The organism is Pseudomonas fluorescens (assembly GCF_002022275.1).
GTDB lineage: Bacteria > Pseudomonadota > Gammaproteobacteria > Pseudomonadales > Pseudomonadaceae > Aquipseudomonas > Aquipseudomonas fluorescens_AJ.
The window spans coordinates 56,099-102,655 of sequence record NZ_MSDF01000031.1 but is presented as its reverse complement, the minus strand read 5'-3'; the positions used below and the strand labels follow the sequence as shown (position 1 = coordinate 102,655).

At 60.3% G+C, this 46,557-nt stretch carries 48 protein-coding genes and 1 tRNA gene (1 of these 49 running past the window's edge); 24 read left to right on the top strand and 25 right to left on the bottom strand.

The window, feature by feature from the left end:
• Positions 1-36: 36 nt before the first annotated feature.
• The 4 genes from BFW87_RS22380 to BFW87_RS22365 are packed head-to-tail and all read right to left on the bottom strand — an operon-like array spanning position 37 to position 4,286.
• Complete coding sequence (locus BFW87_RS22380) at positions 37-1,254, bottom strand: phosphopentomutase (protein WP_078741887.1); 1,218 nt, start codon at positions 1,252-1,254, stop codon at positions 37-39.
• Positions 1,251-2,558, bottom strand: a complete 1,308-nt coding sequence (deoA, locus tag BFW87_RS22375) for a thymidine phosphorylase (protein WP_078741886.1) — start codon at positions 2,556-2,558, stop codon at positions 1,251-1,253. Before deoA ends, BFW87_RS22380 begins: the two co-directional genes overlap by 4 nt.
• 10 nt (positions 2,559-2,568) lie before the next feature.
• Positions 2,569-3,834, bottom strand: a complete 1,266-nt coding sequence (locus BFW87_RS22370; RefSeq protein ID WP_078741885.1) for a NupC/NupG family nucleoside CNT transporter — start codon at positions 3,832-3,834, stop codon at positions 2,569-2,571.
• Positions 3,835-3,887: 53 nt separating this feature from the next.
• Positions 3,888-4,286 (bottom strand): cytidine deaminase, encoded by a 399-nt coding sequence (locus BFW87_RS22365; protein WP_078741884.1) that lies wholly within the window; start codon positions 4,284-4,286, stop codon positions 3,888-3,890.
• Positions 4,287-4,506: 220 nt separating this feature from the next.
• Between BFW87_RS22365 and BFW87_RS22360 the strand changes: the two genes are divergently transcribed.
• From BFW87_RS22360 to BFW87_RS22350, 3 genes are read left to right on the top strand one after another with little or no spacing between them, the layout of a single operon-like run.
• Positions 4,507-5,454 (top strand): ornithine cyclodeaminase family protein, encoded by a 948-nt coding sequence (locus BFW87_RS22360; RefSeq protein WP_078741883.1) that lies wholly within the window; start codon positions 4,507-4,509, stop codon positions 5,452-5,454.
• A gap of 20 nt (positions 5,455-5,474) precedes the next feature.
• Entirely contained in the window at positions 5,475-6,608 is a 1,134-nt protein-coding gene (locus BFW87_RS22355; RefSeq protein ID WP_078741882.1) for an NAD(P)/FAD-dependent oxidoreductase, read from the top strand.
• Positions 6,608-7,234 carry a helix-turn-helix transcriptional regulator gene (locus BFW87_RS22350; protein ID WP_078741881.1) on the top strand — a complete coding sequence of 209 codons (627 nt, stop codon included), beginning with the start codon at positions 6,608-6,610 and terminating at the stop codon, positions 7,232-7,234. Before BFW87_RS22355 ends, BFW87_RS22350 begins: the two co-directional genes overlap by 1 nt.
• Positions 7,235-7,361: 127 nt before the next feature.
• Here the strand turns inward: BFW87_RS22350 and BFW87_RS22345 are convergent, their stop codons facing one another.
• Positions 7,362-8,138 carry an ABC transporter substrate-binding protein gene (locus BFW87_RS22345; RefSeq protein ID WP_078741880.1) on the bottom strand — a complete coding sequence of 259 codons (777 nt, stop codon included), beginning with the start codon at positions 8,136-8,138 and terminating at the stop codon, positions 7,362-7,364.
• 246 nt (positions 8,139-8,384) lie between these two features.
• Here BFW87_RS22345 and BFW87_RS22340 point away from each other — a divergent pair, with 246 nt between their 5' ends.
• The 4 genes from BFW87_RS22340 to BFW87_RS22325 are packed head-to-tail and all read left to right on the top strand — an operon-like array spanning position 8,385 to position 10,722.
• Entirely contained in the window at positions 8,385-9,107 is a 723-nt protein-coding gene (locus tag BFW87_RS22340) for a response regulator (protein ID WP_078741933.1), read from the top strand.
• Positions 9,104-10,165, top strand: a complete 1,062-nt coding sequence (locus BFW87_RS22335) for an ATP-binding protein (protein WP_078741879.1) — start codon at positions 9,104-9,106, stop codon at positions 10,163-10,165. Before BFW87_RS22340 ends, BFW87_RS22335 begins: the two co-directional genes overlap by 4 nt.
• 16 nt (positions 10,166-10,181) lie before the next feature.
• Positions 10,182-10,394 (top strand): hypothetical protein, encoded by a 213-nt coding sequence (locus BFW87_RS22330; RefSeq protein WP_078741878.1) that lies wholly within the window; start codon positions 10,182-10,184, stop codon positions 10,392-10,394.
• Complete coding sequence (locus BFW87_RS22325) at positions 10,384-10,722, top strand: hypothetical protein (protein WP_078741877.1); 339 nt, start codon at positions 10,384-10,386, stop codon at positions 10,720-10,722. The genes BFW87_RS22330 and BFW87_RS22325 overlap by 11 nt, the downstream gene beginning before the upstream one ends.
• Before the next feature lie 26 nt (positions 10,723-10,748).
• Here the strand turns inward: BFW87_RS22325 and deoC are convergent, their stop codons facing one another.
• Complete coding sequence (deoC, locus tag BFW87_RS22320; RefSeq protein ID WP_078741876.1) at positions 10,749-11,432, bottom strand: deoxyribose-phosphate aldolase; 684 nt, start codon at positions 11,430-11,432, stop codon at positions 10,749-10,751.
• Positions 11,433-11,544: 112 nt separating this feature from the next.
• Between deoC and deoR the strand changes: the two genes are divergently transcribed.
• A complete protein-coding gene (deoR, locus tag BFW87_RS22315; protein WP_078741875.1) occupies positions 11,545-12,309 on the top strand; it encodes a DNA-binding transcriptional repressor DeoR in 765 nt (254 codons plus the stop codon).
• 7 nt (positions 12,310-12,316) lie between these two features.
• Here deoR and BFW87_RS22310 read toward each other — a convergent pair whose 3' ends face one another.
• From BFW87_RS22310 to BFW87_RS22295, 4 genes are all read right to left on the bottom strand, one after another.
• Positions 12,317-13,390 (bottom strand): aldose 1-epimerase family protein, encoded by a 1,074-nt coding sequence (locus BFW87_RS22310; RefSeq protein WP_078741874.1) that lies wholly within the window; start codon positions 13,388-13,390, stop codon positions 12,317-12,319.
• Complete coding sequence (gene fucP / locus BFW87_RS22305; protein ID WP_078741873.1) at positions 13,387-14,718, bottom strand: L-fucose:H+ symporter permease; 1,332 nt, start codon at positions 14,716-14,718, stop codon at positions 13,387-13,389. Before fucP ends, BFW87_RS22310 begins: the two co-directional genes overlap by 4 nt.
• 21 nt (positions 14,719-14,739) lie before the next feature.
• A complete protein-coding gene (gene rbsK / locus BFW87_RS22300) occupies positions 14,740-15,660 on the bottom strand; it encodes a ribokinase (protein WP_078741872.1) in 921 nt (306 codons plus the stop codon).
• 221 nt (positions 15,661-15,881) lie between these two features.
• Positions 15,882-18,881, bottom strand: a complete 3,000-nt coding sequence (locus tag BFW87_RS22295) for a type III effector HrpK domain-containing protein (protein WP_078741871.1) — start codon at positions 18,879-18,881, stop codon at positions 15,882-15,884.
• A gap of 433 nt (positions 18,882-19,314) precedes the next feature.
• On the opposite strand from BFW87_RS22295, the gene BFW87_RS22290 reads away from it, so the two are divergent.
• The 4 genes from BFW87_RS22290 (at position 19,315) to BFW87_RS22275 (ending at position 23,527) form a co-directional block, all read left to right on the top strand.
• Positions 19,315-20,004: a GntR family transcriptional regulator gene (locus tag BFW87_RS22290; protein ID WP_078741870.1), complete on the top strand. Its 690-nt coding sequence runs from the start codon at positions 19,315-19,317 to the stop codon at positions 20,002-20,004.
• 22 nt (positions 20,005-20,026) lie between these two features.
• The gene (locus tag BFW87_RS22285; RefSeq protein ID WP_078741869.1) at positions 20,027-20,704 is read left to right on the top strand and encodes a DUF2848 domain-containing protein; all 678 of its coding nucleotides are present in this window, start codon (positions 20,027-20,029) and stop codon (positions 20,702-20,704) included.
• 5 nt (positions 20,705-20,709) lie between these two features.
• Positions 20,710-22,050 carry an amidase gene (locus BFW87_RS22280; RefSeq protein ID WP_078741868.1) on the top strand — a complete coding sequence of 447 codons (1,341 nt, stop codon included), beginning with the start codon at positions 20,710-20,712 and terminating at the stop codon, positions 22,048-22,050.
• Positions 22,051-22,201: 151 nt separating this feature from the next.
• Positions 22,202-23,527 carry an MFS transporter gene (locus BFW87_RS22275; RefSeq protein WP_078741867.1) on the top strand — a complete coding sequence of 442 codons (1,326 nt, stop codon included), beginning with the start codon at positions 22,202-22,204 and terminating at the stop codon, positions 23,525-23,527.
• Positions 23,528-23,769: 242 nt separating this feature from the next.
• On the opposite strand, the gene BFW87_RS22270 is transcribed toward BFW87_RS22275, so the two are convergent.
• The gene (locus BFW87_RS22270) at positions 23,770-24,333 is read right to left on the bottom strand and encodes an RrF2 family transcriptional regulator (protein WP_078741866.1); all 564 of its coding nucleotides are present in this window, start codon (positions 24,331-24,333) and stop codon (positions 23,770-23,772) included.
• A gap of 237 nt (positions 24,334-24,570) precedes the next feature.
• Here BFW87_RS22270 and BFW87_RS22265 point away from each other — a divergent pair, with 237 nt between their 5' ends.
• Positions 24,571-25,773: an NAD(P)/FAD-dependent oxidoreductase gene (locus BFW87_RS22265; RefSeq protein WP_078741865.1), complete on the top strand. Its 1,203-nt coding sequence runs from the start codon at positions 24,571-24,573 to the stop codon at positions 25,771-25,773.
• A 37-nt stretch (positions 25,774-25,810) separates the two neighbouring features.
• Here the strand turns inward: BFW87_RS22265 and BFW87_RS22260 are convergent, their stop codons facing one another.
• Positions 25,811-26,716: a LysR family transcriptional regulator gene (locus tag BFW87_RS22260; RefSeq protein ID WP_078741864.1), complete on the bottom strand. Its 906-nt coding sequence runs from the start codon at positions 26,714-26,716 to the stop codon at positions 25,811-25,813.
• Positions 26,717-26,821: 105 nt separating this feature from the next.
• Between BFW87_RS22260 and BFW87_RS22255 the strand changes: the two genes are divergently transcribed.
• From BFW87_RS22255 to BFW87_RS22245, 3 genes are read left to right on the top strand one after another with little or no spacing between them, the layout of a single operon-like run.
• The gene (locus BFW87_RS22255; RefSeq protein ID WP_078741863.1) at positions 26,822-27,223 is read left to right on the top strand and encodes a DoxX family protein; all 402 of its coding nucleotides are present in this window, start codon (positions 26,822-26,824) and stop codon (positions 27,221-27,223) included.
• A gap of 34 nt (positions 27,224-27,257) precedes the next feature.
• Positions 27,258-28,079 carry a dioxygenase family protein gene (locus tag BFW87_RS22250; RefSeq protein WP_078741862.1) on the top strand — a complete coding sequence of 274 codons (822 nt, stop codon included), beginning with the start codon at positions 27,258-27,260 and terminating at the stop codon, positions 28,077-28,079.
• On the top strand, positions 28,076-28,753 hold the full coding sequence (locus tag BFW87_RS22245; RefSeq protein WP_078741861.1) for an alpha/beta hydrolase: 678 nt from the start codon (positions 28,076-28,078) through the stop codon (positions 28,751-28,753). The genes BFW87_RS22250 and BFW87_RS22245 overlap by 4 nt, the downstream gene beginning before the upstream one ends.
• Before the next feature lie 89 nt (positions 28,754-28,842).
• Here BFW87_RS22245 and BFW87_RS22240 read toward each other — a convergent pair whose 3' ends face one another.
• The gene (locus tag BFW87_RS22240; protein WP_078741860.1) at positions 28,843-29,742 is read right to left on the bottom strand and encodes a LysR substrate-binding domain-containing protein; all 900 of its coding nucleotides are present in this window, start codon (positions 29,740-29,742) and stop codon (positions 28,843-28,845) included.
• Between the two features lie 169 nt (positions 29,743-29,911).
• Between BFW87_RS22240 and phnA the strand changes: the two genes are divergently transcribed.
• The 4 genes from phnA to mlaD all read left to right on the top strand — a co-directional run bounded on the left by phnA (position 29,912) and on the right by mlaD (position 33,353).
• A complete protein-coding gene (gene phnA / locus BFW87_RS22235) occupies positions 29,912-31,135 on the top strand; it encodes a phosphonoacetate hydrolase (RefSeq protein ID WP_078741932.1) in 1,224 nt (407 codons plus the stop codon).
• A 97-nt stretch (positions 31,136-31,232) separates the two neighbouring features.
• A complete protein-coding gene (locus BFW87_RS22230; protein WP_078741859.1) occupies positions 31,233-32,519 on the top strand; it encodes an MFS transporter in 1,287 nt (428 codons plus the stop codon).
• A gap of 171 nt (positions 32,520-32,690) precedes the next feature.
• Positions 32,691-32,837 carry a hypothetical protein gene (locus tag BFW87_RS32030; protein WP_176159803.1) on the top strand — a complete coding sequence of 49 codons (147 nt, stop codon included), beginning with the start codon at positions 32,691-32,693 and terminating at the stop codon, positions 32,835-32,837.
• A 48-nt stretch (positions 32,838-32,885) separates the two neighbouring features.
• Positions 32,886-33,353 (top strand): outer membrane lipid asymmetry maintenance protein MlaD, encoded by a 468-nt coding sequence (gene mlaD, locus BFW87_RS22225; protein ID WP_078741858.1) that lies wholly within the window; start codon positions 32,886-32,888, stop codon positions 33,351-33,353.
• Positions 33,354-33,375: 22 nt separating this feature from the next.
• Here the strand turns inward: mlaD and BFW87_RS22220 are convergent, their stop codons facing one another.
• Both BFW87_RS22220 and BFW87_RS22215 read right to left on the bottom strand, forming a co-directional pair.
• A complete protein-coding gene (locus BFW87_RS22220; protein ID WP_078741857.1) occupies positions 33,376-33,879 on the bottom strand; it encodes a hypothetical protein in 504 nt (167 codons plus the stop codon).
• Positions 33,876-34,862, bottom strand: a complete 987-nt coding sequence (locus BFW87_RS22215; protein ID WP_254865930.1) for an aldo/keto reductase — start codon at positions 34,860-34,862, stop codon at positions 33,876-33,878. The genes BFW87_RS22220 and BFW87_RS22215 overlap by 4 nt, the downstream gene beginning before the upstream one ends.
• 120 nt (positions 34,863-34,982) lie before the next feature.
• On the opposite strand from BFW87_RS22215, the gene BFW87_RS22210 reads away from it, so the two are divergent.
• Complete coding sequence (locus tag BFW87_RS22210) at positions 34,983-35,570, top strand: TetR/AcrR family transcriptional regulator (protein ID WP_078741856.1); 588 nt, start codon at positions 34,983-34,985, stop codon at positions 35,568-35,570.
• Here BFW87_RS22210 and BFW87_RS22205 read toward each other — a convergent pair.
• Entirely contained in the window at positions 35,567-35,929 is a 363-nt protein-coding gene (locus tag BFW87_RS22205; RefSeq protein ID WP_078741855.1) for a response regulator transcription factor, read from the bottom strand. The two genes, BFW87_RS22210 and BFW87_RS22205, sit on opposite strands and share 4 nt — an antisense overlap.
• A gap of 316 nt (positions 35,930-36,245) precedes the next feature.
• Here BFW87_RS22205 and BFW87_RS22200 point away from each other — a divergent pair, with 316 nt between their 5' ends.
• On the top strand, positions 36,246-37,004 hold the full coding sequence (locus BFW87_RS22200) for a MipA/OmpV family protein (RefSeq protein WP_254865929.1): 759 nt from the start codon (positions 36,246-36,248) through the stop codon (positions 37,002-37,004).
• A 152-nt stretch (positions 37,005-37,156) separates the two neighbouring features.
• On the opposite strand, the gene BFW87_RS22195 is transcribed toward BFW87_RS22200, so the two are convergent.
• Positions 37,157-38,035 (bottom strand): LysR family transcriptional regulator, encoded by an 879-nt coding sequence (locus BFW87_RS22195; protein ID WP_078741854.1) that lies wholly within the window; start codon positions 38,033-38,035, stop codon positions 37,157-37,159.
• Between the two features lie 91 nt (positions 38,036-38,126).
• Here BFW87_RS22195 and BFW87_RS22190 point away from each other — a divergent pair, with 91 nt between their 5' ends.
• Positions 38,127-38,978 carry a ketopantoate reductase family protein gene (locus BFW87_RS22190; RefSeq protein WP_078741853.1) on the top strand — a complete coding sequence of 284 codons (852 nt, stop codon included), beginning with the start codon at positions 38,127-38,129 and terminating at the stop codon, positions 38,976-38,978.
• 92 nt (positions 38,979-39,070) lie between these two features.
• Here the strand turns inward: BFW87_RS22190 and BFW87_RS22185 are convergent.
• The 6 genes from BFW87_RS22185 to BFW87_RS22160 form a co-directional block, all read right to left on the bottom strand.
• Positions 39,071-39,146, bottom strand: a tRNA-Gly gene (locus BFW87_RS22185).
• Positions 39,147-39,209: 63 nt separating this feature from the next.
• Complete coding sequence (gene pgsA / locus BFW87_RS22180; protein WP_078741852.1) at positions 39,210-39,770, bottom strand: CDP-diacylglycerol--glycerol-3-phosphate 3-phosphatidyltransferase; 561 nt, start codon at positions 39,768-39,770, stop codon at positions 39,210-39,212.
• 32 nt (positions 39,771-39,802) lie between these two features.
• On the bottom strand, positions 39,803-41,626 hold the full coding sequence (gene uvrC, locus BFW87_RS22175) for an excinuclease ABC subunit UvrC (protein ID WP_078741851.1): 1,824 nt from the start codon (positions 41,624-41,626) through the stop codon (positions 39,803-39,805).
• A 1-nt stretch (position 41,627) separates the two neighbouring features.
• Entirely contained in the window at positions 41,628-42,269 is a 642-nt protein-coding gene (gene gacA, locus BFW87_RS22170) for a response regulator transcription factor GacA (RefSeq protein ID WP_017530522.1), read from the bottom strand.
• A 186-nt stretch (positions 42,270-42,455) separates the two neighbouring features.
• Positions 42,456-42,896 carry a GNAT family N-acetyltransferase gene (locus tag BFW87_RS22165; protein ID WP_078741850.1) on the bottom strand — a complete coding sequence of 147 codons (441 nt, stop codon included), beginning with the start codon at positions 42,894-42,896 and terminating at the stop codon, positions 42,456-42,458.
• A 1-nt stretch (position 42,897) separates the two neighbouring features.
• Positions 42,898-43,647, bottom strand: coding sequence for a carbon-nitrogen hydrolase family protein (locus tag BFW87_RS22160; RefSeq protein ID WP_078741849.1), 750 nt, complete (start codon positions 43,645-43,647; stop codon positions 42,898-42,900).
• A 606-nt stretch (positions 43,648-44,253) separates the two neighbouring features.
• On the opposite strand from BFW87_RS22160, the gene BFW87_RS22155 reads away from it, so the two are divergent.
• Positions 44,254-45,324, top strand: coding sequence for a 3-deoxy-7-phosphoheptulonate synthase (locus BFW87_RS22155; protein ID WP_078741848.1), 1,071 nt, complete (start codon positions 44,254-44,256; stop codon positions 45,322-45,324).
• A gap of 131 nt (positions 45,325-45,455) precedes the next feature.
• Here BFW87_RS22155 and BFW87_RS22150 read toward each other — a convergent pair whose 3' ends face one another.
• Both BFW87_RS22150 and BFW87_RS22145 read right to left on the bottom strand, forming a co-directional pair.
• Positions 45,456-46,157 carry an NAD(P)H-dependent oxidoreductase gene (locus BFW87_RS22150; RefSeq protein ID WP_078741847.1) on the bottom strand — a complete coding sequence of 234 codons (702 nt, stop codon included), beginning with the start codon at positions 46,155-46,157 and terminating at the stop codon, positions 45,456-45,458.
• A 100-nt stretch (positions 46,158-46,257) separates the two neighbouring features.
• A protein-coding gene (locus BFW87_RS22145) for a 5-guanidino-2-oxopentanoate decarboxylase (RefSeq protein ID WP_078741846.1) crosses the window boundary here: on the bottom strand, positions 46,258-46,557 show its final stretch. 1,308 nt of this gene lie beyond the right edge of the window; the window shows 300 of its 1,608 coding nt (coding positions 1,309-1,608); the start codon falls outside the window, past its right edge; it ends in the stop codon at positions 46,258-46,260.

Genomic DNA, 46,557 nt, shown 5'->3' with positions numbered 1-46,557 from the left:
CTCCCACAGGGGATCGGTGGTGTTTGAAAAAACTCACTAGAGAAACGAACGCCCCCACGCCAACGGCGCCAACCCCAAATGCGCCGCCAGGGTCTGGCCGATATCGGCAAAGCTGCCGCGCTCACCCAGCCATCCGGCGGGTAATCCCGCGCCGTACGCCAGCACGGGCACATGCTCGCGGGTATGGTCGCTGCCGGGGCGGGAAGGATCGCAACCGTGATCGGCGCTGATGATCAGCAAGGTCTGGGCGTCCATGCGCGCCAGCAATTCGGGTAGCCGACGGTCGAAAGCCTCCAGCGCGGCGGCGTAGCCGGCCAGGTCGCGTCGGTGGCCGTAGAGCATGTCGAAGTCGACGAAGTTGGCGAATACCAGGCTGTTGTCGGGCGCCGCGTGGCAGGCCTCAAGCGTGGCGTCGAACAGCGCGTCGTTGCCGTCTGCCTTGTACAAACGGCTGATGCCGCGGTGGGCGAAAATGTCACCGATCTTGCCTACCGCATGCACCGTGCCGCCCGCTTCACACAGGCGATCCAGTAACGTCGCCGAGGGCGGTGGCACGGTGTAGTCGCGGCGGTTGCCGGTGCGGCGAAACTCACCCGCGCGTTCCCCGGTGAATGGCCGGGCAATCACCCGGCCTACCGTGTATTCATCACACAAGGTGCGCGCGATTTCACACACCCGGTACAGCGCTTCCAGCCCGAAATGGCTTTCATGAGCCGCAATTTGAAACACGCTGTCGGCCGAGGTGTAGCAAATCGGCTGGCCGCTGCGGATATGCGCCTCCCCCAAGTCGTCCAGCACGGTGGTGCCTGAGGCATGGCAATTGCCGAGGATGCCGGGCAACCCGGCCTTTTCGATCAAGTCGGCGAGCAACCGGGGCGGAAAAGACTCGACCGGTTGCTCGAAATAACCCCAATCAAACAACACCGGCACGCCCATCATTTCCCAATGCCCGGACGGTGTGTCCTTGCCTGACGATTGCTCGCGGGCATGGCCGAAGGCGCCGATGGGCGCGGCATTGCCCCAATGGCCGGGCAACGGCCCGTCACCACTGGCGGCCGCTGCCGCCCCCAACCCCAACGCGCCGAGGTTCGGCAAGCACAGTGGCCCGCTGCGCGACGGGCCATCGGCCTCGCCCCGGTCACAGGCCTCGGCGATATGACGCAAGGTGTCAGCCCCGGTATCGCCAAACTCGGCAGCGTCGGCGCTGGCACCGATGCCCAAGGAGTCGAGCACCAACACGATGGCCTTGCTCATAGGATGGCCTGGATCAAGGCGCGCGCAGGCAGGCTTTCGCCGCCCAGTCGATAGGCTGAGCGCAAGGCACGGGCCCCTTGCTCGGCCTGCGCTTTATCGCGCGCGTGAACCCACCCGATTGGCCGTTGCGCGCTTACCTGTTCACCCACCAGGGCCAGCTCGCTGAAGCCTACGGACAAGTCCAGTACGTCATCGGGATGACTGCGTCCGCCGCCCAGTGCGACCACTGCCAGGCCCACCGCACGGGTGTCGATCTCAGTGACGCGTCCCTCAGCTTCGGCCCACACCGGCATCGACACAGCCGCCTTCGGCAAGTAGGCGTCGGGGTTTTCAGTGAAGTCCTGCGGGCCGCCCAAGGCGCTGACCATCTGCCCGAATCGCCGCAGGGCCGCCCCGCTCTGCCACGCCTCTTGCAGTTGATCCCGGGCTTGCGCCTCGTCGCGGGCCATGCCGGCCATTGTCAGTACCTCGGTGGCCAGCGCCAACGTCACCGCCCACAAACGCTCACTGCGCACCTCGCCCTTGAGCACGGCGACCGCTTCAGCCACTTCCAGGGCATTCCCGGCACTGCGCGCCAGCGGCTGGTTCATGTCGGTGATCAGCGCGCGGGTATTGACCCCGGCGCCGTTGGCGACGGCGACGATACTCGACGCCAGTTCGCGGGCCTGTTCAGCCTCGGCCATGAAGGCGCCGTTGCCGGTTTTCACGTCCATGATCAACACATCGAGGCCGGCGGCGAGTTTCTTGCCCAGGATCGACGCAGTGATCAGGTCGATCGACTCCACCGAGCCGGTCACATCGCGGATCACGTACAGGCGCTTGTCCGCCGGGGCGAGGTTGGCTGTCTGACCGATGATGGCGCAGCCGACCTTAGCCACCACTTCGCGCAGCCGTTGCGGGCTGGGTTGGCAGTCATAGCCGGGAATGCTCTCGAGCTTGTCCAGGGTGCCGCCGGTATGCCCCAGGCCACGCCCGGAAATCATCGGCACGTAACAGCCGCAGGCCGCGAGCAACGGCGCCAGCAGCAGGCTGATCAGGTCGCCGACGCCGCCGGTGGAATGCTTGTCCACCACCGGCCCGGGCAAGTCCCAGCTCAGCACCTGGCCGGAATCGCGCATGGCCTCGGTGAAGACGATACGCTCGGTCACGTCCATGCCCTTGAGGAAGACCGCCATGGCGAACGCCGCGACCTGCCCATCGCTGAGGCTGGCGTCGGCAATCCCGGCGACAAACCGCTGAATATCCGCCGCCGCCAGGGCGTGGCCGTCGCGCTTACGCCGAATCACTTCTTGTGGCAACCACATACCGCACTCCTTACAGCACAATGAAAAAGCCGACGATGGCCGCACTCATGAGGTTCGACAGCGTGCCGCCGATCATCGCCCGCAGGCCCAGCCGCGCCAGTTCCTGACGGCGTTGCGGGGCAATTCCGGACAGGCCGCCAAGTTGAATGGCGATCGAAGACAAGTTGGCAAAGCCGCACAGGGCAAACGTGACGATCACCTGGGTGTGCACCGACAGCAGCGGCACACCGGCCTCGGCCGCCTTGGCCGGGGTCAGGTAATTGGACAGGTCGGCATAGGCGACGAATTCGTTGAGCACCAGTTTTTCACCGATGAAGCCGCCCGCCATCACGGCTTCGTGCCACGGCACGCCGAGCAGAAACGCGAGGGGCGCCAGCACGTAGCCGAGGACCAGTTGCAGGGTCAACTGCGGATAGCCGAACCAGTTGCCGGCCCAGCCCAGCAGCCCGTTGAACAGGGCGATCAAGGCAATAAACGCGAGCAGCATGGCGCCCACGGCCAGGGCCAGGCGCAAACCGACCTGGGCGCCTTCGGCGGCGGCGTCGATGATATTGGTGGGGCGATTCTCACCGTGGTCCAACTGCGAGATGACCTCTTCGGTGCTGGCGGTTTCGGTCTCCGGCTCCATGAGTTTGGCCATCAGCAAGGCCCCGGGCGCCGACATGAAACACGCGGCGATCAGGTACTTGAGCTCAACCCCCAGCCCGGCGTAACCGAGCAGTACCGAACCGGCCACGGCGGCGAAACCACCGACCATCACCGCGAACAACTCCGAGCGTGTCAGCCTGGCAATGAACGGCCGCACGACCAAGGGCACTTCGGACTGACCGATGAAAATCGCCGATGTCACCACCATCGACTCGATACGGCTGGTGCCGAGCAACAGGCGCAGGGCGCCGCCCACCAGGCGGATGATCCAGCCCATCACGCCGATGTAATACAGCACCGAAATAAAGCTGCCGAAGAACACGATCATCGGCAGCACGCGGATGGCGAACACAAACCCACCGTTGCCGAACACCTCGAACATCTGCGGTGAACTCAGGCCACCGAACAGAAACTCGATGCCCTTGTTGGCGTAGAGCTGCAGCGAGGCCACCGCACCGGAGAGCGAGGCCAGCACCGTCTGGCCCCAAGGCACGTACAGCGCGAAGGCGCCGATCAGGACCTGCAGCGCAAAGGCTACCGAGACCGTGCGCCAATTGATTGAGCGGCGTTGATGGGATAAAGCAATGGCAATGGCAATAAGCGTCGCTATTCCGACAAGACTGATCATGCAGGCGTCTCACAGTGGACCAAGCGGATGCAGGCCCGCAGGCCTGCCAGGGATTAGAAAGCGTCGAAGGCGCCCGGCAGCAATTGCGCCAGGGTCCAGGTACGTGTGGCCGCCGGGTCATTGCCCAGGCAGATCACCACCGCATCCTTTGCCATCAACTCCAGCATCACCTGGCGGCAGGCACCGCAAGGGCTTATCAGCGAAACGTTTGGCGCGTACACCGCCATGGCCTTGAAACTGCCTGGCGCATGGCCCTGGCTGATGGCGCTGAACAAGGCGCTGCGCTCGGCACAGTTGGTCAGGCCATAGGAGATGTTCTCCACATTGCAGCCCAGCACCACTTCGCCGTCGGCGGTCAACAAGGCTGCCCCGACCGGAAACTCCGAGTACGGCGCATAGGCCCGGCCAGCCGCCTGTATTGCCTGTTCCATCAAACCTTGTTCATTCGTCATGCGCAGTGCCACCCCTTTTTGTTGCGGGTACGACCAAGCCGGTCGCGCCGCTATTATTTTGGTATTTAAATAACATTTAATGTGATTTTTCAATCTTTTTCGAAGGGTATGCAGCGAGGCGCCCGCCAGCGCGGCGTCGACCGCCTTTTTTACGCGGGTATATTGCTCAACAGAACTAAAAGTCCATAATGGACAAAATAGTTTATATACGGAAATATCCATGTCCAGTACGCCTCTTGTGATCAACCGGGCTCAGGCCCGTGAACTGCTCGCCAAAATCGACGTGCCTCACGTCTTGCACAAACTGTTCCGCGACATGGCCGCCGGGCAGGCGGTGCAACCGGCGCAACAGTGGGTGGAGTTCCCCAACGGTGCCGGTGACTTCATCAATTACCTGGGCGTGCTGGCCGAAGATGAGGTGTACGGGGTCAAGACTTCGCCGTATATCGTGCGCGAGCAGGGGCCGCTGGTGACGGCCTGGACACTGTTGATGTCGATGCATACCGGTCAACCGCTGCTGCTTTGTGATGCAGCCGAACTGACTACCGAGCGTACGGCTGCGACCACCGCGTTGGCGGTGGACGCACTGGCACCCGCCACAGCGCGGCGCCTGGCAATCATCGGCAGCGGCAAGGTCGCCCAGGCGCATGTGCGCTATGTGCAGAACCTGCGTGACTGGCAAAGCATGCGTCTGTACTCGCCAAGCCTGGGAGACGCCAGCGCTGAAACCCTCGCCCGCCTCAACGGCCTGGACCCGCGCCTGACCTTCGCTGCAACCTGCGATGCGGCCCTGCAAGACGCCGACGTGATCCTGCTGTGCACCTCGTCGGCCGGCCCGGTGATCGACCCGTCGCGCCTGAGCAAACCGGCGCTGATCACCTCGATCAGTACCAACGCACCGCGTGCCCATGAAGTGCCGCCGCACAGCCTCAACGGCATGCAGGTATTTTGCGATTACCGCCAAACCACACCGGGCGCGGCCGGCGAAATGCTGATCGCCAGTGAACGCCACGGCTGGGACAAGCGTGCCGTGATCGGCGACCTGCCGGAGTTGCTCAGCGACATGGTCCCGCGCCCCGAATACGACCGTCATGTGTTTTTCCGCTCAATCGGGCTGGGCCTCGAAGACGTGGCCCTGGCCAACGCGCTTTACCACATCCCGCGCTAAACCCGCTTCAGGAGACGTTCATGAGCCATGCAGACTTCATCATCATCGGCGGCGGCATTGCGGGCGCGTCGACCGGGTTCTGGTTATCGCAGCACGCCAAGGTGCTGGTGCTGGAGCGTGAAAATCACCCGGCCTATCACTCCACCGGGCGTTCGGCTGCGCTTTACACCGCCGCCTACGGCACGCCGCAAGTGCGCGCGCTGACCCTGGCGAGTCGTGAGTTTTTTGATCACCCGCCGGCGGGTTTCTGTGAGCACCCGCTGCTGACACCGCGTGGTGAGATGACCGTGGACTTCAGCGGCGACCCGGCGGAACTGGAAAGCCAATACCAGAGCGCCAAGGCCACCGTGTCGCAGGTGCAGCGGCTGAGTGCCGACGAGGCGTGTGCGCGGTTGCCAATCCTGCGCCGGGAAAAAGTCCACGGTGCGATCTTCGACCCTACCGCCAGCGACATCGACACCGACGCTCTGCATCAAGGCTACTTGCGCGGTATTCGGCGCAACCACAGCGAAGTGCGCACCGACAGCCACGTGCTGGGCCTGAGCCGTGACGCCGAGGGTGTGTGGCATGTGCGTACCCAGGACGCGACGTACACAACGCCGGTCATCATCAATGCCGCCGGGGCCTGGGCCGACCATATCGGCGGGCTGGCCGGTGCGGCGTCCATAGGCCTGCAGCCCAAGCGCCGCTCGGCCTTTATTTTCGCCGGGCCCGAGGGCCTGGACACGCACCATTGGCCAATGCTGGTAGCCCTCGACGAGGCCTTTTACATGAAGCCCGACGCGGGCATGTTCCTCGGCTCGCCAGCCAATGCCGACCCGGTCGAGCCCCAGGACGTACAGCCCGAAGAACTGGACATCGCCATGGGCATCTACCAGATCGAAGAGGCCACCACGCTGACCATCCGCCGCCCGACCCGCACCTGGGCGGGGCTGCGCAGCTTTGTGCACGATGGCGATTTGCTGTCGGGCTTTGATCCTCGCGTGCCCGGGCTGTTCTGGGTCGCGGCGCAAGGCGGTTACGGCATCCAGACCTCACCGGCGATGGGCCAGGCCAGTGCGGCGCTGGTGCGCGGCGTGCCGTTGCCGGAGCCACTCACGCGGTTCGGCCTGGACGCTGGTATGCTCTCCCCCGTCCGCCTGGAGCCGCATTGATGAACACCGCCGAACACGACAAGGTCATGCAAAATTTCCGCGCGATTGCTGATGCAATCGCCACGCTGTTCTTTCCGCATGCCGAAGTGGTGCTGCATGACTTGCGCACACAAACCGTTGATTACATCGCCAACAACCTGTCGAAGCGGGCCATTGGCGACGACTCGGCGCTGGAAGACATGGTCAGCGATGATGTCAGCGAAGTGAATATCGGGCCGTACGAAAAGCTCAACTGGGACGGTCAGAAAATTCGCAGCCTCAGCACGGTGCTGCACGACCACACCGGTCAGCGGCTCGCGGTGCTGTGCATCAACCTGAATATTTCCCTGTTGGCAAACGCCAAGGCCGCGCTGGACCTGTTCCTGTCGCCGAGCAAGCTGATCCCGCAGCCGGACTCACTGTTTCGTGATGACTGGCAGGAACGCATCAATACGTTTTTGCATGCCTGGATGCGTGAGCGCCAATTGAGCCTGAATCTGCTGACCCGTGACCACAAGCGCGAACTGGTGCTGGCGTTGCATGCCGAAGGGGCGTTCAAGGGCAAGAGTGCTTCGAACTATGTGGCCAATGTGCTGGGGATGGGACGGGCGACGGTTTACAAGCACCTCAAGGAATTGAAGGGCTAGTTGATCGTTCCCACGCTCCGCGTGGGAATGCATCCGGTGACGCTCCGCGTCACGACTTCAAGAGCCGGACGCAGAGCGTCCGCAGCGGCATTCCCACGCGGAGCGTGGGAACGATCATTGACTAAACTCAGTCGCCGTAGATGTCGGACTTGAAGTACTGCTGCGAAATCTTCTGATACTCACCATTGGCCCGAATGCCATCAATCGCCGCATTCAACTCGCCGACCAGTTCGGTATTGCCCTTGCGCACCGCAATCCCGGCGCCCTCGCCCACATATTTGGGGTCTTTGAGTTCCGGGCCGACAAAGGCATACCCCTGACCACGCGGCATCGACAGGAAGTCACTCAACGGAATGGTGTCGGCAAAAATCGCATCAAGACGCCCTGCCGCCAGGTCCATGTAGATTTCTTCGTTATTGCTGTAACGCTTGACGTTAATCCCCTTGGGCTCAAACACCTCGGTGGCATAACGATCAGTGGTGGTGGCGCGCTGCACGCCGATGGTCTTGCCTTTGAGGCTGGCGTACTGGTCGTCCACCACGGCACCGTCTTTCATGACCAGACGCGAGGAGGTGAAATAGTACTTGTGGGTGAAGTCCACTGACTTCTTGCGATCGTCATTGATGGTCATGGATGACAAGGCCATGTCGATTTTCTTCACCTTAAGGGAAGGAATCAGACCGTCGAACTCACCTTCCACCCACACACATTTGACCTTCATCTGCGCGCACAACGCGTTGCCGATGTCGTAGTCGAACCCGACGATCTTGCCGTCCTGGGTCTTGGACGCGAACGGCGGGTACGCCGCCTCGATGCCGATGCGCAGGGTTTTCTCCGCCGCCAGCAGGTGGCTGGAAGCGAGCAGGCTCAGGGCCAGGCCGGTAATGAGGGCGCGTGTCTTCATGATCAGGGTCTCGCAAGTTATTGTTTGTTTGGCAAGAAGGGAAAAACGTGAAACGTCATTTTTTATACTTATAATTCCATACTGGACTTTTGTGTATGGATCGTCAACAGAGCCAAAACCTGCTGACCGGGGAGAAAATAAGCACGCGTCTCCATCGTTTCTCCACAAAACCTCCCATGAAAGTGCATGGTTATTTCGCACAATCAGCACTGCACACTCACACAAGGCACCGGGACCGAGCCCACCATGAATGACTTCCCCGCTAGAGAAACCCAGGCGCTGGTGCTGATCGCAGAAGACGAGCCCGAGATCGCGGCCATTCTGATTGCCTACCTCAACCGCAGCGGTTTTCGTACCGCCCATGCACTCGATGGCCGACGCGCCCTGGAGATGCACCTGGCACTCAAGCCGGACCTGCTGCTGCTCGATGTGCTGATGCCCCATGTGGACGGCTGGCAGGTGCTGGCTGAAGTGCGCCATCGCGGTACGACGCCGGTGATCATGCTGACCGCGCAAGACCAGGACCTGGACAAGCTGATGGGCCTGCGCATCGGCGCCGACGACTACATCGTCAAACCCTTCAACCCGGCTGAAGTCGTGGCGCGCACCCAGGCGGTGCTCAGGCGTTCGCTCGCTCACAACGACCGCGCCAGCCCCACGGTGCTGCGGGTGGACGCATTTGAAATCGATCTGGAAAGCTATGAAGTCACGCTGCACATCGCCGGCAAGCGTGTGCCGCTGGCGCTGACCGTCACCGAGTTCAGGTTGCTGGCCCAGTTGGCGAAGGCGCCAAAACGCGTGCTGACACGCGCCGAACTGCTGGCCCAATGTTCACCGGAGAGTGACAGCCTGGAGCGCACGGTCGACAGCCATATCAGCAAGTTGCGCCGCAAGATCGAAGACGCCGGCCTGCAAGGCGTGCCCACCAGCATCCGTGGCGTCGGCTATCGCTTTGGAAGTGCCTCGTGAAAATGCTTAACGGCTTGAGCCGCCAGATCATTCTGTCCATGTCCGCCGTGGTGCTGTGTGTGATCGCCCTGGCCGTCCTCGGCTCGTATATTTTTTATGCGCTGTTGTGGACGTACTGGCCGCTCACCAACGAAGAGGTGGATGCGTGGCTGCCGGCGAACATCGAATGGGCCTGGATGGGCTTGACCACCTGCGTCAGCCTCGCGGTGGGTTCGATCGTGGCGTTGAAGCTGTCCCGGCGGATTTTGATGCCGCTCAATTCCGTCGCCGAGAACCTGCGCAAACTGGCCGACGGCGACCTCGACGTACAGGCGGTGGCCGGTGACCAGTCGATTGGGGAAGCCGCGATCCTGGTCAACGACTTCAACAGCATGGCCCAACGCTTGAAGCGCATGGCGCAGGAGCAGGCGTTCTGGAACGCGGCGATTGCCCACGAACTGCGCACGCCCCTGACGATCCTGCGCGGGCGCCTGCAAGGGTTGGCAGAAGGCGTATTCGAACCGGACACCGCGCAGTTCTACAGCCTGCTCGGCCAGGTGGAAGGCTTGACGCGTTTGATCGAAGATTTGCGCGTTGTCGGCCTGGCGGACAGCGGCTACCTGGAGCTCAACCTGCAAGACGCCGACCTGGCGCAGGGCATCGAAGACGACGTCAGGCTGTTCGAGCCGAGCCTTGTCGCCGCAGGCTTCGTACTGCAGCTGGACCTGCAACGCCGCACGCTGCGCTGCGATCCCACGCGGATTCGCCAGGCCTTGCTGGCGTTGCTGGGCAATATCCGGCGGCACGCGACACCAGGAAACGTCATCGTGCACCTGAGCACGCGCGGCGGCATCAACTACCTGCGCGTGCGCGATGACGGCCCGGCTATCGACGAAGGCTTCGCCACGCATATGTTCGAAGCCTTCCAGCGCGGCGAGAACTCCCGCTCCCGCGCCCAGGGCGGCAGTGGCCTGGGGTTGGCGGTGGTGCGTGCGATCGCCCTCGCCCATGGCGGGGCGGTGACCTGCCGGAAAATGGAAAACGGCGGAACGCTGCTCGAACTCAGCTGGCCTGTGTGACTGGGCGGACACTGCGATGCGCCTACTTTCGTTGATCCTCAAGAAAACCAGCCGTTGTCGGCACTTTGCGTTATTGGATGCCCAGGGCCTTTGCATCGCGTTCAAAAGCTGCCACGCAACCCCGCAGAACGGGCACTGGCTGGAAGTTGAACGGGTCAACCTGTGCTGGCTCGGCAAGCCCCTTCCCGGCAGCGTCCGGGCCGTTCACGAGCGTGAACATGCCCAATGATCTGGCACAGCTTGAAGCGTCATTGAAGCTGCAAACGGCCCGGCTGAAACGACTGCAGCGGGTTTGGGTACCGTTGCAGCAACGCGCGCCCAAATGTGTCTTGATGTTATGGATCGTTGGCGTTTGCGCGTCGCTGGCTACGCAGTGTTACGCCCACTGGCTGGTCACCGCGCCACTGATCGGCGGGTTGATCGTGGCCGAGATCATCATTGATGAGCGGCAAATGACCCTGGCCTTACGCGCAGACCAGGCGCGGGACTTGCTCAGGGAGGCCCGCTCGCCACAGATACAACACTCGCCGACCTATTCCTTAAGTGAACAGCATTAACGCCAGTGAGTGGCTTTTTCGTTCAGTCAGTAACCCGCCGCACTCGCCGGTGCGCCACTGACAATGCTCACCCCCGAACTCGTGCCCAGGCGCGTGGCGCCGGCTTCGATCATTGCCACTGCGGTGGCGTAATCACGCACCCCGCCCGACGCCTTGACCCCCATGTGCGGGCCCACCACGCCGCGCATCAGCGCGATGTCTTGCGCAGTCGCGCCGCTGCGGCTGAACCCAGTGGAGGTTTTCACGAACGCCACGCCGAGGTCGCGGCAGATTTCGCAGGCGCGGGTCTTTTGCGGGTCGTCCAACAGGCAGGTTTCGAGAATTACCTTAAGCGGCACCGCGCCGCAGGCCTGTTGCACCGCAGCGATGTCGTCGCGCACCGTATCGAACAACCCTTCGCGCAGCGCGCCGATATTGAGCACCATGTCGATCTCGCCCGCACCTGCGGCGATTGCCTGACGGGCTTCGAAGGCTTTACTCTCGCTCAGCCCGGCGCCCAGGGGGAAACCCACCACGGCGCAGACTTTGACCGATTGGCCGGCGAGCAACTGCGCGGCATAAGGGACCTGACCCGAGTTCACGCACACGGAATAAAACCCGTATTCCAGCGCTTCGCTGCACAACACGGCGATCTGTTGACGCGTGGCGTCGGCCGCCAGCAACGTATGGTCTATAAACTGTGCAAGTGCTGCCGGTTTGATCGAGCTCATAAAGTAAAGTCCTGGTGGAGAGACGCGAGGGGTGTCGAACGTTAGAGGCCACACCCCGAACATGTTAATATAGTAACACCAAATGTTTAATTAACAACAAATCGGAACGCCTGTGGAAAGCAAACAGTCAGAACGCATCAAACTGATCCAACAAGCCTTGCAGGACCAGAAAGCGATCCATCTGCGCGAGATGGCCGCGTTGCTCGACGTCTCTGAAATGACCTTGCGCCGCGACTTGAATCGCTACCCGCAGACTTTCCACCTTTTGGGTGGGCACATCACCCTGGCCTACGACCCCAGTGACGCGCCCGATTACAAGGTCACGGAACAAGGCACTCGCCACGTTGAAGAAAAACGCCGAATCGGCAAGCTTGCAGCGGCGTTCATCAAAAGCGGCGACACGGTGTTTTTCGACTGCGGCACCACCGTGCCCTATGTGATCGACTTCATTCCTGACGAGCTGGAATTCACCGCCGTGTGCAACTCGCTCAACGTGCTGCTCAAGCTGCAGCAAAAACCCAATTGCACCATCGTGCTGTGCGGCGGCACCTTTCACCGCAAAAACCAGGTGTTCGACCACGCTGATGAAAGCAGCATCCTCGACAGCGTGCGCCTGACCTGGGCGTTCATCTCGGCCGCCGGGGTGAGCGAGACCTTCGGCGTGACCTGCTTCAATTTCAATGAAGTGGGGGTCAAGCAGAAGGTCTTGCGCCAGGCCCAGCACAGCTTGCTGCTGGCCGACCACAGCAAGTTCGACGCCGTGCGCACCGCCCATTTCGCTACCCTGGACCAGTTCAGCGTGGTGATTTCCGACAAGAAAATCCCGAAACACTACCGCGAATTGATCCTCACGAACGGCGCGCAATGTGTGGTGTGAACTGCCCTTAATCGCCCCATTCTCGGCCGAGCTGGCGGCGTTCTTCGGCCGATAAATACCCCGTGGTGACACTGAACGTTGCGCATTGCCCGGCCGCGAGCGAGCGCACATTGCCCTTGGCTTTTTCCACACGGTAGCCTTCGGGCTCGCAGGTGGCGGGCAACACAAAGGCGGCGACACCCTGGTCGGCGTTGTGCAGGATCCAGCGGGTGGCATGGGAAAACTGTTCTGGCCGATAGCGCGTGTAAAACGCGGCACCACCGGGATGGTCGAGTAGAAAATGCGTATTTCCCGCCGCATCTGCGGGCACGTCTTCGAAGAAGCAGACGATTTCCGGGTCGTACAGCGCCGGTGTGTCCAGGGTGTTCAGCCGTGACGGGTCTTCGCTCAACTGCGCGATATACGCCGACCACTCGGGCGTCGGTCGCACATGGGCAGGCACGCTTTGGCGAACACGCACCCGAGCCCCGGCCAATGGCTGGACCAGACGGCCGTCAGGCACGTAGGCGTAGTTCATGTGCGCCATGTACATCAGCTCCATGGCCTTGCCCGCGAGATTGGTCACTTGCATGCCGATGTCAAACACGCCCGAGCCAGGACGCAGGGTCACCGACGGCATGGCCTGATAATGGTCGCCAAACCCTTGTACGTATTCATACCTGCCGTTCAGCCGCAGGTAAGGCCCCGCTACGTCTTCGCCGACCTCCAGCCACGCCGCGTCCATTGGCGCACAGGGCATTTCGCCGTGCAGGGGGTGGTCGTCGTCTGGCGCGGGGCAGCCGTTGCGCAACAGCCCCGCGTGAAACATGAAGCAGCCGTAGGTGCCGATGACCGTGGTGCTTGGCTTGGGCTGGCTGAACATGTTGCGCATGGTCAGGTCGCAGCCATCAAATTGCGCCGACCAGATCATCTGGCCTTGATAAGGCAAGGCCACCACGCGCCCCCGGGCATTCTCCAGCGCGAGGGCTTTCACACCACTGGGGTAGGTCCAGGCCAGTACGCGAAAATCGGCGGATTCCAGCAAAACTGTCTCAACACCTGTGAACTGCTCGGGTGACAAGGCGACGGTGAGCGCGTTCATGACGCCACCGCCACGTCGGCCTGCAGTTGCGTGGCGCGGGTGTGGCGCATGCACGACCAGGCATAGGCAACAATCACCACAAAACACAGCAACGGCACGGTGTAGGCCAGTTGCATATTGCCGTGGGTGGCGTCGGACAACAGGCCCTGGAACACCGGAATCACCCCTCCGCCGACAATGCTCATGACCAGCAGCGAGCCGCCAACGCCGGTGTCTTCGCCCAGCCCGTCAATGGTCAGGCCGTAGATGGTCGGCCAGCACGGCCCGAGGAAAATGCTCACCCCCACGGCGGCATACACGGCGCTGATGTTCGGCACCAGAATGGTGTAGGCCAGCAACACGATGGTCAGCACCCCGTAGATCGCCAGCACCTGCGCCGGGTGCAATTTACGCATCAACAGATTGGCAATCATCTTGCCGACGAAGTAGGCGGCAAACGTGGTGAGCAGGAACCACGAGGCGCTGCGCTCATTCATGCCGCCCATCTGCATCGCCAGGCGAATGGTGAAACTCCACACGCCCACCTGCGCGCCCACATACAGAAACTGCGCCAGCACACCAAAGGTGAAACGCGGGTTCTTCGACAGCCGCAAAAGGCTCTGCCCCAGGCTGCTTTTTTTGACGTCAGCCTTGGCGTTGCCCCGGCACGCAGGGAACCGGGTGATGGCGATCAGGATGAACATCAGCACCAGTACGGCGATCATCCATTTGTACGGCAGCAGCGTTGACTGGATCATCTCCAACTGCTGAATCGCCGCCTCGGAGGCGCTCATTTGCGTGAGTTGTTCGCGCGTGGCATCGGTGTCCTTGAACATCACGAAACTGCCGACATACACCCCGGCCATCGCGCCGAAGGGGTGAAACGTCTGGGAGATGTTCAAACGGCGCGTGCCGGTTTCGCGCGGGCCCATCAAGGTCGAATAGGTATTGCAGGCGGTTTCGAGGAAAGACAGCCCGCACGCGATCACAAACAGCGCCATCAGGAACATGCCGTAAGTGGCCGTCGACGCCGCGGGGAAGAACAGTGCGCAGCCCAGCATATAGAGCAACAACCCCGTCAGAATCGTGCTTTTGTAGCCGAAGCGCCGCACGACCATGGCCGCTGGAATTGCCACGAAAAAATAGCCCAGGTAAAACGCCGACTGCACAAAGGCCGTCTGAAAATCGCTGAGCAGGAAGGCCTTTTTTAAATGTGCGATCAGCACGTCGTTCATGCTCGCCGCCGCCGCCCACAGGGCGAAAATACTGCACAGCAGCAGGAAGGCGAACCATGGCGTGCGGTTGAGGTAGAAACCATCCGGGGTCTGTTGGAGCGGGACTTTTGTCATTGTTATTCTCCGAGGGAAGGATCAGACGTCGTTGAAGAACTGCGCGAACGTGGCGGCGTCGGGATAGGAACTTTGGGTGCCTAGTGCGGTGACCGAGCAGGCGGAATACGCCACGGCACGGGTCATGGCCGCGCGCATATCGCCTTGCTGGCTCCAGTAATGGGCAAAGCAGCCAATGAACGCATCGCCGGCGCCGGTGGTGTCGCGCGCAACCACCGTGCGCCCCGGCACGTGGAACTCGCCCTCCTCGCCCACGTACAGCGCGCCGTTTTCGCCCAGCGTGACGATGACGTGGCGAATGCCTTGCGCGCTGAGTTCGCGCGCGGCGATCAAGGCGCTGTCGGGGCCGTCCACCGGCTTGCCGGTGATCAGCGCCAGTTCACTTTCGTTGGGGATGAAGAAGTCCAGCAGCGCCAGATGATCGCGGCTAAGCCCCGCCACGGCAGGCGCCGGGTTGAGCAACACCGCGATGCCGTGGCGCTTGGCAAACTCGATGGCGTGATAGACGGTCGCCAGCTCGATTTCCAGCTGCAGCACGATCAGGCTGCAGTCGCGCAGCGCGGCCTCTGCCGCGTCGATGTCGGCAGGTTGCAAATGCGCATTGGCGCCTTTGACGATGAGGATGCTGTTGTGGGAATCGCTCTGCACAAAAATCGGCGCCACCCCACTCGACACCCCGGCCACACGGGTGACGTAGCGCGTGTCGATGCCATGGCGCTGAAAGTTGGCGAGCGTGTTGTCGGCGAACAGGTCGTCACCCACTTTCGTCAGCATCAACACCTCGGTGCCAAGCCTGGCGGCAGCCACCGCCTGATTGGCGCCTTTGCCGCCGCAGCCCATGGCAAATCCCGGCGCTTCCAGCGTTTCACCTTGACGAGGCATGCGGTCGATGTAGGTGATCAAATCGACCATGTTGCTACCGATGACGGCGATCTTGTTCATGGGTTTTCTTACCTTGTGCACGTCATGGCAGGCACCAGGACGTTGTTGTTTTGTTATTAAAGTAACAATTAATGTGATTATTCAATCTTTTTCTGATCAACGCACATGAAATGTGCGAGGTGCTCGCCGGCGAACGCATGGCAAAAAAAAGCCACTCGATTGAGTGGCTTTTGTGCGGGGATTGCCTCAGGCACGTGTGGCGGCGGGTTTACCGCGTGACATCAGGAAGTCCACTGTTCGCCGCCCGGCCAGTCTTTGGTGGGAATATCGGCAATGGACCCGTCTTTAACCCCGTCGATCCCATAGCGCTCGATCGAATCGCCCAGTACATCACCAAACTTGTCCGACTTGGCCTGCGCCTGGCCTTCCTTGACCAGGCCCGGGATCAGCGTGGCCAATATCGCCACACCGGCGCCAAGGAAGCCCAGCACCCCCGCCGTGGCCGCCAGGCCCGGGAGGAAGCGCGGCAGGTTCGCCCCGAGCAAGCCAAGCCCGCCTTCCACGGCCGAGGCACTGCCCGCCAGCACGCCCAGCGAGCCTGCGGTGATGCTGAAGCCGCCGGCGAGTTTATCGCCGCGCCGCAACGCGTTGACCCCGTCAAAAATGCCATAGGCCCCGGCAACGATACCCGCCAGGCCGCCGATGCCCTTGGCGGCCTCCTCGAAGTTCTTCGCCACGACCTGGGCGTGCTTGCCGTCCTTGACGTTGGCCTTGACCTCATCGAGCAGGTCGAGCATGACCTTGCCGTCTTTCATGTCCTTGAGGGTTTGTTCGCCGTTTTTGATCGACTTGGCGAGATGCTCCTGATACCCCTTCGAGCCGCCCTCGATCAGCACCGTGGCGGTCTGCACGGAACCGGTGGAGATGTCGACGATGTTGCGATCGGTCAACTTGCCGCCGCTCTGCGCCCCGCGCGCAATGGTGACACCGGCCAGGAACAGCCCGCTCACCCCGTGCAGCACACCGCTGCTGTAGGCACCTTTGGCACCGCCATTGGGGTCAAAGTCCGAGAGTTTGCCCATTTTGTCGAGGGCCTTGGTGCCCTGGCGCAACAGGTCCCAGTTACCTCGAAAGCCCGCCAGCACCTGGTCGGTGGTGGCCACGGTGCCGTCCTGGTTCAGCAGCAACTCGGGGCTTTCCTGGCGCATCTGGTCGATCAGCTTGCGCACCTTGTCTTCGTCCAGCGTGTCGCCACCGTCCTTGCCGAAGGCGGTCTTAAGGTTGTCAAAGGTGGCGTCCTTGAACAGGTTCTCCTGGGCGATGGTGGAGAAATTGTCGTTGAGCTGTTTGTCGTATTGGGCGGTGAACTCGGGGTCAAGCGCAGAGTTGTAGAGCGCCACTTCGAGGCTGAACTCGGAGGCCGCCTGCTCGGGGGTGTTGTTCTTGAGCAGCTCGCGCATGCGCTCGCCGCTGGCCAATTGGTCCTTGTAGAAGGTCTTGAAATCGTCATTGTGCGACGACTTGGCGACCGCGCCCTGAATCGCCTTGGCATCGTCGATGCCGAGGATCGATTGCAGGCTGGTGGCGGTGGCGTAGAACGTGGCCAGCGCGGTGTGCTGGTCGGTCTTGCCGTCCTTGGTGTTGGCGTCCCAGGCCGCGTCCAGTGCCTTACCGGATTTGACCTGATCTTCGTAGGTCTTGGTGACGGCGTCCTTCAGGCCGGGGTTTTGCTCAAACAGCGTCTTCACCGCTTTGTCGCCCGCGTCCTTGATGTAGTCGGCGGTGGCCTTGTCATCCTGCAGGATGGACATGTGGCTGTTGATGTCCTCCAGCAGCTTTTGCGGCTCCCAGATCGCGCCTGAACGGTTGGCAATCGAGACCTTGCCGTAGTCGCTGCTCCACACCCCGGCGTTGGCCCCGTCGACTACCAGTTTCTGCGCTTCCTGCAGTTCGAGCAGCACGGCGGCTTTTTGCTCGGCCGTGTATTTTTCCGGGTGCTCGAAAATGTCTTTGTCCAGCTTGCTGGTGTCGACCTTGCCCGTGACGTTGCCGGCGGCCACATCGGTGATCAGGGCGGTCAGGGTTTGGGCGTCTTTGGGCGCGGAGGTTTTCAGCCAGTTCTGCACGTCATCGCGGCTGATCTTGCCGTCGGGTTTGTCACCGATGCTGTTGCTGGCCGTGTCGAGTTTGCGGAACGCGCCTGGCTGGGCGAAGAAGTTCAGCGCCTCTTTCTCCTCCTTGCTCAACTGCGGATTCTGTTTGAGGTAGTCCTGTATGTTCTGTTCGGTAACGGCCCCGTCGGCGCCGGTCTTGCCACGGATCGAATCGTATTTGGCATCAAGAATCGCGCCGTACTGGGCGACTTGTTTGGAGCCTGCGTCAGCATCCGGGTTGGCCTTGAGGAAATCCTTGTAGCTGCCGATCTCGCTGTTGGCCGGCGGCTTGGCCAGTGCTTCGAAACCGTGTTTGCCAAAGTCCTGCAAGCGCCCGGCCTCGGTGCCATGGCGCGCTTCGCCGCTTTTGGTGAAACCGTCGACACTGCTGTTGGCCACGTCCTTGCCGGTCAGCGCCTTGCCCTGGTCGTCGTAGCCCACCACGCGGTCGAGCACCTGGCTGGCACGGAAGGCCGCGTTAGGATCCTTGTCGAAATCGCCGACCTGCTCCTTCAACGCGTCCTTCACCCCGCTCTGGTTGCCGAGATTTTTGAGCAGAGGGTTTTCATCAATGATGTCCTGGGCCGAGCGCTTGTCGCCCTCTGGCAGCTCCCAGACGATGCCAGCCTTGTCGGCCGCGTCGCGACGACTCTCGTCCTGGCTCACATGGTCTGCATGCTGCAGTTCGCCCTTGAGATTGTCCCAGCCGTATTTGCCGAAATCCTGCAGGCGCCCGGCCTCGGTGCCGTGCTTGGCGTCGCCGCCCTTGGTGAAACCGTCGACACGTCCGTTGTCGATGTCGTTGCCGGCGAGGCGTGAGCCACTTTCGTCGAAACGCTCGACATGCTCCAGCACCTGTTTGGCACGGTAGGCGGCGTCTGCGTCGTGCTCGAAATCGCCCACACGTTCGCGCAACTTGTCTTTGACGCCGCTCTGGTTGCCGAGGTTTTTCAGCAGCGGGCTGTCGTCGATGATATCCCCGGCCGAGCGATGGTCATCCTTGGGCCGCTGCCACTCGATGCCGGCGTCTTTGGCCTTGGCCCGGTCTACCGCGTCCCCCCATTCGGCGCTGGAATCGCTCTTCGTGACGGTCTTGATCTCGGGGGTGTTACTGACCGGTGATGACATGATTGTGCTCCTTGATTGCGAGGCCGCAGCCATGACCGTTCAGGACGGTGATGCCGGGCAGACAATGAGAGCAAAGGCCATGATGGTTACTGAAAAATGACAGGCTTCATGGCCATCCCTGACCAAACCTGACTTCAAAGCTACTCATGCGCAACAGGACAACGGGGCAAATGGCACTTGTGAAATGTTGTGAAAACTGGCTGTCCAGGCGCTGTTTTTGATCAGCACCTGAACCGCACAAACATCGAGCACTCGGGTACCAAAGCCGGGCACAAAAGTAACAAGTAACACGGCTGCGCCTGTTGCACGCCAGCTTCGAACACTCACACATGCCTGGCCAGCCGTGGCTTCAAGCTGTTTTTCGAGGAAATGGCATACGCCTTGCTTTACTCTGAAAATCATCTGATATATCAGATGATTTTCAGGAGCCAATATGTCCCGACCCACCGATTTCTCCGGCAACCACTCCCCTTTGGCTGCCCCGACAAAAAGCGCAGCGCAACTGCGTGAGCTGGCCTATGCGCAAATCAAGCAGCGCATCATCAGCTGTGAGTTCCGCCCTGGCGATGCGATCAATGAGGCGCAACTGACTGCCGCGCTGGGCATTGGCCGAACCCCCATCCATCAGGCGCTGCACCGCCTGGAAGTGGAAGGCATGGTCACGATCATGCCGCGCAAGGGCGTGATGGTGACCGCCCTGTCACTCAACGACGTACTCGACATGATTGAAGTGCGCGTGAGCAACGAACAGCTGTGCGTCAAGCTCGCGGTTGAGCGCGCCAAGGACGCCGACATCCAGGCCATGCGCGACATCCTCGACCAAACCCCCGCCCTGTTGGCCAAGCACGACGTGGCCGGGCTGATGGCGCTGGACCTGCAGTTTCATATGTCGATTTCGGCCGCCGCCCACAACCGGGTCCTGGCCGATCTGCTGCGAAACCTGCACGAAAAACAGGCGCGCTTCTGGTACCTGACCCTGTCGGAAAACCACCACAGCGAACGCATCTACGACGAACACCTGCAAATCCTGCAAGCGGTGGAGCAGCGCGACGGCACAGCCGCCATTGCCGCGATCCATCACCACATTGACGATTTCCGCCGCGCCATCATGCGCACGCTTTGATCACTTACTGCGAGAGCACTTCATGACTCAAATGACTTTCCACGTCGTCGGCCAAGGCGATCACCAAGCCAGCATCAAACACTTGATCATCGCGGGCTGGGCCGGGCGTAACACCGAAGCGGTGGAACACCATATTGCCGAACTCGAAGCACTGGGCGTGCGCCGCCCGACCCAGGTGCCGTGCTTCTACCGCGTGTCGGCCAGCCTGTTGAATAACGCCGGGAGCATTCAGGTGCCGGGCAAGGACTCCTCCGGCGAGACCGAATTCGTGCTGATTCCCAGCGATCAGGGCCTGTTGATCGGCCTGGGCTCGGACCACACAGACCGCAAGGTCGAAAGCTATGACGTGACCGTCTCCAAGCAAATGTGCGACAAGCCCATCGCCCAAGAGGTGTGGCGTTACGCCGAAGTCCAGGCACATTGGGACCACTTGGTGATGCGCACCTGGCGCGTGCGCGACGGCGTGCGTGCGCTGTATCAGCAAGGGCCGGTGACGAACTTGCTGGCGCCGGAAGTCCTGCTGGGCAAACTCAACAGTGACGCCGCATTGCCTGCCGACACCGCGATGTTCTGCGGCACCCAATCGGTGATCGGCGAACTGGGTTATGGCGAAGCGTTTGAAATGGAATTGTTCGACCCGATCCTCAACCGCAGCCTGCGTCACCAGTATGGTGTCGAGCCGCTGCCCGTCGCCGAGTGAAGCCGATGACCACGATTGCAGCATTCGCCCAGGCACTTGCCGAGGGCCGCACCACCAGTGAAGCGTTGGTCCACGAGGCGTTGAAACGTATCGAAGCGCATCGTGCGGCAGGCGGCGTGGCCTATATCAGCGTCGACGCCGACGGCGCCTTGCAGGCTGCGCGGGCCAGCGATCTGGCGCGCGCGTGCGGCTATGTACCGTCGGCGCTGGCCGGCTTGCCTGTGTCCATCAAAGACCTGTTCGATGTCACCGGGCAGGTGACGGCGGCAGGCTCAAGGCTGCTCACCGATGCGCCGCCAGCCGCCCGCGATGCGGTGGTGGTCGAACGCCTGCGGGCTGCCGGCGCGATCTTGCTGGGCCGCACCAACATGAGCGAGTTTGCCTTTTCCGGGCTGGGGTTTAACCCCCATTACGGCACGCCACTCACGCCTCTCGCAGACGGGCGTGTCGCCGGCGGCTCCAGTTCCGGCGCCGCGGTGAGCGTGGCGCTGGGCATGGCGGTGGCCGGTTTGGGCACCGACACCGGCGGCTCAATCCGCATCCCTGCGGCCTTCTGCAACCTCACCGGTTTCAAACCCAGCGCCAGCCGCGTGCCGATGGCGGGCACTTTCCCTCTCGCCGAAAGCCTCGACTCCGTTGGCGCCCTGACCCACAGCGTGGCCGACTGCATCCTGCTGGACCAGATACTCAGCGGCGAGCGGCTTGAGACGCGCGCCGCGCCCTTGGCCGGGCTGCGTCTGGCGGTCACCCGCGATCTGGTGCTGGACCAACTGGATGCCACCGTGGCGGCCGCTTTCGAGCGCAGCCTGGACCTGCTCACCAAGGCCGGCGCGACGCTTCGCTGGTTCGACTTCCCCGAGCTGCACGAACTGCCGCGCATCAATGCCGCAGGCGGGCTGACCGCCGCCGAAGCCTGGCACGGCCATCGCCAGTGGCTGGAAAGCGACAGCAATGAAGCCTATGACCCGCGGGTTGCCCAGCGTATGCGCCGTGGTGCAGCCATCAGCGCCGCCGACTACCTGGACATCCAGGTTGAACGTCAACGCTTGATTGGCGTGGCGCGCGAACGCCTGGGTGATGCCGATGCCTGGCTACTGCCGAGTGTTGCGGTGGTGCCGCCAACGCTTGCCGACCTCGCCGACGACGCGGCGTTCTTCGCCATCAACGGCCTGGTGCTGCGCAATACCAGCGTGCTCAATTTTCTCGACGGCTGCGCCCTGAGCCTGCCGTGCCAGCGTGGCGACGAGTTGCCGGTTGGCCTGTCAATCGCCGGCCTGCATGGCCAGGACGCCCGCGTGCTGCAAGTGTCTCGCTCGATTGAGGCGCTGTTGCGAGAGAGCAGCTGACGCACGGCCGTTGAGCCCGAAGCAGGTCCGCCCTGCCCCGGGCTCAACGGTTTCCCCCTTGCAAAAAATCCACGGCGGCCGCCCGTGCGCCCGCACTCGCCTGCCAATCGGCTTGCGCAGTTCACTGCGCAATGAATTGACGAGACATTTTATGAACCCGAGCAACGCAACCTCACCGACACAACTGGACCACGCGCCGATGACCGACGAAGTGGCGATGGTGTATCGCAAGATCGCCTGGCGCTTGCTGCCGTTCCTGGTGTTTCTGTTTGTATTGGCCTGGATCGACCGGGTCAACGTCGGTTTCGCCAAACTGGCGATGCTGCAGGACCTGGGGTTCAGCGAGGCCGTGTATGGCTTGGGCGCCGGAATCTTCTTCATTGGTTACTTCTTTTTTGAAGTGCCAAGCAATCTGCTGCTGGAGAAAATCGGCGCACGGCGCACACTGGCCCGCATCACGATCATGTGGGGCCTGACGTCCATTGCCATGGCCTATGTCGAAAGCGCCTGGTCGTTCTACGTCTTGCGATTTCTGCTGGGCGCTTTCGAAGCAGGTTTCTTCCCGGGCGTGGTGCTGTACCTGACCTACTGGTTCCCCGCCGCGCAACGCGCCAAGATCAACGGCATGTTCATGACCTCCTTTGCCATTGCCGGTGTGGTGGGCGGCCCGTTGGCCGGGTTTATCATGAGCCACATGGTCGGCGTCGGCAGCCTGGCCAATTGGCAATGGCTGTTTATTCTCGAAGGCATTCCCTCGGTGATCGCAGGCTTTTTCGTGCTGCGCTACCTGCCGGAAAAACCCGCCAATGCCAAATGGTTGAGCCCGGCGCAACGCACGATGGTCAGCGACACAATCGCCCGCGAAAACCAGGCACCCGGCAAACACAGCGACCTGCGCGCGTTGATTCGCTTTCCCAAACTATGGCTGTGTGCACTGGTGTATTTCTGCCTGGTGAGCGGTAACGCCACCATTGCGTTCTGGACCCCGTCAGTCATCAAGGCGCTGGGCGTGGATGACACCATGCGCATCGGCCTGCTGTCGTCGATCCCGTTCATATTGGGCACCGCGGCGATGCTGTGGAACGGCTATCACTCCGACAAAACTGCCGAGCGCCGCGTGCATTGCGCCATGGCCGCGCTGCTCGCCGGGCTGGGGCTGATTGGCACAGGCTTGTTCATCGGCAACGCCGTCCTCGCCTTGATCGCCCTGACCATCGCGGCCATGGGCATACTCGCCGCGTTCCCGGTGTTCTGGTCGATTCCCGGCGCCTTCCTCGCCGGCACCGCCGCAGCCGGGGGCATCGCCTTGATCAACTGCATCGGCAACCTGGCCGGGTTTGTGGCGCCTTACATGATCGGCTGGCTCAAAACCCTGACCGGCAGCCTGGCCGCCGGCCTCTATCTGGTCGCCGCTTTTGAAATACTCGCGGGCGTGTTGCTGCTGGTGGTGTTCAAAGGGATCCGGGTGAGCAAATAGCGGCAGAAGGCTTACCCTTTGACTCGGGGCACGGAGCGCGTTGCAGCAAGCCCGTTGATCATGGCTGGGTGAAAAGGGCGTTGATAGGCACTGCCGTTCAAGGTCACTTTTTTGATGCGCCGCGCACGGGTCAATACCCTGACAAACTAAAAAGCCACTCGTTTGAGTGGCTTTATTTGTTGTGCGGGTTATCGGGTGATGTAGCTTGCTGGTCATCGACAAAACTGTCTGTGTGTACGAAATCATTCCGTAATATCAGTGACCGCAATAGTCTGATCGTCCGGAGCCTGCGCACTGCCCTTTTTCTCCCGGCGATCGTTGATCCATCCGCCAACCTGCGCCGCAAAATCAGCCGGCGATTTGCGCCCGACCTTTCGGGCCAGATCAAGAATGGTCTGTTGGGCGAGCGCGTCTTCCATGCGTTTCTGCGCGGTCATCATGGCCGCGTGAACCGAGCAATGGCCGTCCAGCGCCCAGGCCGGCGGCGCACCGTCGAACAGGGCGCAGCGTCCGCGAATCTCGCGGCAATTGAAGATGAGCTTCTGGCCGTCAATCGCGTTGACGATATCGAGCAGGCTGATTTCATCAGACGGCCTCGACAGCTTGAAGCCCCCGCGCACGCCTTCGGTTGCCACCACCAGTTTGGCCTTGGCCAGCTTGGTGAAAATCTTCCCGAGGTAATCCAGGGGCACGCCTTGCAGTTCTGCCAGGTCACGCACGCTGGCCTCTCGGCTTTCGCCGCCATCGCCCACCAGGAAAATCAGGCAATGGATGCCGTATTCAACGCCTGCGCTGTAAAGAGACATGCCAATCTCCGACTTAATTAGTCGCACAAACTAACAGAAAATGATGAGGCAAGCCAGTTTCGCCGACGAGGTTTCGCTAGCGTCCAAGCCCCGCCATTTTGTGGATATAACGCCATTCCACAAGGCTTTTACTGATCATTCCCGATCGCTGCGCCCGTCCCGTCACAAAAAATAACCTTGCACTGATCAACTACGACAAATATAGTCGCCGTTATCACCTCACCCCAAGGTAAACAAATGAAACAGCACATTCTGATTATTGGCGCGGGTTTCGGCGGCCTGTGGACGGCGCTGAGCGCAACGCGCCTGTTCAATATTCATGACCGCAACGATATCGACGTGACGGTAGTGGCCCCGCAGCCCGAGCTGCGTATCCGCCCGCGCTTTTACGAGCCCGACGCCCATCAACTGTTCGCGCCGATTGGAGCGCTGTTCGACGCAGTAGGCGTGACCTTCATCAAGGGCGCCGCAGAGACCATCGACGTCGAACAAAAAAACGTCGCCTATCTCGATGCCTCCGGTAACCGTCAGGTGCTCAACTACGACAAGCTGGTTTTGGCCACCGGTAGCCGGCTCGCGTTGCCTGGCACGCCCGGCGTGGCGCAGCACGCTTTCGATGTCGACCAGATTGAGCACGCTGTACGCCTGGAGAATCACCTCAAATCCCTGGCGGACCGGCCGCAGAGCAAAGGCCGTAACACGGTGGTGGTGGCCGGCGGCGGTTTCACCGGCATTGAAACGGCGACCGAAATGCCAGCACGCCTGCGCGCTATCCTGGGCGAGAACGCGGACATCGACGTGATCATCGTGGACCGCAGCGAAAAAATCGGGGCGTCGATGGGCGCCGAAATCGGTCAGTCGATCGCCGAGGCCAGCGAAGAACTGGGCGTGCAATGGCAGTTGAAATCATCGGTGGTCGCCGTCGATGAACAGGGTGTCACCCTGGATAATGGTCAGCATATCGAAGCCAGCACCGTGATCTGGACCACCGGCGTGCGCGCCAGCTCGCTGACCGAACAGATCCCCGGTGAGCGCGATGCGCTCGGCCGCCTGCATGTGGATGCGAACCTGAAAGTCATCGGCCAAGCCGATATCTTCGCCACCGGCGACGTGGCTTACGCCGCCACCGATGCACTGGGCAACCATGCCCTGATGACCTGCCAGCACGCCATCGTGCTGGGCCGTCACGCCGGTAACAATGTGGCCGCGCAGATTCTGGGGGTGGCGCCGACCGCCTACAGCCAGCCCAAATACGTGACTTGCCTGGACCTGGGCGGCTGGGGCGCGGTGTACACCGAAGGTTGGGATCGCCAGGTCAAGCTGACCCGCCAGGACGGCAAATCGCTCAAGACCCAGATCAACACAGTGTGGATCTACCCGCCGGCCGCCAACCGCGAGGCGGCGTGGGCGGCAGCAGATCCACTGATCCCGATTGCCTGACAGGCCTTTAACGCGAGTGGCCGGTACCCATCCCGGCTCACTCAACGGCCTCCCAATCGACCTCGGCAAATTGCTCCACCAGAAAGTTGATCAACGCCCTCACCTTGGGCGCCAGATGTTTACGCGTTGGGTACACCGCATAAATGCCCAGCTCGACGGACTGATAGCCGGGGAGTAACTCCACCAAAGCACCGCGCCGAATGTCCTCGCCCACCATAAAGCTGGGCTGCAGCAGAATGCCGCCTCCGGCCAAGGCAATCGCACGGCAGGTGTCACCATTGTTGCAGCGAATGCTGGCGCGGGTGGTCACGACATGCTCACGGCCATGACCGGTGAAGTGCCATTCGTTTCCGCTGGAAAAGTTGCTGTACGCCACCACGCGATGGTCCGCCAGGTCCTTGGGCTCACTCAGTGGCGGGTGTTGTGCGATGTAAGCAGGTGAAGCACACAAGCGCATGCGCGTACTCGCGATGCGCCTGCCGACCAGTGACGAGCTTTCCAGCCGGGCAATCCGCACCGCGACGTCATACCCCTCCTCCACCAGGTCGACCAGCCGGTCGTTCAAGCTGATATCCAGTTCGACTTTCGGATGCTGGGCGAGAAACGCCGACCACAGCGGCGCCAGGTGCAGCACGCCAAAACTGACCGGCGCATTGACCCGCAACACCCCCACCGGCTCACTCGCGCCCGACGACACCGCCAACTCCGCCTGCGCCATCAAACCGAGCACTTCGCGGGCGTGTTGATGAAACAGGCGCCCTTCTTCCGTCAATGAAAGACGCCGGGTTGTACGTTGCAACAAACGCACGCCGAGACGCTCCTCCAGCGCGTTGACATGCCTTGAAACAGCGGCCTTGGACATCTCCAGAAACTCGACCGCGCCAATAAAGCTGCCCTTTTCCACCACCGCGCAGAACACCTGCATTTCCAGGGCACGATCCATAACCATCTCACTAATCGGAACAATTAGTCTGATTACAGCATATTTATCCCATCAGCCGAATCATTAAACTACAGCGTTCCACCTCGCTAATAATGGATCGTCATCATGACAACCACTCGAACCCAGCCTTACGCCGCCCTCGTGCTTCGCTTGATTCTGGGCGCCATGTTTCTCGCTCACGGCTTGACCAAACTCCTGGTGTTTACCCCCGCCGGTACCGCCGGTTTTTTTCAATCGGTCGGTTTTCCAGGCTTTCTTGCATACCCGGTAATCGCGTTCGAAATCACTGCCGGCGTGTTACTGCTGCTGGGCGTTTATGCGCGCTGGGTCGCAGGCCTGGCCGCGGTGCAACTGCTGGTCGCGTCCACCGTGCACTTTGCCAACGGTTGGAGCTTCACCAATGCCAACGGCGGTTGGGAATACCCGGTGTTTCTGGCCTTCACCGCACTGGCGCTGGCCTTGCTCGACGATGGCGCGTGGGCACTCAAGCGCTCGGCTCAAGCCTGACCCACCACGCTGAAATTACCTGACGAGGCCACTCATGCACGCACCCCTTCCCGCCCTTTTTGTCTCCCATGGGGCACCGACGTTTGCGCTCGACCCGGGGCTGGCTGGCGCACGATTGGGTCAACTGGGCAGACAACTGCCCAAACCCAAGGCCATCGTTGTGGTTTCGGCACACTGGATGACGAACCGTGCAGTCAGCATTACCGCGGGGGCTGCACCGGAAACCATCCATGACTTCGGTGGTTTTCCTGCGCAGCTGTACGAGCTGGCCTACCCGGCGCCCGGGCTGCCAGCGTTGGCCAACCGCATCGCAATGCTGCTGGAGCAGAACAACTGGCCCACCCGCCTGGATGCCGGCCGCGGCCTGGACCACGGTGCCTGGATGCCTTTACTGCACCTCTACCCTCAAGCGGACATACCGGTGATACAGGTGTCGATGCCGATCTGGATGACCACAAAAGATGCCTTGCATTTGGGTCGGGCGTTGGCGCCATTGAGGCAGGAAGGCGTGCTGATCATTGGCTCCGGCAGCCTGACTCACAATCTGTATGAGTTCGGCTCGGTGGGCGTTAACACAGACTATGTGCAGCAGTTTTGTGACTGGACAACCCGGCGCTTGGAGGAACGCAATACACAGGCGCTCCTGGCTTACAGAGCACACGCGCCTGAGGCCGTGCGCGCTCACCCGAGCGAAGAGCATTTTTTCCCGCTTTTCGTAGCGTTAGGCGCTGCCGGCGATGCTTACGAGATGACATTGATCGAGGGCGGTGTGACCTACGGCGTGTTGTCGATGGACAACTACCTCTTCAATTCCAGTGCCCTCCCTCCCACGACTGCGCCGAGAATAACGACATGACTTCAAGCATCGAACTGCCGGCACTCCACACAGACCACACAACAGGCCTGCACTATCGCCTGCGCCCGGCTCACGCCACGCCCCGCGCCCGCCTTGTATTGCTGCACGGCGTGGGCGGCAACGAAGCCAACCTGGTGGGGCTAATCAACCACCTGCCCCAAGACCTGGAGCTGCTCTTCGTGCGCGCCCCTTTGCAGATGGGGCTACAGAGCTATGCATGGTTTCAGGTCAGCTTCACGAGCGACGGCCCACGAATCAACGAGCCCCAGGCCGAAGCCAGTCGGCAACTGCTCATACAGTTCGTGCATCACCAGGCGCCTCTGCCGACCCTCATCGCGGGCTTTAGCCAAGGCGGCATCATGAGTGCCAGTGTAGCGCTGAGCGCGCCAAAAGCAGTGGCAGGATTCGGCCTGCTCAGCGGGCGAATCCTGCCTGAATTGAAACCCGCTATTGCGACCCGGGATGAGCTTCAGCATCTGTCCGCGTTTGTTGCTCATGGGCGAAACGATGAGAAGCTGCCTGTGGCCTGGGCCGAGCGTTCCAGGGAAATATTGAGTGCCTTGGGCGTGTCTTGCCGGTATCAGGTGTACGACATGGCCCATGAAATTATCGAAGCGCAAATAGGCGATTTTGTCAGTTGGGTGGAAGACACGCTGCAGAATAACGCGCGGTAGTGGCCTCGGGTTCAAGGCCGTGAGGCCACAGGCGCCAAGACTTTAGACGACGCGGGATGCCCCGGCCGAATCGAAATACACAGAGCCCCTCACCGAGCCCCCTCACCCGCCACACTCAATGATTGCAGCCATTCGACAAACGCCCTTAGGTGGATGGGCTTGTCGGCGTCAAGCGGAACCAATGCATAGTAAGTTGAGCCAAGTGAGCGTATTGCGGGAAAAGCCTTCTGCAAACGCCCGGCGGTGCATTCTTCTTCAAGCGTAGGAAAGGGGCCGATGGCGAAACCAAGCCCATCCACGGCGGCCTGCAACGTCACAAAAAAATGGTCGAAGCGCAACGCTCGATTTGCGCGAAGCGTCGGGCAGTCGGCGCTCTCCAACCAGCTTTCCCAATCACCTGGCCGGGTTTCGGTGGTCAGCCAGGTCTGCGCCGCCAGTTGCTCGATCGTCTGAACGCCGGTGCGGGCAATCAGGGCCGGGCTCGCGATGACCGTATTCGACTCGCGAAACAAGTGTATGGCCTGAAACTGGCCACCGTGCGGTATGGCGCGACGTATCGCAACATCGAAACTTCCGGTGAACTCGGGTTGCGTCGAAAGAACGGACGAAACCCGTACATCCACCCCCGGGCAAATCTCGGCGAATAGCGGCAGCCGGGGGATCAGCCAGCGCATCGCCACCGTGGCGGAGGCACTAACCCGAATGACTTTGAGTTGCTGGTTCTTGCCGTAACGTTCGGCCGCGTCCGCGATGTGATCGAACGCCGCACTGATTTCCCGCGCGAGCCCTCGGGCATGGGCAGACGCCACCATGCTCTGTCCGTCCCGCACGAACAGCGGCTGGCCAAGCCAGTCCTCCAGGGCGGCAATTTGACGACTCACGGCGCCATGAGTCAGGTTCAGCTCCCGAGCGGCCGCCGAATAGCTGCCGGCACGGGCGGCCACTTCAAAAATACGCAACGCGTGCAGCGGTGGAAGTCTTTGTCTCATGTGTGAGCCCTGCGCACAGGTATCGCGACTTTTATTCGATTGTGTGAGGTAGGCACCCAGAATACGGTGAGTTGTCGGTTTTAGAAACCGATTACCCATTTTGCTGGTGACGAACCCCTCACATTCGAGCGCTCGCTGAATGCTCAACAACCTGAGAGAAGGCCTGCCCATGACTCAACTTATCAACGTGAATTCCCGCGCCTATCGCCTGCCCTCGACACCGACGATTGTTATCTGTGTGGACGGCTGTGAGCAGGAATACATCAATCAAGCTATTCAAGCCGGACATGCGCCATTTCTCGCCGAGCTTATCGGCTTCGGCACAATATTGACCGGTGACTGCGTGGTGCCGTCCTTCACCAACCCGAACAATCTGTCTATCGTTACCGGCGCACCACCTTCCGTGCACGGTATCTGCGGCAACTTCTTCTTTGATCAGGACGCGCAAGAAGAGGTCTTGATGAACGACCCCAAGTACCTCCGCGCCCCGACCATTCTTGCCGAAATGGCCAAGGCGGGTCAGTTGGTTGCAGTGGTGACCGCCAAGGACAAACTCCGCAGCCTGCTGGGGCATCAACTGAAAGGCATCTGCTTTTCGGCCGAAAAAGCCGATCAGGTCAACCTCGAAGAACACGGTGTCGAGAACCTTGTGGAACGCGTTGGCATGCCCGTGCCTTCCGTCTATAGCGCGCAGCTGTCGGAGTTCGTATTTGCTGCCGGGCTCTCTTTGCTGACAAATGAGCGCCCGGACTTCATGTACCTCTCCACGACCGACTACATTCAGCACAAGCACGCGCCGGGCACACCGCAGGCCAATGAGTTCTACGCCATGATGGACAGTTATTTCCGGCGTTATCACGAGGCAGGAGCAATCGTGGCGATTACCGCGGATCACGGCATGAACGCCAAGACCGACGCGGTGGGCCGCCCCAATATCTTGTTCTTGCAAGACCTGATGGACGCCCGCTATGGCGCGCAACACGCACGCGTCCTGCTGCCGATTACCGACCCTTACGTCGTGCATCACGGTGCATTGGGCTCTTATGCGACCGTGTATCTGAATGACACCGCCCAGCAATGCGACGTCATGGAATTTCTTGCCGGCATCGCGGGTATCGAGGCCGTTCTGACACGTACACAAGCCAGCCAGCGCTTCGAGTTGCCTGAAGATCGGATTGGCGATCTGGTTGTGCTTGGAGAGCGCTTGACGGTATTGGGAACGTCTGCCAGCAAACACGACTTGTCCGGACTGACCGTGCCCTTGCGTTCCCACGGTGGCGTGTCTGAGCAAAAAGTGCCGCTGATGTTCAACCGCAAACTGGTCGGCATGGATAATCCGGGGCGCCTGCGCAACTTCGACATTATCGATATCGCACTCAACCATCTCGCCTGATCCGAAAACGCCATAGCGCAGCGAAGACTGCGCCCCCCTCGCTTAATCCAAACACTGGTGAGCGCAGCGAAAGACTGCGCGCCACTCGGAGACAGGCATGCCTACAAAAACCGTTGATACCCTGCAATCCACACCGAGATCACGGCTCTCTACATTTGATCAATACAAATGGCGTGCATTGATCGGTGTGACATTCTGCTATCTCTTCTATTACACCGGGCGCCAGACCTTGGGCTTCGCGATTCCCGGCATACAGCATGACTATGGTTTATCGAAATACGAAATAGGCTGGATCAGCGCGACGATGTTGTGGTGCTACGCGGGCGGTCAATTCATTAACGGGAACCTGGGCGACAAACTCGGCGGCAAACGAATGATGATCGCCGGCGCGATTCTCTCGCTGGGGGCAAATTGGGTCTTTAGTTTCGGTCACTCGTTCTGGTTTTTTATGTTCGCCTGGGGGGCGAACGGTTACTTTCAGTCCATGGGTTTTGCGCCAGGCAGCCGCCTGCTTTCGAATTGGTGGGGGGTTGAACATCGCGGTTTTGTGTATGGCATCTATGTCGGGTTTTCTGGATTTTCCTCAGTGCTCGCATTTGTTCTGCCCCTTGCCATTCTGGGCATGATGCAGCTCGACTGGATCTGGATTTTCAGACTGGCACCCTTGTCGATGCTCCTTGGGGCAATCGTTTTATGGTTTTTTGTATCAGAGCGTCCCGAAGACAAAAACCTGCGCTCAATTGAACGTCCGGATGGAAACTCAGCAGTGGCGGCTGAGGATGCTTTAACGAGCACGCAGCGATATTTGATCGTGCTGCGAAACTGGAGACTTTATATCGCCGGGTTCGCCATCGGTTTCCAGAATGCCGCGCGCTATGCGTTGGTGGTTTGGGTACCCGTACATTTCCTCGGGCTGGACTGGAAGACGTCGTCAACGTTGATTGACCCGAAATGGATCACAGTGGCACTGCCTATAGGGATGGCGTTGGGCGCCCTGTCGAACAGCTGGATTTCCGACGTGGTGTTTCACGGCAGGCGCTATCTGGCAATCGTCGCCTACATGATCCTCGCGTCAGCCACCGCGATGCTCATGATGTTCATCCCGCACGCAAGTATGCTTTCGATTGGCCTGCTGTTCCTCTGCGGCTTTTTTGTGTTCGGGCCCGCATCATCGTTCTGGGCGCTCTGCCCGGACATTTTCGGCCGCCACGCGGCCGGCACCGCTACGGGCGTGCTCAATACCATGTCCTACGCATTCGCCGGCATCGGTGAACCGGTCATCGGCCATATGATCGATACAACCGGTAATACGTCGATCATTTTTCCGGTGGTTGCAGGGCTTTGCATGGCGAGCGCCATGCTGTCGTTGTTGATCAAACGCTAACGGCCTCATGCGTGGATCGCTGCTCCAGAAGCACCGCGATTCACGCCTCCCCGCAGGATGCCTGATTACTCTCGGCGAACCCTGCCTTAGCCACTTAATACGTGACTAATCGCCATAACAGTTCCTTAAAAACTACTCGCTACACTCCGGATCCATACCCGAACTGCGCCCATGTTCACGTTGATTATTACGTTCATGGCCCTTTGTTTTTACGCGGTATTTGTTTTCCCACAACGTATCGCTCAACAGGTCATTGGTGGAGAAGCGCGAGCGCCACGCTTGACTTCGCTGCTTGCGCCCCTGCCCGGCACGACCTGATGACTGCTGCATGCTGCAATGGCAACCCGCCACGGTCGGAAAATACTCATGAAAAAACACTCGAAGGGAATCAGTGTCAGCCTTTTTTTGCTGGCAGGTCTCCTGGCTCTATTGTTTCTCGCCCTGCGCGTGAGTGGCAAATCGACCAGCCCATCGGCCGGGACGTTTGAACTGTATGCCAACTTTGAGGGTGTCGCCGGCTTGACCCTCAACGCGAAGGTGAGCATGGCCGGTGTAGTCGTCGGCCACGTCTCGGCGATCGGCCTGGATCCTGACAGTTTCAGTGCTCGTGTAACGATGCAGATGAACGAGGGCATGGAGGGGTTGCCCACGGACTCGACAGCATCAGTCCTCACGTCGGGCCTGGTGGGCAAAAAGTACATCGGCCTGAGCATGGGCAAGAAAACAACGTTACTGAGTGCTGGCTCGACCATTTATGACACTCAGTCTTCGTTTGTGCTTGAAGACGTGATTGGCAAATTCCTGCTCAACACAGTCAATAATAACGATGAATAAATTGGATACGAAATACGGCGAGTCAATGCACTTCAGCCTTTGTTAAACGAGCGCAGCCGTTATGCCAAGCGATCAAACCGAGCCAGAGCAGCATCATCAGCGCCGTCGGTGCCAGCGCTGTTTTCGGCACAAAGGGTGAGACAAAACTGTAGGAAAACAACCACGCCCCCGCGATAAAACCCGTTAACTTGATCGGCCGAATCGCCAGCAGCGATACATTGACGATCCAGATACCCGCGAAGATATGGCCACCCAACCGGATCGGCATGGCAATTTCAGCCGGGACGTGGTTCAGCGTCATCACCCCGACCGTCACGTCCAATACCAACCAGCCATAGCCGGCCGCTCTCGCCCAGTCCGGGGCGGGCAGTCGGGGCACCAACAGGAAAATAGCCAGGTGAAAGAATATCCCCGGGTAATCCAGCCACTCGCGGTTTGTATGCCAGACATAAGACGCAACCACCGGAGCAAACATGAGGATCGCGACAATGGCGCACGTACGCGCAGAGGGCAGGAAGGTACTCATTGTGCGGCCCATTTCAGGACAAATTCCGGGTAACGCAAGCCCACTACCGCGTCCGGAGCAAAGGCGCTTTCCAATTGCGAGGCCTCCAGCGCAGTGAACTTCACCTCCAATGCTCTGAGGTTGTCGCTGATGCGAGAGGGGCGATTGATGCCGGCAAGCGGCACGATATCGTCGCCACGCGAGAGCACCCAGGCCACGGCCAGTTGAGCTGCGGTGAAGCCTTTAGATACGGCCATGGCTTCGAGCACCTGAGCCGTGGCCATATTGCGCGTGTAATTGTCGCCGTGCATACGCGGGGCGAGGAATTTCGAGTCTGCGGGCGGCTGCCCTTGCGGCAAATTACCCCCCAGCATTCCCTCTGCCAGAATCCGATAAGCCACAACGCCAATGCCAAGTTCGCGCGCTGTCGGCAGAATGTCCCGCTCGATAAAACGGCTGGCCAGCGAATATTCAATTTCCAGGGCAGTCACGGGATGCACGGCGTGGGCGCGGCGTAACAGGTCGGCGCCCACCTCGGATACACCCAGGTAACGCACCTTGCCATCGTTTATCAGGTCGGCAATCGCGCCGATGGTCTCCTCGTACGGCACGTCCGGGTCAGCGCGTCCGGGCTGATACATGTCGATAACGTCTACGCCCAGTCGCTTCAACGAGTAGGCGGCGAAGTTTTTGATGGAGTTGGGGCGCCCATCGAGACCGATGATGCGGCCATTCGGATCCACTTGCGCGCCGCATTTCACGCTCAAAAATGCGTCATCACGACGCCCCTTCAGGGCTCGTCCGACCAGCATCTCGCTTTGCCCGCTGCCATAAAAATCGCCCGTATTCAGAAACGAAAAGCCTGAATCGAGGGCGGATTGAAGGGTCCTCACAGCGCCCCTTTCAGTCTCGTCATCGCCCATTCGAAACGCCATGCAGCCCATTCCAAGTGCTGAGACAACAGGGCCGTTTTTGCCCAATCTTCTCGTTGTCATTTCAGTCATCGCGACACCCCTGCTCAATAAAATCACGCGTTGGTTCAAGCGATTCAGAGCGATCGCTTGTTACAGATTACATTTAATGTAAAATGTAACTTTTATTATTGTCAATCAGGGATGTGAAAAATGCCGCGTACCGGACTGTCCGCCGAGGAGATAAAAAACAGAGCAATTGACGTCGCCCTGACGCGCATGCGCCTGCTCGGCGTGGATAAGGTTCGCCTCACCGACGTCGCCAAGGAATTGGGCGTCAGCCATGCTGCGCTGTATGCACATTTTGCGGACAAAGCGGCGCTACTGGATGCAGTGACCGAACGATGGCTGTGCGAAATCGAACAGACGCTCATAACCGTTGTGTCTGCAGCGGGCGACCCGACAACACGGATGAGCGAATGGCTGGTGAGGCTTTATCAGATGAAACGTAAACGCGCTTTGGACGACCCGGAACCGCATCGTGCCTTTGATATAGCTGCAGCGCTGGAAAAACCGTTCATCATCGCCCACCTCAACAGCCTGTTGAACCAGCTGGGCGCCCTCTTCCAGGAAGCCGGGGCTGAGTTCAGTGGCGACGCGAACTGTAATGCCCGGCTGCTCTACACCACGACGGCCGCGTATCACCATCCAACACTGGTGGCTCAAACAGCCCACATCGACCAGGAGACAATGCTGCGGCAGATCATCACGCTGGTATTGTCGGGTATGCGGCGCATCTAAACCGGGGCCTTTCCTCGCGCTAGCGCGGCCCAGACTGCACTCATCTGTTCTTCACAAAGAGTGACATCGAGATAACCGTCAGCCTCCAGAACAGGGCTGTGCATTGCGACAGACGCATTGGCGGTGCGCATCAATATGGAACGCATTGACGCGCTGCCTCGCACGGCCCTGAGCATAGCGCCCGTGCAATGGTCAGAGAAGCCCGAGCCGATAATGATCACGGAATAGGTAAATCGCTCAAACAATATGAAGGCGTCTTCCATATTGAAGACCATGTCTACAAGACACCCCTTCCCTGACAGCGATTGCAACAATCGACGGCGTACATGCCCATCACTTTCAACGATCAGAAACCTCATACCCTGTCCTCACAAGCAACGTTCACGCATGGTCAGGTATAAGGTTTTAAGAAAGTCTTAAATTCAGCGTCCGGCAGCGGGTTATCTGTAACAGAATGAGAGTGATGGGTTTTAATAAACTATTAATCCCCATAAATCCGTCTTAAACACTGCCCGACATACTCCGCCTCGAACCTCTCCAATAGGATTGACGGCGTTGAACTCAAAAACACTCCCCACCCTGCTCAAATCCCGGCCCCGCCACTTACCGTCCGCTATCGAAGCTGGAAAAAGATACAGATCGCCTGGCAACACTGACTCTTTGCCGGTGAGTACCGTGCCGTCGTTGATCAGCACGCTGCTGCTGGCCAGCCTTGCATTCGAGCCTGGCCCGGCTTTGGCGGCCACGGAACAAGACACACAATCGCGCTGGGGGTTGGGCCTGGGGGCAGCCGTAGACAATTCGGCTTATCGCGGCCTGGACGACGACGCCCAAGTGTTACCTGTGGTGTCTTATGAAAGTCGCTGGTTCAGCGTGATGGGCCCTGGCATTGACTTCAAGATACCCAGCGATAATGCACTCTCCTTTCGCCTGCAAGCCCGCTATGGGATAGGCGAAGGCTACGATGCGTCAGACTCCAACGACCTCGACGGCATGCACGACCGGGATCCCGGCGTCTGGTTGGGCGCCAAGGCGATTTGGGCGAGCCCAATAGCGCAGTTCTCCGCTCAATGGGCAAGTGATGTCTCAGGCAATAGCAACGGGCAAACACTGAGGTTTGCAGTGGAACGACGTTTTACCGTCAACGACTTCGACTTCACCCCACGCCTGGCCGCGGTGCGCGTGGATGAAGACTACGTGTCTTACTACTACGGCGTACGCAACAGCGAAGCCACCGCGTCACGCAGCGCCTACGAGGGCGACGCCACGGTCAACCTGGAGGCCGGCATACGCATTGGCTACAAGCTGGATGCCAATCAGCATGTGAACCTGGACCTGAGTGCCACGCGCCTGGGCAGTGAAATAGAAGACAGCCCGATAGTGGAGCGAGCCACCACGAGCTCACTGCGACTGTGGTACATGTATCGCTTTTGATCCCTGGACACGGCCGTGGGACTTGTTCGCAGTCCCTCTGCTGCCTCTTGTAACGATGGACGTCAGATGAAACAGCTAACGGCGCTGTCACTCCAGACCTTGTCAGGCGGCTCCGATTTTTTGCCCCGGATACCTGCGAAGGCTTCGCACGGTTAGTCCCTGCGCACCGAAATCGAATGCACGTACCTTTCTATTGCGGCAACGGCTGCGCGTACATGCGGTTGCGCACGCAAGTCCCGGTGAAACACCAGGTAAAACGGCTGAACCGGGCCGGGAATAGTTGTTTCAATCCGAACAAGGCCAGTGGTGCGCGGGTCCAGTTCCAGAAACGCGCCGATCCCGGCGCCCAGTAACACCGCCTCGGTAATGGCTTGCATCGAGCTCGAACGGAATGGAAAGCGCGTGGCGCCCAGCTCTCGCATCCACTGTTCATGCGGTAACGCCTTCCATCGTTCGTCCAGCCCCACGAACGGATGGGCCGAGGCCTCCCCAGCCTTCAACGCCCTTGAAAGCAGATGCCGTCGTACATAGTCCTGCGAGGCGAACAGGCCAAAACGAAAACTCGCCAGGTGCTTCTCTACCAATACGCTGGACGAGGAACGGGCGATGCGAATCGCAATATCGGCTTCACGCGCCGCAACGTCCACCATCCGGTTATCACCCGACAACTCGATATCAATGCCTGGATGATCCTGCGCAAACGCGATGAGCGAACGTGCCAGCATTGGCGCCATGCCATCAGGCACGCTGACTTTGAGCGTTCCGGCCATCTGCGCTTGATCCCGCCGTAGCGCATCAAGGCCGTGCTCAAGCGCTTGTGCCAACTGCACCATACCCAGCGCATGAGGGTTCAATTCGGTACCCGATTGGCTTCGGTGCACCAGGCGGTGGCCGACACTGGCTTCCAGCGCATCCAACCGTCGCGCAGTAGTCGAGGTAGAAAGGCCGAGCACTTTACCCGCGCCAAGAAAGCTCCCCGCGCGATGCACCGCGAGCAGAATGCGCAAATCGTCCCACGAGAGTATTTCCATATTTGGATATCTGATTACCGATAATGTGCGTTTACGGTAACACGCCTGAACTTCACACTCGCCTGATGCAAACTCACCTCAGGCAGTGTCTATGAAAATTATTGTGTTCGGTGCCGGGCGAATCGGTAGTACGTTGGCCTTCTGCCTCTCCAGAGCTGGCCACGAGGTGTCCGTCATAGCGCGGGGAGCGAGGCTCGATGCACTGGTTCACAAGGCAGCAATCGTCACATTGGATGGTCGATCAGCACCCGTCACGGCACTGGCCTCACTTGCACCCTCAGAACCCTGCGACCTTGCCATTGTTACCGTCCCTGAACACCAGGTGGCGTCGATCCTGGCCGAGGTATCATCGAGCCAGGCCAAGACCATTCTGTTCATGTTCAACACGTTTCGGGGCACCGCCCGCTATGCCTCAGCGGTAGGCACCGAGCGTTTTGCGTTTGGCTTTCCAAACATGACCGCCACCCTGGTGGACCAACAATTGAGCTTCCGCGTCGACGGACCCGGCATGCTCACGACACTGTCAAGGCCGGACCTGGTGACGCTCTTTAAAGACGCAGGCCTGCCAAGTGAACACGAAGACGACATGGATGCTTTCCTGCGCAGCCACGTGGCGCTTGTGGTTCCACTGTTTTTGGCCGGGCTGCTGATGTGGAAGCGCTCCTACGATTTGACCTGGAACGAAGCGAGACAGCTCAGCGCCGCGCTCGTCGAAGGTTTCGATTTGGTGAAAAGCTTGGGGCACCCACTTAAACCCAGAAATATTGCGTGGGTTGCGCGGATGCCTGTCTGGGTGCGCACGCTTGTGCTATGGGCTTTTAGCCGCTCGGCACCGGTCAAGGCGGTGGGTGAATTCGGCCCCGCAGAGACTCGCTATTTGATCGATGAGATGGTGGCTGTTGACCCGAGCCGCACGCAGCTTCTGCGGGCGCTGCGGCCCTGAAGTGTTAGCCTGAAACGCAGGGGGCCAAAGCGTCTTTTTCTCAACTCGCAGGCAAAAAAAGCCACTCGTTAGAGTGGCTTTTTCTTTGTGTTTGGAGCGGGAAACGAGACTCGAACTCGCGACCCCGACCTTGGCAAGGTCGTGCTCTACCAACTGAGCTATTCCCGCGTCTTGGTGATGCGCATTCTATAGAATTATCAGAACCCGTCAACCCCTTGATTCAAAAAAGTTTTATTTCTTTTCAACCGTGGTGCGCAAGTGCGGCCAGGCTGCTCGCAAATACTGAAGCATGGACCACAGGGTCAGGCCGGCGGCGATCAGCAGCAGGGCGTAGCCCGTGAAGACCCAAAAAGAGAAGTCCGACGGGTTGGCCAGCAGGATCACCAATGCAAGCATTTGCGCGGCGGTTTTCCATTTGCCCATGCTGGACACTGCAACGTGGGCGCGGGCGCCGATTTCAGCCATCCACTCGCGCAGGGCCGAGACGACAATTTCACGGCCAATGATCACCGCCGCCGGCAGGGTCAGCCACAGGTTGCCGTGTTCCTGCACCAGCAGCACCAGGGCCACAGCCACCATGAGTTTGTCGGCGACCGGGTCAAGGAACGCGCCAAACGGCGTGCTTTGCTCCAGGCGACGCGCCAGGTAGCCGTCAAGCCAGTCGGTCGCGGCCGCAAAGGCAAACACCGAACTTGAGGCCGCATAGCTCCATTCGTAGGGCAAATAGAACAACAAAATGAAAATCGGAATGAGCAGGACGCGTAGAACGGTGATCAGATTAGGGATATTCATCGGCACAACTGGCTACGAGGTGAGAAGGCATTCTACTCGCTGTGCAGATTTGCATAAATCAACTCAGCGAGCTTTTTACTGATACCGGGGGCTTTGGCTATTTCGTCAATGCTGGCACGGGACAGCTCCTGCAAGCCACCAAAATGTTTAAGCAAGTCACGACGTCGCGTCGGGCCAACTCCCGCCACCCCTTCCAGGGTTGAGGTTCGCCGGGTTTTGCCGCGACGGGCACGGTGGCCGGTGATGGCAAAACGGTGGGCTTCGTCACGGATCTGCTGAATCAAATGCAGCGCAGGTGAGTCGCCCTTCAAAGTGAACTCATGGGCGGCATCATTCAAGTACAACGTCTCGAAACCGGCTTTACGCGTGGCGCCCTTCGCCACACCGAGCAGTATCAGGTCCGGCACGGCCAGTTCGTTGAGTACGTCACGGGCCATGGAGAGCTGGCCCTTGCCGCCGTCCACCAAGAGGATATCGGGCAACTTGCCCTCGCCGTCCTTCAACTTGCTGAAGCGCCGCGTGAGGGCCTGGTGCATGGCGGCGTAGTCATCGCCGGCCGTCACGCCTTCAATGTTGTAACGCCGGTAGTCGGATTTGATCGGCCCTTCCGGCCCGAACACCACGCAGGACGCCACCGTGGCCTCACCGCTGGAGTGGCTGATGTCGTAACACTCCAGGCGCTGGGGCGGTTCGTCCAGGTTTAGGACTTCGGCCAGGGCGTCGAAACGCGCGGCGACATGCTGCCGGTTGGCCAGACGCGCACTCAGGGCCTGTTCCGCGTTGGTCACCGCCAACTGCTGCCAGCGCGCGCGAGTACCGCGCACGCGGTGGCTGATGTCCAGCTCGCGGCCGCGCAATTCATGAATCGCCTCGATCAGTGTCGGGAAGTCTTCGTGCACAACGTTCACGATCAACTCCGACGGCAAGTCGCGCTCGGGGCTGCTGACGTAGTACTGACCGAGGAACGCGGCCATGACTTCGGCGACTTCCTCGTCGATACCGGTCTGCGGGAAGAAATTCTTGCTGCCCAGTACACGCCCGCCGCGCACGCTGATCAGGTGCACGCAGGCGCCGCCCGGGTTGACGAACGCGGCGATCACATCGACGTCGCCCGTGCCGCCTTCCATGCTCTGCTGGTCCTGAACGCGGCGCAGCAGGGAGATTTGGTCGCGCAGTTCGGCGGCCCGCTCAAAATCCAGCGTACCTGCGGCCTGTTCCATGGCGCCAGAGAGCTCATCGGTGAGCGCATTGCTGCGTCCTTCGAGGAACATCACCGAATGGCGCACATCTTCGGCGTATTCCGCCGGCTCAACCAGGCCCACGCAAGGCGCCTTGCAGCGCTTGATCTGGTATTGCAGACATGGCCGCGTGCGGTTCTTGTAGAAGCTGTCTTCGCACTGACGCACAAAAAAGGTCTTTTGCAGCAGGCTCAGGCTTTCGCGAATCGCGCCGGCACTGGGATAAGGCCCGAAATACTTGCCCTTGGCCTTCTTCGCACCCCGGTGAATGCTCAGACGCGGGAAATTTCCGTCGGATAAATACACGTAGGGGTAGGATTTATCGTCACGCAGCAGGATGTTGTAAGGCGGCCGCCATTCCTTGATCAGCGTCTGCTCAAGCAGCAGCGCCTCGGTTTCATTGGCGGTGATGGTGGTCTCGACCTGAGCGATACGCGCCACCAGCGCAGCGGTTTTAGGCGCCAGGCCGGTCTTGCGAAAGTAGCTCGCCAGGCGGCTCTTCAGGTTCTTGGCTTTGCCGACATAAAGCAGGCGTGCCTCGCTGTCGAACATGCGGTACACGCCGGGGCGGCCACTGCAGGTTGAGAGAAAGGCACTTGGATCAAACGGTGTGGTCATGTCAGGCGCTGGCGTCCACCATGCCGTGGCGCACCGCGAGCAGGGTCAATTCAACATCACTGCTGATGGCGAGCTTCTCGAAAATGCGATAGCGGTAGGTGTTCACGGTCTTGGGCGACAGGCACAGCTTGTCGGAAATCGACTGAACCTTCTGGCAGCCGACGATCATCAGGGCGATCTGGATTTCCCGCTCCGACAGCGCGTCGAACGGCGAATCGCTGGTGGGCTGGAACGATTTGATGGCCAACTGCTGGGCAATCTGCGGGCTGATGTAGCGTTGACCGGCAAACACCAGGCGAATGGCTTGCACCATTTCCGCCAGGCCTGCGCCTTTGGTCAGGTAACCGGCAGCCCCTGCCTGAAGCAGGCGGGTCGGAAACGGGTCTTCTTCGCACACGGTCACCACCACGACCTTGATGTCCGGATGGCTGCGCAACAATTTGGTCGTGGCGCCAAGACCGCCGATCCCGGGCATCTTGACGTCCATCAACACCACGTCGGGCTTCAACTCCCGCGCCTTGATCAGGGATTCCTCACCTGATTCGGCCTGGCCGACTACTTGCAGGCCATCGATGTCAGCCAGCATTCGTGTAATGCCTGTACGAACGAGATCGTGATCATCGACTACTAGCACCCTAATCAAGCAGACACCTCGCGATAATGGTCTTATAGGTTGCTGAACACCTTAGCAAAAAACCGGGGCGCAGACCTAGCTGCAAGCGTCATATATATGGAGATTACGTGCACTTTAAGCCTGCACCGGCAGGCAGACCGCAGATTATGCTGAGCAAAAGGTCAGCTTTGCGAGACACGCCCGGGGTTCGCGGTTCTAACTCGCCGGGCCTGCCCGACAGTCGCGCTCCATGCGCCAGAAGCAATCTTCTTCCCCCACGATGCTCAAACCCTGCCGCTGGTACAGCCTTCGTGCCGGATTGGTCTTGAATACCGTCAGCCGTAACAGCCCCTTTGCCCGCGCCTTGAGCGCCATTTGCTCGATCACCCAGCTTCCGGCGCCCTGCTTGCGGAAGGTTTCCAGCAGGTGCAATTCGCGGATGTAGAGCGCCCGACTGTCAACACTCAGGCTGATAAAGCCCATCACGGCGGCGTCATTGCAGATCAACCAGTTCTCACGGCCCGCCCAGGCGGTGTCAAAACCATGGTCGGACCACAACAAACCGTACTGCTGGTAATAGCGGCTCATGGCTTCATGGGTAAGCGCTCGCGCAAACAACCGGTCGTTTTCCGTTGCCGCGCGCAGGTTAAACGCCATTTCAGACGGCCGCCACGTGGCCAGCCCATTGCCCGCTCTCGCGACGTGCAATCACCAGCGCGTCCCCCACGCCCGGCGCCGCAGCGAGCACGCTGCCATCCGTTGCCCAGATTGCACTTCGCCCCGCGCAGGCCCAGCCACCCGAGGGCCCGCCATGGTTCGCCATCAACACCAGCAGGCCATGTTCGGCGGCATAGCCTTGGAGCAACGCGCTGTCCGTCGCATAGCCACCTTCACTGATCAATACACCGGCGGCGTAGACCGTCGCGCCCGCCTCCGCAGCCTGACGTGGATGGCTGGCGTGGGAAAAGTCTGCACAGACTGCCAGCGCAATCCGATCATCCCCCCACTCAAGTGCCGCACCGCCCTGCCCCGCCACAAAGGCTGCCTCTTCGCCGGGATGAAGATGTTTCTTGGTGTAAACCGCCAGCGAGCCGTCTGCTCCCAGCACCAGCGCGCCAATCGACACCCCTGACTCGGGCGTCAGCCGAAGCGGCATTCCCACCACCGCCGTCAACCGCAACTCACGGGCCATCTCCCTCAGTGGCGCCAGCATTGTGTCTTGTGGGGCAATGGCCAGGTCGGCCGCCAACGACGGCTCGTACCCGGTCAACGATAATTCCGGAAACACCAGCAGTTGCACGCTGTGCTCAGCCGCCGCACGCATAAAGGCCAGATGTCGCCCGATATTGGCCTGTACATCACCGGCGGTGGAAATCGATTGAGCAGCAGCAAGGGTCAAAGCAGTCATGGTCGCGTCCAGGCAATCATCATCAATGTGTTATCAGCATATCTCGGCCAATAGACATGACTAGTCCCAGACGATAGAAATTACTGATTGAATCCCCCCTCGTGCCTCTAGTAAGCTCCCCCCATCATTTGGAGACATACCATGTTGCAACTCACCCACACCCAGGTCCCTGCTGCCAGCGCCCCGCGCTCGGTGTCGGCTACCCGCGTGAACGGTTCGAGCGCACGTGCATGCTTTTATTTTGGGTATTGGTTTAGCCACTGGCGCGCCTGATACCTGAAATCGGCGCCCACTACTCAAGGGGTCGCCTACCAGAGAAATCTAACCCCCGGTCGGCTCCCCGACCGGGGGTTTTGTTTTTTCAGACCCCTACATTTTGATCAAGAACACTTAAAGGAATTACGCCATGAACTACGCCACTTATTACCGTTACGACACCTCCACCGCCTGGCGATTTAGAGAGCTCCGTTCGGGACAGCCTGCCGCCTCCGATCGGTCACCTCTTGGTGGCAAGCCAACACACGTAGCCGATACGGCCAATTGTCGAACACCCCAGTAGGCCGAGCGCGCGGGAACAGCCCGCCGCTCGTCCAGGAAGCCTTGAATATGAACTCCGCCACCGCCGCTCTGCCCGTTTCGAACCTCAACAGCGCCAATGAGGCCCTGACCCAGCGCCTGCCCAGCTCCCTTGAGCTCAAGCACCAGCTGCCGCTAAGCCCGTTCCTCAACGAACAGGTCCACGCCCATCGCCAAGCCGTGCGCGCCATCCTCAACGGTGAAGACTCCCGTTTGCTGGTGATTGTCGGCCCATGCTCGATCCATGACCCCGAATCGGCCATGGAATACGCACGTAACCTGAAGAAACTGGCGCATGAAGTCAGCGACCAGATGCTGCTGGTGATCCGCGCCTACGTCGAAAAGCCACGCACCACCATCGGCTGGAAAGGCCTGGCCTACGACCCGCACCTGGACGGCAGCGATGACATGGCCGCGGGCCTCACTCTGTCGCGCCAACTGATGCGCGAAATGCTGCGCCTGGGCCTGCCGGTCGCCACCGAACTGCTGCAACCCATGGCCGCCGGCTACTTCGATGACCTGCTCAGTTGGGTCGCGATTGGTGCGCGCACCACCGAATCACAGATTCACCGCGAAATGGCCAGCGGCCTGGGCATGCCCGTGGGCTTCAAGAACGGCACCGACGGCGGAGTGGCGATTGCCTGTGACGCGATGCGCTCGGCGTCCCACCCGCACCGCCACTTCGGTGTCGACAGCCAGGGCCACCCGGCGATCATCCAGACCCCGGGCAACCCCGACACCCACCTGGTGCTGCGCGGCGGTCACCGTGGGCCGAACTACGATGCGCACAGCGTGGCGCAGGTGAAGCAGGACCTGGCCAAGTCCAAAGTAGCGGCCCGAATCATGGTCGATTGCAGCCATGCCAACAGCGGCAAAGACCCGCTGCGTCAGCCGGCGGTGTTCAACGAGGTGCTGGAACAGCGCCTGCAGGGCGATACGTCGTTGATCGGCATGATGATTGAAAGCCACTTGTTCGAAGGCTGCCAGCCACTGAGCGCATCGATGAAATACGGTGTGTCGGTGACCGATGGCTGCCTGGGCTGGGACGGCACCGAGCAGTTGTTGCGCAGCGCGGCAGAGCGGTTGCGTGAACAACGCTGAATCATCAGCCATGTGAAGATCAAAATGTGGGAGCTGGCTTGCCTGCGATGGCGGTACATCAGCTACAGATTTGTAGCCTGACACACTGCAATCGCAGGCAAGCCAGCTCCCACATTTAAATTGCACTGGATTCAAGGTAGGGGATACAGCGCCTCATCAAACTGCTCAAGTTTCGGAAACACCAAGGGCTGCTCATCTGCCAGCCCTTGCAGCCGCTGCTCATACCCCGCCAAAAATGCCTGCCGCGCTTCGGCGCTGATATACGGCACATGCCACGCCACAAACGGCGCCAGCACTTCATACCCGACATACGCCAGCGTGCCGCGCAGAATCGGCCGCAACATATCGTCCAGCGGCCCATGAATCGCGCCTTCGCCAAACATATGCTCACGCCCGCCCAGGGTCACCGTGACCAGCGCCCGCTTGCCCGCCAGGCCGCCCTGATCGTAAAAGCGCTTGCCGCCATAACACACGCCCGACACCAGCACCCGATCGATCCAGCCCTTGAGCATCGCGGGGGCGGAGAACCAGAAGATCGGAAAGTTGAGAATCAGCAAATCCGCCCACAGCACCTTGTCCAGCTCGGCCTGAATATCCGCCGCGATCGACTGCTTTTTCACTCCCAGACGTTGCTCCAGGGCATACACCAGATAGTCGGGATTTTCCCGCGTCGAAAAATCCGCCGCCGACGCCACCGGGTTCCACTGCATGGCATACAAGTCACTCACCTGCACTTCGTGGCCTTGCCCTTGCAGCGTGGCAACCGCCCTGTCGCGCAAGGCGGCGGTAAATGACTGCGGTTCAGGATGGGCGTGAACAATCAAAACCTTCATATGAACTCCTTAAACGGTGTGCGCCGCCCGTTGGGCCAGCAAGTGATCGAGCGCGTCCGGGTCCATTTCCGGTTCGGATGAAAACAGCAGGCCGGTAAGGTCAACAGGCACAGGCATGTTTGAGCTCGATCAAGGTCACGCCGTTGCGTTTGAAGCCGTTGCGCAAGTCCGTCTGCAATTCATCCAGGTTGCTGGGCTGGTTCACCGTGCAGCCGAACGCCTGGGCGAACAGCGCAAAATCCGGGTTGCGCGGCAGTACGCCGATGGGTTCGATGTCCAGGCTAAGCATGTCGTCGCGGATCTGGCCGAGGGCGTCGTTGTTCCACAGCAGTACCACCAGCGGGCTGTCGAGCTCTTCGACGGCGGTCGCCAGTTCCTGGGCGGTGTAGAGAAAACCGCC

What these genes read in the sequence shown, in the direction of transcription:
- BFW87_RS22380 (WP_078741887.1), bottom strand. Translation starts at nt 1,254, where the DNA reads ATGAGCAAGGCCATCGTGTTGGTGCTCGACTCCTTGGGCATCGGTGCC.
- deoA (WP_078741886.1), bottom strand. Translation starts at nt 2,558, where the DNA reads ATGTGGTTGCCACAAGAAGTGATTCGGCGTAAGCGCGACGGCCACGCC.
- BFW87_RS22370 (WP_078741885.1), bottom strand. Translation starts at nt 3,834, where the DNA reads ATGATCAGTCTTGTCGGAATAGCGACGCTTATTGCCATTGCCATTGCT.
- BFW87_RS22365 (WP_078741884.1), bottom strand. Translation starts at nt 4,286, where the DNA reads ATGACGAATGAACAAGGTTTGATGGAACAGGCAATACAGGCGGCTGGC.
- BFW87_RS22360 (WP_078741883.1), top strand. Translation starts at nt 4,507, where the DNA reads ATGTCCAGTACGCCTCTTGTGATCAACCGGGCTCAGGCCCGTGAACTG.
- BFW87_RS22355 (WP_078741882.1), top strand. Translation starts at nt 5,475, where the DNA reads ATGAGCCATGCAGACTTCATCATCATCGGCGGCGGCATTGCGGGCGCG.
- BFW87_RS22350 (WP_078741881.1), top strand. Translation starts at nt 6,608, where the DNA reads ATGAACACCGCCGAACACGACAAGGTCATGCAAAATTTCCGCGCGATT.
- BFW87_RS22345 (WP_078741880.1), bottom strand. Translation starts at nt 8,138, where the DNA reads ATGAAGACACGCGCCCTCATTACCGGCCTGGCCCTGAGCCTGCTCGCT.
- BFW87_RS22340 (WP_078741933.1), top strand. Translation starts at nt 8,385, where the DNA reads ATGAATGACTTCCCCGCTAGAGAAACCCAGGCGCTGGTGCTGATCGCA.
- BFW87_RS22330 (WP_078741878.1), top strand. Translation starts at nt 10,182, where the DNA reads ATGCGCCTACTTTCGTTGATCCTCAAGAAAACCAGCCGTTGTCGGCAC.
- BFW87_RS22325 (WP_078741877.1), top strand. Translation starts at nt 10,384, where the DNA reads ATGCCCAATGATCTGGCACAGCTTGAAGCGTCATTGAAGCTGCAAACG.
- deoC (WP_078741876.1), bottom strand. Translation starts at nt 11,432, where the DNA reads ATGAGCTCGATCAAACCGGCAGCACTTGCACAGTTTATAGACCATACG.
- BFW87_RS22310 (WP_078741874.1), bottom strand. Translation starts at nt 13,390, where the DNA reads ATGAACGCGCTCACCGTCGCCTTGTCACCCGAGCAGTTCACAGGTGTT.
- fucP (WP_078741873.1), bottom strand. Translation starts at nt 14,718, where the DNA reads ATGACAAAAGTCCCGCTCCAACAGACCCCGGATGGTTTCTACCTCAAC.
- rbsK (WP_078741872.1), bottom strand. Translation starts at nt 15,660, where the DNA reads ATGAACAAGATCGCCGTCATCGGTAGCAACATGGTCGATTTGATCACC.
- BFW87_RS22295 (WP_078741871.1), bottom strand. Translation starts at nt 18,881, where the DNA reads ATGTCATCACCGGTCAGTAACACCCCCGAGATCAAGACCGTCACGAAG.
- BFW87_RS22290 (WP_078741870.1), top strand. Translation starts at nt 19,315, where the DNA reads ATGTCCCGACCCACCGATTTCTCCGGCAACCACTCCCCTTTGGCTGCC.
- BFW87_RS22285 (WP_078741869.1), top strand. Translation starts at nt 20,027, where the DNA reads ATGACTCAAATGACTTTCCACGTCGTCGGCCAAGGCGATCACCAAGCC.
- BFW87_RS22280 (WP_078741868.1), top strand. Translation starts at nt 20,710, where the DNA reads ATGACCACGATTGCAGCATTCGCCCAGGCACTTGCCGAGGGCCGCACC.
- BFW87_RS22275 (WP_078741867.1), top strand. Translation starts at nt 22,202, where the DNA reads ATGAACCCGAGCAACGCAACCTCACCGACACAACTGGACCACGCGCCG.
- BFW87_RS22270 (WP_078741866.1), bottom strand. Translation starts at nt 24,333, where the DNA reads ATGTCTCTTTACAGCGCAGGCGTTGAATACGGCATCCATTGCCTGATT.
- BFW87_RS22265 (WP_078741865.1), top strand. Translation starts at nt 24,571, where the DNA reads ATGAAACAGCACATTCTGATTATTGGCGCGGGTTTCGGCGGCCTGTGG.
- BFW87_RS22260 (WP_078741864.1), bottom strand. Translation starts at nt 26,716, where the DNA reads ATGGATCGTGCCCTGGAAATGCAGGTGTTCTGCGCGGTGGTGGAAAAG.
- BFW87_RS22255 (WP_078741863.1), top strand. Translation starts at nt 26,822, where the DNA reads ATGACAACCACTCGAACCCAGCCTTACGCCGCCCTCGTGCTTCGCTTG.
- BFW87_RS22250 (WP_078741862.1), top strand. Translation starts at nt 27,258, where the DNA reads ATGCACGCACCCCTTCCCGCCCTTTTTGTCTCCCATGGGGCACCGACG.
- BFW87_RS22245 (WP_078741861.1), top strand. Translation starts at nt 28,076, where the DNA reads ATGACTTCAAGCATCGAACTGCCGGCACTCCACACAGACCACACAACA.
- BFW87_RS22240 (WP_078741860.1), bottom strand. Translation starts at nt 29,742, where the DNA reads ATGAGACAAAGACTTCCACCGCTGCACGCGTTGCGTATTTTTGAAGTG.
- phnA (WP_078741932.1), top strand. Translation starts at nt 29,912, where the DNA reads ATGACTCAACTTATCAACGTGAATTCCCGCGCCTATCGCCTGCCCTCG.
- BFW87_RS22230 (WP_078741859.1), top strand. Translation starts at nt 31,233, where the DNA reads ATGCCTACAAAAACCGTTGATACCCTGCAATCCACACCGAGATCACGG.
- BFW87_RS32030 (WP_176159803.1), top strand. Translation starts at nt 32,691, where the DNA reads ATGTTCACGTTGATTATTACGTTCATGGCCCTTTGTTTTTACGCGGTA.
- mlaD (WP_078741858.1), top strand. Translation starts at nt 32,886, where the DNA reads ATGAAAAAACACTCGAAGGGAATCAGTGTCAGCCTTTTTTTGCTGGCA.
- BFW87_RS22220 (WP_078741857.1), bottom strand. Translation starts at nt 33,879, where the DNA reads ATGAGTACCTTCCTGCCCTCTGCGCGTACGTGCGCCATTGTCGCGATC.
- BFW87_RS22215 (WP_254865930.1), bottom strand. Translation starts at nt 34,862, where the DNA reads ATGACTGAAATGACAACGAGAAGATTGGGCAAAAACGGCCCTGTTGTC.
- BFW87_RS22210 (WP_078741856.1), top strand. Translation starts at nt 34,983, where the DNA reads ATGCCGCGTACCGGACTGTCCGCCGAGGAGATAAAAAACAGAGCAATT.
- BFW87_RS22205 (WP_078741855.1), bottom strand. Translation starts at nt 35,929, where the DNA reads ATGAGGTTTCTGATCGTTGAAAGTGATGGGCATGTACGCCGTCGATTG.
- BFW87_RS22195 (WP_078741854.1), bottom strand. Translation starts at nt 38,035, where the DNA reads ATGGAAATACTCTCGTGGGACGATTTGCGCATTCTGCTCGCGGTGCAT.
- BFW87_RS22190 (WP_078741853.1), top strand. Translation starts at nt 38,127, where the DNA reads ATGAAAATTATTGTGTTCGGTGCCGGGCGAATCGGTAGTACGTTGGCC.
- pgsA (WP_078741852.1), bottom strand. Translation starts at nt 39,770, where the DNA reads ATGAATATCCCTAATCTGATCACCGTTCTACGCGTCCTGCTCATTCCG.
- uvrC (WP_078741851.1), bottom strand. Translation starts at nt 41,626, where the DNA reads ATGACCACACCGTTTGATCCAAGTGCCTTTCTCTCAACCTGCAGTGGC.
- BFW87_RS22165 (WP_078741850.1), bottom strand. Translation starts at nt 42,896, where the DNA reads ATGGCGTTTAACCTGCGCGCGGCAACGGAAAACGACCGGTTGTTTGCG.
- BFW87_RS22160 (WP_078741849.1), bottom strand. Translation starts at nt 43,647, where the DNA reads ATGACTGCTTTGACCCTTGCTGCTGCTCAATCGATTTCCACCGCCGGT.
- BFW87_RS22155 (WP_078741848.1), top strand. Translation starts at nt 44,254, where the DNA reads ATGAACTCCGCCACCGCCGCTCTGCCCGTTTCGAACCTCAACAGCGCC.
- BFW87_RS22150 (WP_078741847.1), bottom strand. Translation starts at nt 46,157, where the DNA reads ATGAAGGTTTTGATTGTTCACGCCCATCCTGAACCGCAGTCATTTACC.